The sequence below is a fragment of the Streptomyces sp. NPDC001270 genome (assembly GCF_042896695.1).
Taxonomy (GTDB): Bacteria; Actinomycetota; Actinomycetes; order Streptomycetales; family Streptomycetaceae; genus Streptomyces.
Genome location: NZ_JBIAXM010000014.1, coordinates 20545 through 77838 on the forward strand (window position 1 = coordinate 20545; position 57294 = coordinate 77838).

51 protein-coding genes, 1 pseudogene and 1 riboswitch (1 of these 53 only partly in view) are annotated in these 57294 nt (G+C 72.6%); of the genes and pseudogenes, 33 read left to right on the forward strand and 19 right to left on the reverse strand.

The window, feature by feature from the left end; translation table 11 throughout:
* Positions 1-230 precede the first annotated feature (230 nt).
* The gene (locus ACFY2B_RS23630) at positions 231-2027 is read right to left on the reverse strand and encodes an AMP-dependent synthetase/ligase (protein ID WP_390765068.1); all 1797 of its coding nucleotides are present in this window, start codon (positions 2025-2027) and stop codon (positions 231-233) included.
* 315 nt (positions 2028-2342) lie between these two features.
* Here ACFY2B_RS23630 and ACFY2B_RS23635 point away from each other — a divergent pair, with 315 nt between their 5' ends.
* From ACFY2B_RS23635 to ACFY2B_RS23660, 6 genes are all read left to right on the forward strand, one after another.
* Positions 2343-3140 carry a metallophosphoesterase gene (locus ACFY2B_RS23635; RefSeq protein ID WP_390765069.1) on the forward strand — a complete coding sequence of 266 codons (798 nt, stop codon included), beginning with the start codon at positions 2343-2345 and terminating at the stop codon, positions 3138-3140.
* A 251-nt stretch (positions 3141-3391) separates the two neighbouring features.
* Positions 3392-3835, forward strand: a complete 444-nt coding sequence (locus tag ACFY2B_RS23640; RefSeq protein ID WP_376536672.1) for an SRPBCC family protein — start codon at positions 3392-3394, stop codon at positions 3833-3835.
* A gap of 91 nt (positions 3836-3926) precedes the next feature.
* On the forward strand, positions 3927-5096 hold the full coding sequence (locus ACFY2B_RS23645; RefSeq protein ID WP_390765070.1) for an ArsA family ATPase: 1170 nt from the start codon (positions 3927-3929) through the stop codon (positions 5094-5096).
* A gap of 250 nt (positions 5097-5346) precedes the next feature.
* Positions 5347-5880, forward strand: a complete 534-nt coding sequence (locus ACFY2B_RS23650; RefSeq protein WP_390765071.1) for a DUF5304 domain-containing protein — start codon at positions 5347-5349, stop codon at positions 5878-5880.
* Positions 5881-5935: 55 nt separating this feature from the next.
* A complete protein-coding gene (locus tag ACFY2B_RS23655; RefSeq protein ID WP_376536666.1) occupies positions 5936-6889 on the forward strand; it encodes an ROK family glucokinase in 954 nt (317 codons plus the stop codon).
* A 130-nt stretch (positions 6890-7019) separates the two neighbouring features.
* On the forward strand, positions 7020-7775 hold the full coding sequence (locus ACFY2B_RS23660) for an endonuclease/exonuclease/phosphatase family protein (RefSeq protein ID WP_390765072.1): 756 nt from the start codon (positions 7020-7022) through the stop codon (positions 7773-7775).
* A 234-nt stretch (positions 7776-8009) separates the two neighbouring features.
* Here ACFY2B_RS23660 and ACFY2B_RS23665 read toward each other — a convergent pair whose 3' ends face one another.
* Both ACFY2B_RS23665 and ACFY2B_RS23670 read right to left on the reverse strand, forming a co-directional pair.
* Positions 8010-8633 (reverse strand): hypothetical protein, encoded by a 624-nt coding sequence (locus ACFY2B_RS23665; RefSeq protein ID WP_390765073.1) that lies wholly within the window; start codon positions 8631-8633, stop codon positions 8010-8012.
* Entirely contained in the window at positions 8626-9405 is a 780-nt protein-coding gene (locus ACFY2B_RS23670; protein ID WP_390765074.1) for an alpha/beta hydrolase, read from the reverse strand. Before ACFY2B_RS23670 ends, ACFY2B_RS23665 begins: the two co-directional genes overlap by 8 nt.
* A gap of 146 nt (positions 9406-9551) precedes the next feature.
* On the opposite strand from ACFY2B_RS23670, the gene ACFY2B_RS23675 reads away from it, so the two are divergent.
* The 4 genes from ACFY2B_RS23675 (at position 9552) to ACFY2B_RS23690 (ending at position 13507) form a co-directional block, all read left to right on the forward strand.
* A complete protein-coding gene (locus tag ACFY2B_RS23675; protein ID WP_390765075.1) occupies positions 9552-10271 on the forward strand; it encodes a lysophospholipid acyltransferase family protein in 720 nt (239 codons plus the stop codon).
* A gap of 144 nt (positions 10272-10415) precedes the next feature.
* Positions 10416-11612 carry a MacS family sensor histidine kinase gene (gene macS / locus ACFY2B_RS23680; RefSeq protein WP_390765076.1) on the forward strand — a complete coding sequence of 399 codons (1197 nt, stop codon included), beginning with the start codon at positions 10416-10418 and terminating at the stop codon, positions 11610-11612.
* 27 nt (positions 11613-11639) lie between these two features.
* A complete protein-coding gene (locus tag ACFY2B_RS23685) occupies positions 11640-12317 on the forward strand; it encodes a response regulator (protein ID WP_390765077.1) in 678 nt (225 codons plus the stop codon).
* 161 nt (positions 12318-12478) lie between these two features.
* The gene (locus ACFY2B_RS23690; RefSeq protein WP_390765078.1) at positions 12479-13507 is read left to right on the forward strand and encodes a 6-phosphofructokinase; all 1029 of its coding nucleotides are present in this window, start codon (positions 12479-12481) and stop codon (positions 13505-13507) included.
* Positions 13508-13615: 108 nt separating this feature from the next.
* On the opposite strand, the gene ACFY2B_RS23695 is transcribed toward ACFY2B_RS23690, so the two are convergent.
* Positions 13616-15553, reverse strand: coding sequence for an anthranilate synthase family protein (locus ACFY2B_RS23695; protein WP_390765079.1), 1938 nt, complete (start codon positions 15551-15553; stop codon positions 13616-13618).
* A gap of 143 nt (positions 15554-15696) precedes the next feature.
* Positions 15697-15753: a trp operon leader peptide gene (locus ACFY2B_RS23700; protein ID WP_376536730.1), complete on the reverse strand. Its 57-nt coding sequence runs from the start codon at positions 15751-15753 to the stop codon at positions 15697-15699.
* A 105-nt stretch (positions 15754-15858) separates the two neighbouring features.
* Between ACFY2B_RS23700 and ACFY2B_RS23705 the strand changes: the two genes are divergently transcribed.
* On the forward strand, positions 15859-17211 hold the full coding sequence (locus ACFY2B_RS23705; protein ID WP_390765080.1) for a class II 3-deoxy-7-phosphoheptulonate synthase: 1353 nt from the start codon (positions 15859-15861) through the stop codon (positions 17209-17211).
* Positions 17212-17375: 164 nt separating this feature from the next.
* Positions 17376-17630 (forward strand): bacterioferritin-associated ferredoxin, encoded by a 255-nt coding sequence (locus ACFY2B_RS23710; RefSeq protein WP_390765081.1) that lies wholly within the window; start codon positions 17376-17378, stop codon positions 17628-17630.
* A 52-nt stretch (positions 17631-17682) separates the two neighbouring features.
* Here the strand turns inward: ACFY2B_RS23710 and bfr are convergent, their stop codons facing one another.
* Complete coding sequence (bfr, locus tag ACFY2B_RS23715) at positions 17683-18162, reverse strand: bacterioferritin (RefSeq protein ID WP_376537181.1); 480 nt, start codon at positions 18160-18162, stop codon at positions 17683-17685.
* Positions 18163-18334: 172 nt separating this feature from the next.
* On the opposite strand from bfr, the gene ACFY2B_RS23720 reads away from it, so the two are divergent.
* Positions 18335-18976 carry a sulfite oxidase-like oxidoreductase gene (locus ACFY2B_RS23720; RefSeq protein ID WP_390765082.1) on the forward strand — a complete coding sequence of 214 codons (642 nt, stop codon included), beginning with the start codon at positions 18335-18337 and terminating at the stop codon, positions 18974-18976.
* A gap of 6 nt (positions 18977-18982) precedes the next feature.
* Here ACFY2B_RS23720 and ACFY2B_RS23725 read toward each other — a convergent pair whose 3' ends face one another.
* From ACFY2B_RS23725 to thiO, 6 genes are all read right to left on the reverse strand, one after another.
* Positions 18983-19462, reverse strand: a complete 480-nt coding sequence (locus tag ACFY2B_RS23725; protein ID WP_390765083.1) for a DUF4396 domain-containing protein — start codon at positions 19460-19462, stop codon at positions 18983-18985.
* Positions 19463-19729: 267 nt separating this feature from the next.
* A complete protein-coding gene (locus tag ACFY2B_RS23730) occupies positions 19730-20632 on the reverse strand; it encodes a deoxyribonuclease IV (RefSeq protein WP_390765084.1) in 903 nt (300 codons plus the stop codon).
* Between the two features lie 92 nt (positions 20633-20724).
* Complete coding sequence (gene pknB, locus ACFY2B_RS23735) at positions 20725-22653, reverse strand: Stk1 family PASTA domain-containing Ser/Thr kinase (RefSeq protein ID WP_390765085.1); 1929 nt, start codon at positions 22651-22653, stop codon at positions 20725-20727.
* A gap of 333 nt (positions 22654-22986) precedes the next feature.
* On the reverse strand, positions 22987-23781 hold the full coding sequence (locus tag ACFY2B_RS23740; protein ID WP_390765086.1) for a thiazole synthase: 795 nt from the start codon (positions 23779-23781) through the stop codon (positions 22987-22989).
* Between the two features lie 3 nt (positions 23782-23784).
* Positions 23785-23985 (reverse strand): sulfur carrier protein ThiS, encoded by a 201-nt coding sequence (thiS, locus tag ACFY2B_RS23745; RefSeq protein WP_390765087.1) that lies wholly within the window; start codon positions 23983-23985, stop codon positions 23785-23787.
* A complete protein-coding gene (gene thiO, locus ACFY2B_RS23750) occupies positions 23982-25145 on the reverse strand; it encodes a glycine oxidase ThiO (RefSeq protein WP_390765088.1) in 1164 nt (387 codons plus the stop codon). Before thiO ends, thiS begins: the two co-directional genes overlap by 4 nt.
* A riboswitch (TPP riboswitch) is annotated at positions 25143-25254 on the reverse strand. It overlaps the preceding gene by 3 nt.
* 218 nt (positions 25255-25472) lie before the next feature.
* Here thiO and ACFY2B_RS23755 point away from each other — a divergent pair.
* The 5 genes from ACFY2B_RS23755 to ACFY2B_RS23775 all read left to right on the forward strand — a co-directional run bounded on the left by ACFY2B_RS23755 (position 25473) and on the right by ACFY2B_RS23775 (position 30239).
* Positions 25473-26714: an NAD(P)/FAD-dependent oxidoreductase gene (locus ACFY2B_RS23755; protein WP_390765089.1), complete on the forward strand. Its 1242-nt coding sequence runs from the start codon at positions 25473-25475 to the stop codon at positions 26712-26714.
* Between the two features lie 67 nt (positions 26715-26781).
* Complete coding sequence (locus ACFY2B_RS23760; protein ID WP_028803215.1) at positions 26782-27147, forward strand: Rv2175c family DNA-binding protein; 366 nt, start codon at positions 26782-26784, stop codon at positions 27145-27147.
* A gap of 253 nt (positions 27148-27400) precedes the next feature.
* The gene (gene thiE, locus ACFY2B_RS23765) at positions 27401-28144 is read left to right on the forward strand and encodes a thiamine phosphate synthase (RefSeq protein ID WP_390765090.1); all 744 of its coding nucleotides are present in this window, start codon (positions 27401-27403) and stop codon (positions 28142-28144) included.
* 107 nt (positions 28145-28251) lie between these two features.
* Entirely contained in the window at positions 28252-29175 is a 924-nt protein-coding gene (gene metF / locus ACFY2B_RS23770) for a methylenetetrahydrofolate reductase [NAD(P)H] (RefSeq protein ID WP_390765091.1), read from the forward strand.
* A gap of 56 nt (positions 29176-29231) precedes the next feature.
* A complete protein-coding gene (locus ACFY2B_RS23775) occupies positions 29232-30239 on the forward strand; it encodes a hypothetical protein (protein ID WP_390765092.1) in 1008 nt (335 codons plus the stop codon).
* Between the two features lie 25 nt (positions 30240-30264).
* Here the strand turns inward: ACFY2B_RS23775 and ACFY2B_RS23780 are convergent, their stop codons facing one another.
* The 3 genes and pseudogenes from ACFY2B_RS23780 to ACFY2B_RS23790 form a co-directional block, all read right to left on the reverse strand.
* On the reverse strand, positions 30265-31803 hold the full coding sequence (locus tag ACFY2B_RS23780) for a phytoene desaturase family protein (protein ID WP_390765093.1): 1539 nt from the start codon (positions 31801-31803) through the stop codon (positions 30265-30267).
* Positions 31804-32006: 203 nt separating this feature from the next.
* Positions 32007-32185, reverse strand: a pseudogene (locus tag ACFY2B_RS23785) (DUF4126 domain-containing protein); the annotation flags it as partial.
* A gap of 350 nt (positions 32186-32535) precedes the next feature.
* Positions 32536-33165: a TetR/AcrR family transcriptional regulator gene (locus ACFY2B_RS23790; RefSeq protein ID WP_390765094.1), complete on the reverse strand. Its 630-nt coding sequence runs from the start codon at positions 33163-33165 to the stop codon at positions 32536-32538.
* A 203-nt stretch (positions 33166-33368) separates the two neighbouring features.
* Between ACFY2B_RS23790 and ACFY2B_RS23795 the strand changes: the two genes are divergently transcribed.
* The 3 genes from ACFY2B_RS23795 to ACFY2B_RS23805 all read left to right on the forward strand — a co-directional run bounded on the left by ACFY2B_RS23795 (position 33369) and on the right by ACFY2B_RS23805 (position 35617).
* The gene (locus ACFY2B_RS23795; protein ID WP_390765095.1) at positions 33369-33932 is read left to right on the forward strand and encodes an SAV_6107 family HEPN domain-containing protein; all 564 of its coding nucleotides are present in this window, start codon (positions 33369-33371) and stop codon (positions 33930-33932) included.
* 185 nt (positions 33933-34117) lie between these two features.
* A complete protein-coding gene (locus ACFY2B_RS23800) occupies positions 34118-34945 on the forward strand; it encodes a methyltransferase (RefSeq protein ID WP_390765096.1) in 828 nt (275 codons plus the stop codon).
* Between the two features lie 276 nt (positions 34946-35221).
* Complete coding sequence (locus ACFY2B_RS23805; RefSeq protein ID WP_390765097.1) at positions 35222-35617, forward strand: DUF3040 domain-containing protein; 396 nt, start codon at positions 35222-35224, stop codon at positions 35615-35617.
* Between the two features lie 274 nt (positions 35618-35891).
* On the opposite strand, the gene ACFY2B_RS23810 is transcribed toward ACFY2B_RS23805, so the two are convergent.
* From ACFY2B_RS23810 to ACFY2B_RS23825, 4 genes are all read right to left on the reverse strand, one after another.
* Complete coding sequence (locus ACFY2B_RS23810) at positions 35892-38276, reverse strand: DUF3488 and DUF4129 domain-containing transglutaminase family protein (RefSeq protein ID WP_390765098.1); 2385 nt, start codon at positions 38274-38276, stop codon at positions 35892-35894.
* A 367-nt stretch (positions 38277-38643) separates the two neighbouring features.
* The gene (locus ACFY2B_RS23815) at positions 38644-40026 is read right to left on the reverse strand and encodes a DUF58 domain-containing protein (RefSeq protein ID WP_390765099.1); all 1383 of its coding nucleotides are present in this window, start codon (positions 40024-40026) and stop codon (positions 38644-38646) included.
* Positions 40026-41057, reverse strand: coding sequence for an AAA family ATPase (locus ACFY2B_RS23820; protein WP_390765100.1), 1032 nt, complete (start codon positions 41055-41057; stop codon positions 40026-40028). The genes ACFY2B_RS23815 and ACFY2B_RS23820 overlap by 1 nt, the downstream gene beginning before the upstream one ends.
* Before the next feature lie 241 nt (positions 41058-41298).
* Complete coding sequence (locus ACFY2B_RS23825) at positions 41299-41847, reverse strand: beta-class carbonic anhydrase (protein WP_390765101.1); 549 nt, start codon at positions 41845-41847, stop codon at positions 41299-41301.
* A gap of 436 nt (positions 41848-42283) precedes the next feature.
* Here ACFY2B_RS23825 and rsmH point away from each other — a divergent pair, with 436 nt between their 5' ends.
* From rsmH to pgeF, 12 genes are all read left to right on the forward strand, one after another.
* Positions 42284-43288: a 16S rRNA (cytosine(1402)-N(4))-methyltransferase RsmH gene (gene rsmH / locus ACFY2B_RS23830; RefSeq protein ID WP_390765102.1), complete on the forward strand. Its 1005-nt coding sequence runs from the start codon at positions 42284-42286 to the stop codon at positions 43286-43288.
* A 744-nt stretch (positions 43289-44032) separates the two neighbouring features.
* Entirely contained in the window at positions 44033-44596 is a 564-nt protein-coding gene (locus tag ACFY2B_RS23835; protein WP_390765103.1) for a septum formation initiator family protein, read from the forward strand.
* Between the two features lie 5 nt (positions 44597-44601).
* The gene (locus ACFY2B_RS23840; RefSeq protein WP_390765104.1) at positions 44602-46599 is read left to right on the forward strand and encodes a peptidoglycan D,D-transpeptidase FtsI family protein; all 1998 of its coding nucleotides are present in this window, start codon (positions 44602-44604) and stop codon (positions 46597-46599) included.
* A gap of 174 nt (positions 46600-46773) precedes the next feature.
* Entirely contained in the window at positions 46774-48291 is a 1518-nt protein-coding gene (locus ACFY2B_RS23845) for a UDP-N-acetylmuramoyl-L-alanyl-D-glutamate--2,6-diaminopimelate ligase (RefSeq protein ID WP_390765228.1), read from the forward strand.
* A 4-nt stretch (positions 48292-48295) separates the two neighbouring features.
* Positions 48296-49708: a UDP-N-acetylmuramoyl-tripeptide--D-alanyl-D-alanine ligase gene (murF, locus tag ACFY2B_RS23850; protein WP_390765105.1), complete on the forward strand. Its 1413-nt coding sequence runs from the start codon at positions 48296-48298 to the stop codon at positions 49706-49708.
* A complete protein-coding gene (mraY, locus tag ACFY2B_RS23855) occupies positions 49708-50778 on the forward strand; it encodes a phospho-N-acetylmuramoyl-pentapeptide-transferase (protein ID WP_390765229.1) in 1071 nt (356 codons plus the stop codon). Before murF ends, mraY begins: the two co-directional genes overlap by 1 nt.
* Complete coding sequence (murD, locus tag ACFY2B_RS23860; RefSeq protein ID WP_390765106.1) at positions 50760-52184, forward strand: UDP-N-acetylmuramoyl-L-alanine--D-glutamate ligase; 1425 nt, start codon at positions 50760-50762, stop codon at positions 52182-52184. Before mraY ends, murD begins: the two co-directional genes overlap by 19 nt.
* Before the next feature lie 133 nt (positions 52185-52317).
* Positions 52318-53679: a putative lipid II flippase FtsW gene (ftsW, locus tag ACFY2B_RS23865; RefSeq protein ID WP_390765107.1), complete on the forward strand. Its 1362-nt coding sequence runs from the start codon at positions 52318-52320 to the stop codon at positions 53677-53679.
* 6 nt (positions 53680-53685) lie between these two features.
* Positions 53686-54777, forward strand: a complete 1092-nt coding sequence (gene murG / locus ACFY2B_RS23870; protein ID WP_376537234.1) for an undecaprenyldiphospho-muramoylpentapeptide beta-N-acetylglucosaminyltransferase — start codon at positions 53686-53688, stop codon at positions 54775-54777.
* A 135-nt stretch (positions 54778-54912) separates the two neighbouring features.
* Entirely contained in the window at positions 54913-55707 is a 795-nt protein-coding gene (locus tag ACFY2B_RS23875) for a cell division protein FtsQ/DivIB (protein WP_390765108.1), read from the forward strand.
* A 277-nt stretch (positions 55708-55984) separates the two neighbouring features.
* Positions 55985-57181 carry a cell division protein FtsZ gene (ftsZ, locus tag ACFY2B_RS23880; RefSeq protein ID WP_390765109.1) on the forward strand — a complete coding sequence of 399 codons (1197 nt, stop codon included), beginning with the start codon at positions 55985-55987 and terminating at the stop codon, positions 57179-57181.
* A protein-coding gene (pgeF, locus tag ACFY2B_RS23885; protein WP_390765110.1) for a peptidoglycan editing factor PgeF crosses the window boundary here: on the forward strand, positions 57178-57294 show its beginning. 612 nt of this gene lie beyond the right edge of the window; only the first 117 of its 729 coding nucleotides appear in the window; the start codon lies at positions 57178-57180; its stop codon lies off the right edge, out of view. The genes ftsZ and pgeF overlap by 4 nt, the downstream gene beginning before the upstream one ends.

The following is a 57294-nucleotide window of genomic DNA, read 5'->3' on the forward strand; positions in this document are numbered from 1 at the left end:
CCTGATAGGGGCGCGGGGAACTGCGCGCTCAGCCCCGCTCAAACCCGCACTCGTCCACTGGCGGCAACTCCCTGATAGGGGCGCGGGGAACTGCGCGCTCAGCCCCGCTCAAACCCGCACTCGTCCACTGGCGGCAACTCCCTGATAGGGGCGCGGGGAACTGCGCAACCAGCCCCACCCAAACCTGCACCCGCCATTCCGGCGAGACCCCCCACCGGGCTGGCGCCCCCCTACTTCCGATAAATCGCCTCGATCTCATCGGAAAAGTCCTTCGCCACAACATTCCGCTTCAGCTTCAGCGACGGAGTCAGATGCCCCGACTCCTCAGTGAACTGCGCATCCAGCACCCGGAACTTCCGCACGGACTCCGCCTTGGACACCGCCGCGTTCCCGTCGTCCACCGCCTCCTGGATCGCCGCGAGCAGCTCCGGGTCCTCGCGCAGCGACGCCACGGTGGCCCCCGCCGCCTTGCCGTGGTCGCCGGCCCAGCGGCCCAGGAACTCCTCGTCGAGGGTGATCAGCGCGCCGACGAACGGCCGCCCGTCGCCCACCACCATGCACTCCGCGACCAGCGCGTGCGCCCGGATCCGGTCCTCGATCACGGCCGGGGCGACGTTCTTGCCGCCCGCGGTGACGATGATCTCCTTCTTGCGGCCGGTGATCCTGAGGTAGCCGTCCTCGTCGAGGGTGCCGATGTCACCGGTGTGGAACCAGCCGTCGGCCAGCGCCTCCGCGGTCGCCGCCTCGTTGTTCCAGTACTCCTTGAAGAGGTGATCGCCGTGCAGCAGCACCTCGCCGTCGTCCGCGATGCGGATCACGGAACCAGGCAGCGGCTGGCCGACCGTGCCGATCTTCTGCCGGTCCCAGGGGTTGAACGCGGTCGCCGCGCACGACTCGGTCAGGCCGTAGCCCTCCAGGACCGTGAAGCCGATGCCGCGGAAGAAGTGGCCGAGGCGCTCGCCCAGCGGGGCGCCGCCGGAGATCGCGTACTCGCCGCGCCCGCCGAGCACCGCGCGCAGCTTGCCGTAGACCAGCTTGTCGAAGGTCCGGTGCTTGATCCGCAGCCCGAGGGACGGGCCGGACGGGGTGTCCAGCGCCTTGCTGTAGGCGATGGCGGTGTCCGCGGCCTTGTCGAAGATCTTCCGCTTGCCGTCCGCCTGCGCCTTGGCCCGCGCCGAGTTGTAGACCTTCTCGAAGACCCGCGGCACGCCCAGGATCAGCGTCGGGCGGAACGCGGCCAGCTCGTCGGTGAGGTTCTTGGTGTCGGGGACGTTGCCCAGCTTGACCGGCGCCATCATCGGCGCGATCTGCACCAGCCGGCCGAAGACGTGCGCGAGCGGCAGGAACAGCAGGACCGAGCACTCACCGGTGCGGAACAGCGGCCGCAGCCGTTCGACGATGTTGCCGCACTCGGCGAAGAACGCCCGGTGGGTGAGCACACAGCCCTTGGGGCGGCCGGTGGTGCCGGACGTGTAGACGATGGTCGCCATGTCGTCGGCCTTGGCGAGCGAGCTGCGTTCCTCCACCGTCGCGTCGGCCAGGTCCCGGCCGAGCCGGCCCAGCTCCGCCACGCCCCCGGCGTCGATCTGCCAGACGTGCCCGAGGCCGGGCAGCCCGTCGCGCACCGCCTCGACGGCGGCGGCGTGGCCCTCCTGCTCCACGATGCAGGCGGTGGCGCCCGAGTCGGAGAGGATCCACTGCACCTGCTCGGGCGAGCTGGTCTCGTACACCGGCACGGTGACCGCGCCCGCGCTCCAGATGGCGAAGTCGAGGAGGGTCCACTCGTAGCGGGTGCGGGACATCAGGCCGACCCGGTCGCCGGGCTGGACACCGGACGCGATGAGTCCCTTGGCGGCGGCGCGCACCTCGGTGAGGAACGCCTCGGCCGTCACGTCCTGCCAGACGCCGTCCACCTTGCGGGCGATGACGGCGACGTCGGGATGCTGCGCGGCGTTTCTGCGGACGATGTCGGTCAGATTCCCGTCCGTGGGGACCTCGTACAAAGCCGGAAGGCTGAACTCGCGCAAGACTGCTGCTCCTCATAGGGCGCCGACGCCACGACGTGGTGCGATGCGACGGTGCGGTCCAAGGCTCGGGCAGATGCTCCGGTGCCCGCCCGGAGCCTTTCGGCCCGTTGGTCGAGATCCAGAGCAGGACTGGGCTGCCCGGACGTTACCCGCCGGTATGGCTTCTTCGACAGGGGGGCCCGGCGAGATGTCTGCTGCGTCACACAGATCGGTGTTCCTTTGCGCACAGTAGTCCACGCGTTTCCTGACTGGCCAGTAACCGCTGGCGCGGCCGTCACTGTTCACGTATGCCGCACAGGCATACCCTTGATCGCCATGGCACCCACACCTGCCGGTAACCGAAAAACCCGTGTGCACGTGGTCAGCGACGTGCACGGCAACACCCGTGACCTGGCCCGGGCCGGCGAGGGCGCCGACGCCCTGATCTGCCTCGGCGACCTCGTGCTCTTCCTCGACTACGCCGACCACTCACGTGGGATCTTCCCCGATCTGTTCGGTGCGGAGAACGCCGACCGCATCGTCGAACTGCGCACCGCCCGCCGCTTCGAGGAGGCGCGCGCCTTCGGGGCCCGGCTGTGGGCGGGCGTCGGCAGCGACCGGTCCGCCGCCATCGAGAAGGCGGTGCGCCGGCAGTACGCCGAGCTGTTCGCCGCCTTTCCCACGCCGACGTACGCGACGTACGGCAATGTCGACATGCCGCCCCTGTGGCCGGAGTACGCCCGGCCCGGCACCACGGTCCTGGACGGCGAGCGGGTGGAGATCGGCGGCCGGGTCTTCGGCTTCGTCGGCGGCGGGCTGCGCACCCCGATGCGGACGCCGTACGAGATCGACGACGAGGAGTACGCGGCCAAGATCGAGGCGGTGGGCGAGGTCGACGTGCTGTGCACGCACATCCCGCCCGAGGTGCCGGAACTCGTCTACGACACGGTGGCCCGCAGGTTCGAGCGGGGCAGCCGGGCCCTGCTGGACGCGATCCGCCGCACCCGGCCCCGCTACAGCCTCTTCGGCCACGTCCACCAGCCGCTCGTCGCGCGGATGCGGATCGGCCCCACCGAATGCGTGAACGTCGGGCACTTCGCGGGCACCGGCAGGCCCTGGGCGCTCGAATGGTGAGGCGCGCCCGGCCGGCGCGGGCGGCGCAGGACGCCGGGTCCGTGCGCACGGCGCGGGCGGTGCGGACGCCGGGGGCCGCGCGCACGATGCCGACGGGGCGAATCCCGGGAGCCGCGCGCGCGGTGCGGGCCTTTCGGACGGGGTGAGGCCGGTGCCCGGGCGCGCGGTAGCCTTCACGCTGCACACACGTGCGCACGACGACCTCTCTGTAACCGGTCTGCACCGGCCCCGCATCCGGAGGAGCCACGGCGATGGCGGAACACACCAGCTCAAGCATCACGATTGAGGCGGCACCCGCCGACGTCATGGGGGTGATCGCCGACTTCGCCCGCTATCCGGACTGGACCGGTGAGGTCAAGGAGGCGGAGGTCCTCGGGACCGACGACCGGGGCCGCGCCGAGCAGGTCCGCCTGGTCATGGACGCCGGGGCGATCAAGGACGACCAGACCCTCGCCTACACCTGGACCGGCGACCGGGAGGTCTCCTGGACCCTGGTGAAGTCCCAGATGCTCCGCTCCCTCGACGGCTCCTACCTCCTCGAACCGGCGGGCGCGGACGCCACCCAGGTGACGTACCGGCTGACCGTGGACGTCAAGATCCCCATGCTCGGCATGATCAAGCGCAAGGCGGAGAAGGTCATCATCGACCGGGCCCTGGCGGGACTGAAGAAGCGGGTCGAGTCGGGGGAGAAGTAGCCGGGAGAAGCCGGCGGGCACAGTCCGCGGCGGCGCGGGCAGCGGCAGTGGCGGCGCGCCGGGCCGGTCCGCACGAGTAGCGTTCACTCTTATGCGCACCATCCTGATCACGGGTCCGGGCGGCTCGGGCCGTACGACCGTAGCCGCCGCCACCGCCCTGCGTGCCGCGGGCGACGGCACCCGGACCCTCGTCCTGAGCGCCGACCACGCGGACGCGCTCGGCGCCGCGCTGGGCGTGCCGACGGGACCCGAGCCGATCCGGACCGCGCACGGCCTCACCGCCCGGCGCCCCGACGCGGCGGCCGGGTTCCGTGACGACCTCACCGCGTTCCAGAGCCGCGCCTCGGGAGTCCTCGACCTCCTGGGGGCCGCCCGCCTCGACCCGGAGGAGGTCACCCCCCTCCCCGGCACCGAGGAACTGTCCTTCCTGCGCGCCCTGCGCGACGCCGCCCTCTCGGACCGCTACGACCTGCTCGTCGTCGACCTCCCGCCCACCCCGCAGGCCCTCGCCCTGCTCGCGCTGCCCGAGGAGCTGCGCCGCTATCTGCGCCGCCTGCTGCCGCCCGAGCGCCAGGCCGCCCGCGCCCTGCGCCCCGTGCTCGGCCGCCTCGCGGGCGTCCCGATGCCCGCCGAGTGGCTGTACGACACGGCGGCTCGCTGGGACGTCGAGCTGGCCGCCGTGGAGGCCGTCGTGCAGGACCCCGCCACGACCGTACGGCTGGTCGCCGAACCGGGACCGGCCGGCGCCGCCGCCGTGCCCGCCGCCGTCCTCGGCCTCGCCCTGCGCGGGCTGCGCACCGAGGCGGTGATTGCCAACCGGGTGCTGCCCGAGACCGGGCCCGAGACCTGGCCGGCCGGGCTGCTCGCCCAGCAGCGCAAGACCCTCGCCGACTGGCGGGAGGCGTACGACGTCCACCCGGTCGCCCACCTCGGCCGCGATCCGCACGGCACCGACGACCTCGCCGCGCTCGACGTGCCGGCCGACGGCACGGCACCCGCTCCCGTCGAGTGGACCGTGGCCGACCGGATTGCCGAGGACGGCGTGCTCGTCTGGCACATTCCGCTGCCCGGCGCGATACGCGACGAACTCGACCTGGTCCGGCGCGGCGACGAACTCGTCGTCACCGTGGGCCCGTTCCGCCGGATCGTTCCCCTGCCGTCCGCCCTGCGCCGCTGCACCGTCGCCGGGGCCGCGCTGCGCGACGGCGAGCTGCGCATCCGGTTCGCCCCGGACCCGGACCTGTGGCCGCGCCGGCCCTGACGGCCGGGCCGCGGGGCGGCGGGGGCGGCGGGGTGGCCGGGAGGCGGCGGGTCCGGGCTGCCGGAGCGGGGTGACGGCACTGACGTGCGCCGGGACGGAGCGACAGGCGGGCCAGGGGCCGCCCGGCGGGCGGGGCCGGGCGGTGTCCGGTGCGGTCACCAGGGCGGTGCGCCCACCGGCCAGGGGGCAGTGAACCCCGCACGCCCATTCGGGTAACGTCGTAGGGACGAACCGTAGTCAGGAGTCCGTCATGAGCGATGAGCGCCCCACACCGGACGCCTCGGAGCCGCAGCCGGCCGACGAGGTACGGGCCACCGACGCCGACGCCTGGGCCACGGCCTGCGCCGAGGACCTCGCGGCGGAGAAGGCCCGCCGCCGCGCCCAGTACGGCCCGCCGCCGGGCTCGGCCGCCGAGGAACTGCGCAAACTCGTCGACGCGGTCGCCGACCGGCTGTCCGGATTCCAGCCCCCGCTCCTCGGAGCGGTCGCCGGGCCCGCCGCCCAGCAGGTGGTGCGGCAGGTGGTGCAGCAGGCCAAGGCGGCGGTCGAACCCGTCATAGAACGCAACCCGGCCGTCTTCGACCACCTGGCCGCGGCCGGCAGCGAACTGCTCGCCGCCTACCGCTCGGCCGCGCAGTCCCAGGAACGCCGCTGGACGTCCGCGCCGGAGGACCTGAAGGACGACTCGAAGGACGCCCCGGAGGGCGACCGCGGGGACGGCCGGAAGGACCGCGGCGACCGCGGCGAGGGCACCGGTCCCGGCGAACACATCGACTTGGACTGACAGCCCCCTCGGGTACGGTTGGCCGTAGCGGGGCTCGACCGAAACTGAGGGATACATGGGACTCACCATCGGCGTCGACATCGGTGGTACGAAGATCGCGGCCGGCGTGGTCGACGAGGAGGGCAACATCCTCTCGACCCACAAGGTGCCGACTCCGGACACGTCCGAGGGCATCGTGGACGCCATCGCCTCGGCGGTGGAAGGCGCCCGCGCCGGACACGAGATCGTCGGCGTGGGCATCGGCGCGGCCGGATACGTGAACCGGCAGCGTTCGACCGTCTATTTCGCGCCCAACATCCAGTGGCGCCAGGAGCCGCTGAAGGAGAAGGTCGAGGCTCGCGTGGGCCTGCCGGTGGTCGTGGAGAACGACGCCAACGCGGCCGCGTGGGGCGAGTACAAGTTCGGTGCGGGCAAGGGCCATCGCAACGTCATCTGCATCACCCTCGGCACGGGTCTCGGCGGCGGCATCATCATCGGCAACAAGCTGCGTCGCGGACACTTCGGTGTGGCCGCCGAGTTCGGCCACATCCGGATGGTCCCGGACGGCCTGCTGTGCGGCTGCGGCTCGCAGGGCTGCTGGGAGCAGTACGCCTCGGGCAGCGCCCTGGTGAGGTACGCCAAGCAGCGCGCCAACGCCACCCCGGAGAACGCGGAGATCCTGCTCGGCCTCGGCGACGGCACCCCGGACGGCATCGAGGGCAAGCACATCTCCATGGCCGCCCGCCAGGGCGACCCGGTCGCCGTCGACTCCTACCGCGAACTGGCCCGCTGGGCCGGAGCCGGTCTCGCCGATCTGGCCTCCCTCTTCGACCCGTCCGCGTTCATCGTCGGCGGCGGCCTCTCCGACGAGGGCGAACTGGTCCTCGACCCGATCCGCAAGTCCTACAAGCGCTGGCTGGTCGGCGGCAACTGGCGGCCGGTCGCCGAGGTCATCGCCGCCCAACTCGGCAACGACGCGGGCCTGGTCGGCGCGGCGGACCTGGCCCGGGAGCCCGACCCGATCATGTGACGCCCCGGCCCGCCCGCCCCGGAGCGCGGACCGCCGCGCGAGCCGGCCACGACGGCCGGCAGCCGCGCTGCCGGCCTCCGCGCCCCGGGGCCCCGGGCGGCCGAATCCCGCCCCCGGCTAGATTGATCGCATGCCAACACCCCCGCCGCTTCCCAACTCCCGAACCGAAGCCGACGGTTCCGCGATCGTCCGCGTGCTGAGCTACAACATCCGCTCGATGCGCGACGACACCGCCGCCCTCGCCCGGGTGATCAGCGCCTGCGCCCCCGACCTGGTCCTCCTCCAGGAGGCTCCCCGGTTCTTCCGCTGGCGCAAGAAGCTGGCCCGGCTCGCGGCCGCGTCGGGGCAGGTGATCCTCTCCGGCGGCGGGACGGCGGCGGGACCGGCGATCCTGTGCACGCTGCGGGCGACCGTCGAACGGACCGAGGACGTACTGCTCCCGCTCACCCCCGGACTGCACCGGCGGGGCTTCGCCACCGCCGTCGTACGGTTCGGCGGCGCCCGGCTCGGCGTGTTGAGCTGCCACCTGAGCCTCCAGGGCGACGAACGGTACGAGCAGGGCGGGATGCTGCTGGACCGGCTGGCCGGGATGGGCGTCGAGCACGCGGTGGTCGGCGGCGACCTCAACGAGCGGCCCGACGGCCGCACCTTCCGGCGGCTGGCCGAAGGGCTCCGGGACGGCCGGACCGCCGCGCCGTGGGGCGGCGAGCACACCTCGACGCCCGGCGATCCGCGGCAGCGCATCGACGCGATCTTCGTGACCAAGGGGGTCGAGGTGCTGGGGTGCGGTGTGCCGCACGGGCTGCCGGGAGTGACCGAGCGGGACCTCCGGGCGGCGACGGATCACCTGCCGGTGCTGGCCTCGTTGCGGATTCCGGCGGCCTGAGCGCTCCGCTGGAAGTGCCGCGACGCGCCGTCGTCCGCCTGCGGCGTCGTCGTGGCCGGTCGCGCGCCAAGTTCTCGGGGTGCGCGGCGTACTCGGCTTCGCTCGAACCGGGCGAGCCCCACCGCGGCGGAGCCGCATCCCGGGACAGCGGAGCGGCATGCCGGTTCAGCCGTGCGGACCTGTGGTCCGCCGCGGAACCGCGGCGGACCACAGGCGGCCGGGGTCAGCGGTGGGTCACACCACCGCGCCCCGTTCCGGATCGTCGTTCTCGTCGTCGTCCGTGCGCATCCGCGTCACCAGCGTGACGAAGCCGCCGAGGAAGCCGCCGATGCCGACCGTCGCGAGCCACCACGTCATGTCCCAGCCGAGCAGCACCGCCACCAGGAGCAGGATCGGGCCGCCGACCACCCCGAGCCAGGCGAACCTGGCGGTCGTGTCGGTGGCCGGCAGCGGCGGTGGCTCGGGCGGCACGAAGTGGCCCTCGTCGTCCTCGTCGAAGTCGCCGTCGGACGGCTCGGGCGGACTGTAGTCGCGCGGGCCGCCCACACCGGGTGCGAAGGAGACGGAGCCCCCCAGGGGCCCCGCGGGCCCCTTCGCACCGCCGCCGCCCTCACCGGTGGCCTTGTCGCCGTCGCCGGCCGCCTCGGCTGTCGTGTCGTCGGTGTCGGTGTCGGTGTCGTTGGTTTCCGGTTCGAGCAGCGCCAGGTCCTCGACCGATTTGAACGGCTTGGCACCTGGCGGATCCGGTGGTTCCTCGCCGTACCCGGCGACGATCGCCGCCCAGGCGGCGGCCTCGTCGAAGGGCACGCCCTTCTCGTCCGGCTCGCGGTCCTCGCGGTCGGAGTCGTGCTCAGCCAACTGCGGCCGTCCCTTCCTTGCCGACACTGGGTGCGAGCCGGCCGATGAAGGCGAGGCTCTCCTCGAAGATCCGGTCCGCGTCGTGGTCCAACGTCGCGACGTGGTAGCTCTGTTCCAGCACGACCTCCGTGACGTCCGTCGACGAGACCCTGCTCAGCACCCGGGCCGGGTCGGCCGCGGGCACCACATGGTCCCGTGCGCTGCGCAGGAGCAGCAGCGGCTGGGTGACCTGCGGCAACTCGCCGTCGACCAGGCGGAGGAAATTCCGCAGGGAGTGCGCCGCGTGCAGCGGCACCCGCTCGTAGCCCAGCTCTGTCGCGCCGGGCTTCGCGATGTCGTCGGTGATCCCCTTGACCGAGGGCACCAGGTGCCGGGCCACCGGAAGGGCGTACGCGGCCAGGCCGGGCATCCTGTTCACCGGGTTGACGGCCACGACGCCGGCCACCGCCTCCCCGTGCCGGGCCGCCAGCCGCAGGGCCAGCGCCCCGCCCATCGACAGCCCCGCCACACACACCAGCCGACAGCGCTCGCGCAGCAGCCGCAGCTCGCGGTCCACCTCCGCGTACCAGTCCTGCCAGGCGGTGAGCTGCATGTCCTGCCAGCGCGTGCCGTGTCCGGGCAGCAGCGGCAGCGACACGGTCAGACCGTGTGCCGCGTGGTGCTCCGCCCAGGGGCGGAGCGACTGAGGAGAGCCGGTGAAGCCGTGGCAGAGGAGGACACCCACCTCCCCGCCGTCATGGCGGAACGGCTCGGCTCCGGGCAGAACCGGCACCTGAGGTCTCCTGTTCATGAGAGGGACATGAATGACTGCGGGTTCAGCTTCACCGTACGCGACCGCACTGACACCGACCAGGGCCGTCGGGTCCATCGGCGGCCCCGCGGGTTAAGGTCTCATCGACGGAAACAGGAGGCACGCGGTTGTTGTACGGGACGATGAAAGTCGCCATCGGGGGGCCGCTGAAGGTCGCCTTCCGACCCTGGGTGGAAGGTATGGAGCACATTCCGGCCACCGGCCCCGCCATCCTGGCGAGCAATCACCTGTCCTTCTCGGACTCGTTCTTCCTGCCCGCGGTCCTCGACCGCAAGGTCACCTTCATCGCCAAGGCCGAGTACTTCACCACGCCCGGGGTCAAGGGCCGGCTGACGGCGGCGTTCTTCAAGGGCGTGGGGCAACTGCCCGTGGACCGCTCCGGTGCGCGCGGCGCCGGAGAGGCGGCGATCCAGAGCGGTATCGAGGTGCTGGCGCGCGGCGAGCTGTTCGGCATCTACCCGGAGGGCACGCGCTCGCCCGACGGCCGGCTCTACCGGGGCAAGCCCGGCGGACTCGCCCGGGTGGCGCTCGCCTCCGGCGCGCCGGTGATCCCGGTCGCGATGATCGACACCGAGAAGATCCAGCCGCCCGGGAAGGTCGTCCCGAAGCTGATGCGGCCGGGCATCCGTATCGGCCGTCCCCTGGACTTCAGCCGCTACCAGGGCCTGGAGCACGACCGTTTCGTCCTGCGCGCGATCACCGACGAGGTCATGTACGAGATCATGAGGCTGTCGGGTCAGGAGTACGTCGACATCTACGCGACCGCGGCCAAGCGGCAGATCGCGGAGGCCGCCAAGTCGGCCAAGAAGGACGAGCGGGACCAGTAGGACCGGCGGCAGCGGCAGGACGAGCAGGACCGGCGGGGCCGACAGGACCGGTGGGCCGACGGACGGCAGGACCGGCGAGTCGGGCGCGGGAAACGCCGAACGGCCGGCCGGGGCCCGGGCGCGCCGGGCCAGGGGGTGGGGGAGATGCCCGGACGCGAACGAGTCATGAGGATGTCGGTCGAGCAGCCGCTGTGGCGTGCGCTCGCCGCCTACCGCGTGCTGACCATGCTGTATGCCATCGGCCTGTACGCCACCGCGTACGACCGGTTCGCCCGGCCCTGGGTCGCCCTGTCCTACTACGGTGTCCTGCTCGTGTGGACCCTCGCCACCCTGCCCAAGGTGGCGGGCGCGGCGAGCTGCACCAGGCGGTTCCTCGCCGCCGACCTGACCATCGCGCTCGCCGGCATCCTCCTCACGCCGGTCGCCGACGCCCACCAACGGGTCACCGACGGCGGGCCGACGCTGCCGTCGATATGGACCGCGGGCTCCGTGCTGGCCTTCGCCGTCAAGGGCGGCTGGCGCTGGGCGGCGTTCGCGTCGACCACCGTCGCCGCCGCCAACCTGGTCGAGCGCGGCAGCCCGGCCCGCGACACCGTGCACAACGTGATCCTCGTGTGGGTCGCCTCCATCGCCATCGGATACGTCGTCGAGGTCGCCCGCGCCTCCGAACGCACCCTGGCCCGCGCCCTGGAGATCGAGGCGGCGACCAGGGAACGGGAGCGGCTGGCCCGGGACATCCACGACGGTGTGCTCCAGGTGCTGGCGATGGTGCAGCGGCGCGGCGCGGTCATCGGCGGGGAGGCGGCCGAGCTGGGCCGCCTGGCGGGCGAGCAGGAGGTGGCGCTGCGCACGCTGGTCTCCGGCGGGCTGGTACCCGTCTCGCGGGCGTCGGAGGACGCGGCCGAAGGGGCGGTCGTCCGGGTCGTGGAGGAGCCGGACGACGCCGGCGGCCCCGTCGACCTGCGCGCGCTGCTCGCCCCGTACGCGGGTGCCCGGGTCAGCCTGGCCGAGCCCGGCGCCCCGGTGCCGATGCCGCCGGGCGCCGCACGCGAGCTGGCCGCGGCGGTCGGCGCGGCCCTGGACAACGTCCGCAGGCACGCGGGCGAGGACGCCCGGTCCTGGATCCTCGTCGAGGACGAGCCCGGCGAGATCGTCGTGACCGTACGGGACGATGGACCCGGCATCCCGGCGGGGCGGCTCGCGCAGGCCGAGGGCGAGGGGCGGCTCGGGGTGGCCCTGTCGATCCGGGGGCGGCTGCGCGACCTGGGCGGCAGCGCCGAGCTGATCTCGGTGCCGGGGCAGGGCACCGAGGTCGAACTGAAGGTTCCGAAGGACGCCTGACGGGCGTGGGGGGAAGGCGGGGAGACGATGAGCGAGCAGCAGGACCCGATCAAGGTCATGGTGGTCGACGACCATCCGATGTGGCGCGACGCGGTCGCCCGGGACCTGGCCGAGGCGGGCTGCCAGGTGGTGGCCACCGCCGGGGACGGCGAGCAGGCGGTGCGCCGGGCCCGGGCGACCGGGCCCGACGTCCTGGTGCTCGACCTCAACCTGCCCGCCAAACCGGGGGTCCAGGTCTGCAAGGAACTGGTCGGCGCCGATCCGCGGCTGCGCGTCCTGGTGCTGTCGGCGAGCGGCGAGCACGCGGACGTGCTGGAGGCCGTGAAGTCCGGTGCGACGGGCTATCTGCTGAAGTCGGCGTCCACGGAGGAGCTGTTGGACGCGGTGCGCCGCACCGCGGCCGGCGACCCGGTGTTCACGCCGGGCCTCGCCGGGCTGGTCCTCGGCGAGTACCGGCGGCTGGCCGCGGAGCCGGGTCCGGCCCAGGACGCCGGCGACCCGAAGGCGCCGCGGCTCACCGACCGGGAGACGGAGGTGCTGCGCCTCGTCGCCAAGGGCCTGAGCTACAAGCAGATCGCCGAACGCCTCGTCATCTCCCACCGCACGGTCCAGAACCACGTGCAGAACACCCTCGGCAAGCTCCAACTGCACAACCGGGTGGAACTGGTGCGGTACGCGATAGAGCGCGGGCTCGACGACGAGTGAATCCCACGCCTGGATTTCCACTCTTTCGAGTGGATCCGTGAGGTCCGGAATGATCAACTGGCGCGCAATTCAGTGGAATTGACCATCCCACCCATCCCGGAGTGACCTGGATCACTATTAGCGTTTCCTTCACCAGGCAACCGCGGCGAAGGGACATTTCCATGCGGGTCGGAGTACTCACCGGAGGCGGCGACTGCCCCGGGCTCAATGCCGTCATCCGCGGCGTCGTCCGCAAGGGCGTGCAGGAGTACGGCTATGACTTCGTCGGCTTCCGGGACGGCTGGCGGGGACCGCTCGAAGGCGACACGGTCCGCCTCGACATCCCCGCGGTGCGCGGCATCCTGCCCCGCGGCGGCACCATCCTCGGCTCGTCGCGGACCAATCCGCTCAAGATCGAGGACGGCATCCGCCGGATCAAGGAGAACCTCGCCAAGCAGGAGGTCGACGCCCTGATCGCGATCGGCGGCGAGGACACCCTGGGCGTGGCCGCGCGGCTGTCCGACGATTACGGCCTGCCGTGCGTCGGCGTCCCGAAGACCATCGACAACGACCTGTCCGCCACCGACTACACCTTCGGCTTCGACACCGCCGTCGGCATCGCCACCGAGGCCATCGACCGGCTGCACACCACCGCCGAGTCGCACATGCGCGTCCTGGTCGTCGAGGTGATGGGCCGTCACGCCGGCTGGATCGCCCTGCACTCCGGCCTCGCCGGCGGCGCCAACGCCATCCTCATCCCGGAGCAGCGCTTCGACGTCGACCAGGTGTGCGCCTGGGTGACCTCCCGGTTCAAGGCGTCGTACGCCCCGATCGTGGTCGTCGCCGAGGGCGCCATGCCCAAGGACGGCGACATGGTGCTCAAGGACGGGTCGCTGGACTCCTTCGGGCACGTACGGCTGTCCGGCGTCGGCGAATGGCTGGCCAAGGAGATCGAGAGGCGGACCGGCAAGGAGGCCCGCACCACGGTCCTCGGGCACGTGCAGCGCGGCGGCACGCCGAGCGCGTTCGACCGGTGGCTCGCCACCCGGTTCGGCCTGCACGCCATCGACGCCGTCCACGACGGCGACTTCGGCAAGATGGTCGCCCTGCGCGGCACCGACATCGTCCGCGTCCCGATCGCCGAGGCCACGGCCAAGCTGAAGACGGTCGACCCGAAGCTGTACCAGGAGGTCGGCGTCTTCTTCGGCTGACCCCGCGTCACCTCCCGTACACCGGCCCACAGCAAGCGCCACGAACGCCGCCGCGCCCCGCGCGGCGGCGTTCGTCGTGCCCGGGGCACCCCAGGTACCGCGGGGGGACTACCGGCTGGACCGCCGCACGGGGACCGCGGCCGTGCTGCGCAGCGCGGCCACCAGGTCCCGCACGATCGCCGCCCCGTTCAGTGTCAGGACCGACTCCGGGTGGAACTGCACGCCCGCGAACCCAGGCCCCCGTACGGCGTGCACCTCACCGTTCGCGGCCCGGCTCACCTCGATGCCGTGCGCGCCCAGCTCCCGGTAGGCGTCCTCGTCGCAGCGTGCCACGAAGCTGTTGTAGAAGCCGACGGTCTCCCGGCGCCCGAACAGGTCGACGGCGGTCTGCGCCCCCTGGTGGGGCACCTCCTTGCGGACGATCTCCAGGCCCAGTTCGGCCGCGATCAGCTCGTGCCCCAGGCAGACCCCGAGCACCCCGTGCCGGTGGGCCCGGATCACGTCGGCGGTCAGTTCCCGCAGGAACCGCATCTTGGGGTCGGCCAGGTCCGAGGGATCACCGGGGCCCGGACCCAGCACCACCGGTCCCGCGTGGCCGAGCACCGCCTCCCGCAGGCCCGGCTCGTCGTAGCGCCGCACGGCCACCGTCAGCCCGCCGGAGCGCAGCACGTGCGCCAGCATCGCCGTGAAGGTGTCCTCGCCGTCCACGACCAGGGCGTGGCCGCTCAGATCCGCCGTCTGCTCCTGCATCCGCAGCCAGAACGGCGCGAGCGAGGCCCGCCGCCCGTCCAGCGCCGCGCGCACCCGGGGGTCGTCCGCGAGCCGGGGCCGCGTCCCCTCGGCCCGCGGCGGGCCCGGGCGGACGCCCAGCGCCGCCAGCACGCCCGCCGCCTTGGCATGCGTCTCCGCCACCTCGCCCGCCGGGTCCGAGCCCCGCACCAGCGTCGCGCCGACCGGGACCCGCAGCCGGCCGGCCGCGTCGATGTCGGCGGTGCGGATCAGGATGGGGGAGTCCAGGGTCTGCGCGCCCCCGGAGTCCCGGCCGATGAGGGCGAGGGCGGCGCCGTAGTACCCGCGCCCGCCGACCTCGTGCCGCTCGATCACCCGGCAGGCGTTCTGCACCGGCGACCCGGTGACGGTGGCGGCGAACATGGTCTCCCGCAGCACGTCCCGCACGTCCAGCGAGGACTTCCCGCGCAGCTCGTACTCGGTGTGCGCGAGGTGCGCCATCTCCTTCAGCCGCGGGCCGACGACCACCCCGCCCATGTCGCCGACGGTGCACATCATCTTCAGTTCCTCGTCGACGACCATCGACAGCTCCTCGATCTCCTTGCCGTCGGCGAGGAAGTCCAGCAGGTGCTCGGGGGTCGGGCCGCCCTCCGGGTAGCGGTACGTCCCGCTGATCGGGTTCATCACGACGGTGCCGCCGGACATCCGTACGTGCACCTCGGGACTGGCCCCGACCAGCGTCCGCCCGCGCCCTTCCGGGGAGGGCGCTCCGGGCCCTTCCCGGTCCCCGGCGCGCACGACGTCCCCGGTGTGCACGACGAAGGTCCAGTAGGCGCCCCGCTCGCCCACCAGGAGCCGCCGGAACAGCGCGAGGGCGTCGGCCCGCGAGAAATCGCGGATCCGTCCCTCGTAGGTCCGCCGGATCACGAAGTTGGCGCCCTCGCCCGCCCCGATCTCCTCACGCAGCACCCGCCCGACGATCCCGGCGTACTCCTCGTCCTCGACGTCAAAGCCGCCGCCGTCGACGCGCACGGCGTGCGCGGGCAACTGCTCCAGCGCCTCGGCGAGCGGGATCTCGCGGGTCTCCTCCGGGGTCAGCGCCATCAGGGGCGTGCCGTCGTCGCGGACGTCGAAGCCGCGCTCCCGGATCTGCCGGAAGGGCACCAGCGCCAGCCCCTCGTCGGGCAGGTCGGCGAGCCGGTCGCAGGTGCGCACCGGGCCGACGAACAGCTCCACGGTGTCCTCGTCGCGGCCGGGCGTGCGGCGGCGCAGCAGGGCGAAGGGGCGGGGGTCGTGCAGCAGGTCCAGCAGGTCCATGGTCCGTCGTCCTTCTCGGTGGTCCCGTCGGTCCGGCAGATCAGGTCACGTGGATCTGCCGGGTCGGCCGGTGGAGAGGGACGGCCCCGCAAACGCCGAAGGCCGCCCCTCGGGCGGCCTTCGCGAAGTCGTGCGTACGCGCGTCAGTGGGCCGCCTCGGAAGCGGTCCACCACCAGGTACAGGTCGAATGCGCGAACATGCCGAAACCCTACCGCACGTTCCGGCCGTCCCACAGTCCAGTCGGGGCGTCTCATCCTTCGGTCCGCGGGCCGGGGCGGCGACCCGACCCCGTAATGTTTACGAGGTGACCGTGAACGCTAAGACCAGCGCGAGCGCTGGCAACACCTGGCACAACCTGCCCGCGGCGCAGCAGCCCGAGTACCCCGACCCCGAGGCTCTGCGCGCGGCGATCGCGGACCTTGAGTCGTATCCGCCGCTCGTGTTCGCGGGCGAGTGCGACCAGCTGCGCGCCCGGATGGCGTCCGTCGCCAAGGGTGAGGCGTTCCTGCTCCAGGGCGGCGACTGCGCCGAAGCCTTCGACGCGGTGTCCGCGGACCACATCCGCAACAAGCTGAAGACGCTGCTCCAGATGGGCGCGGTGCTGACGTACGCGGCGTCGGTGCCGGTGGTGAAGGTGGGCCGGATCGCGGGCCAGTACTCCAAGCCGCGCTCGAAGCCCGTGGAGACCCGTGACGGGGTGACGCTGCCGGTGTACCGGGGCGACTCGGTCAACGGTTTCGACTTCACCGAGGCCAGCCGGATCCCGGACCCGGAGCGGCTGAAGCGGATGTACCACGCCTCCGCCTCGACGCTGAACCTGGTGCGCGCGTTCACCACCGGCGGCTACGCGGATCTGCGGCAGGTGCACGCCTGGAACCAGGACTTCGTGAAGTCGTCCCCGTCGGGCCAGCGCTACGAACAGCTGGCCCGGGAGATCGACAACGCGCTGAACTTCATGCAGGCCTGCGGAGCGGATCCGGAGGAGTTCAAGACGGTCGAGTTCTTCTCCTCCCACGAGGCGCTGCTGCTCGACTACGAGTCCGCGCTGACCAGGGTCGACTCCCGCACCGGGAAGCTGTACGACGTGTCGGCGCACATGGTGTGGGTCGGCGAGCGCACCCGGCAGCTGGACCACGCGCACATCGAGTTCGCCTCCAGGATCAGCAATCCGCTGGGGATCAAGCTGGGTCCGAGCACCACGGCCGAGGAGGCGCTGCGCTACGTCGACCGCCTCGACCCGGAGCGTGACCCGGGCCGGCTGACCTTCATCGTCCGGATGGGCGCCGACAAGATCCGGGACCGGCTTCCCGAGCTGGTCGAGAAGGTGACGGCGTCGGGCGCGGTGGTGGCCTGGGTGACCGACCCGATGCACGGCAACACGTTCGAGGCCGCGTCGGGGCACAAGACCCGCCGGTTCGACGACGTACTGGACGAGGTCAAGGGCTTCTTCGAGGTCCACAAGTCGCTCGGCACCCACCCGGGCGGTATCCACGTCGAGCTGACCGGGGACGACGTCACCGAGTGCGTGGGCGGCGGCGACGAGATCTTCGTCGACGATCTGCACCAGCGCTACGAGACGGCCTGCGACCCCCGCCTGAACCGCAGCCAGTCGCTCGACCTGGCCTTCCTCGTCGCCGAGATGTACCGGGACCAGTGACACGGGCCGACCGGTGACACAGGTCACCGGCGGGACACGAACAGCGGGGCGCGGATCACACACGATCCGCGCCCCGCTGTTCTTGCTACGCCGCCCACGACAGGTAAGGTTAGGTTTGCCTCACCGAGAATCGGGGTGGCGTCAGTGACCGGCCCCGGTGGGAGGTGGACCCCGTGTACGTCTGCAGTTGTTTCGGCATCACCGAGCAGCAGGTGAAGCGGCACACGGAGGACGGCGCCCGGACCCCCCGCCAGATCGCCGGGGCCTGCAAGGCGGGCACCGACTGCGGGTCCTGCGTGCGCCGGATCCAGGCGCTCCTCGGACGCGCCGCCGCGGGCCCGCGGCGCGAACCGGCCGAGCCGGGCCGCCCGGTGCCGGCCGGCGTCGAAGCGGTCGGGGCCCTGGACGAGGCCGCGTAGCTCCGGAACGACGCGCGGGGCCCTGGCCCCCGGGCGCCCCGCCCGGTCCTGCTCAGCCCTTCGGCTGCCTGATGATCTGCGCGATGTAGAGCGCCTCGCCCAGCTTGTCCACCAGCTCCAGCTGGGTGTCCAGATAGTCGATGTGGTGCTCCTCGTCCTCCAGGATCGCCTCGAAGATGTTCGCCGAGGTGATGTCGCCCTTGTCGCGCATCGTCCTGATCCCGCGCCTGAGCCGGTCGATCGCCTCCACCTCGATCTGCCGGTCCGCCTCGAACATCTCCTTGACGGTCTGTCCCACCCGCACGTGGAACAGCCGCTGGTAGTTCGGCAGCCCCTCCAGCAGCAGGATCCGGTCGGTCAGCACCTCGGCGTGCCGCATCTCGTCGAACGACTCGCTCCGCGTGTACTTCGCGAGCTTGTACCAGCCGAAGTTCTCCTGCATCTTCGCGTGCAGGAAGTACTGGTTGATCGCGGTGAGCTCGCCGGTGAGCTGCTCGTTGAGGATCTCGATGACCTCGGGGTCGCCCTGCATCGCCAAGGCTCCTTCCACAGGGGGATGGGGGAGGGTGCGGCCGCATGGTGGTACCGGCACCGAAGATCGGTCGGTAAGTGCACTCTTAGCAAGTAAGTGCATGTCTATGATCGATTGTCCTGTTTTAGGCTCCTGGTCGGGTGCATCGCTCCGGGTCTGTCAGGATGGAGCCATGGGGCATCCGGTGGAGCGCTGGTCTGGAGAGTCAGGAGAGGGCGTACGGTCCGAGCTTCCGCCGGGGCAGCGGCCGCAGCGCGGCTGGCCCGTCACGCACTACGGGCCGGTGCCCAAGTTCCGTCCCGAGCGGTGGGAGTTCAGGGTCTTCGGCGCCACCGCCGACGGGGCGAAGCACTGCTGGAACCACGAGGAGTTCACGGCCCTGCCGTACGCCACGATCGTGGCCGACCTGCACTGCGTGACCAAATTCAGCATGCTCGGGGCCGAGTGGGGCGGCATTCCGGCGAGCGTGATCCTGGAGATCGCCCCGCCCGCACCGGATGTCACCCATGTGATGGTCTGGGCGGAGTACGGCTTCAGCTCGAACCTCCGCCTCTTCGACTTCGCCGCCGAGCGCACCGTCTTCGCGACGCACAAGGACGGCGAACTGCTCACCGCCGAGCACGGCTTCCCGGTCCGGCTCGTGGTGCCCCACCTGTACGCCTGGAAGGGCCCCAAGTGGGTCCGTGGCGTCGAGTACATGACCACCGACCGCCGCGGCTTCTGGGAGGAGCGCGGCTACCACAACGTCGGCGACCCCTGGCGGGAGCAGCGCTACTCCTACCAGGAGGAGCCCGGGGACGGTCCGGAGTCCTGACCGGCGTCAGTGGTGGTACTGGTGCACCACCGCGTGGCCCTTGCCCTGCCCGATCGTCCACTTGTTGACCGGCGTGGTGATGACGAAGGCGGCCGCGAGCGAGATCGCCAGCGTGGACCAGAACAGCGGGTCGCCGAGGTGTGCGTCCATCGCGTCCGGCCACAGTGCGATCACGCCGTTGTCGATCAGTTCCATCACGGCGATCGACAGGGTGTCCGCGGCCAGCGCCACGCGCAGGGCGGTGCGGAAGCCGACGCCGGCCTTCAGCACCCCGCGCAGCGTGAGCGAGTAGCCGAAGAAGAACGCCAGCACGATCGCCAGGATCATGGTCGGCAGGTTGCCCCAGCCGAGCGCGGTGCCGACGACCATGCCGAGCACTTCGCCGATGGCGCAGCCCGTGAGGCAGTGCAGGGTGGCCTGAACGGCCATCGGCCAGTCGGCCGCCGGTGCGTGGGTGTGCTGGTGGGCGTGTGCCTCGTGGTCCATGGGTACCCCCGGTGTCGAGTGACGATTCCTCGTGCGACGGGTAGGAACCGTATACCCCTTGGGGGTATTCCCGGAATGCGGGTGACCTTATCGGCGGGATCGGCGGGATCGGCGGGGCCGTGAGGTCGGTGAGGTCGTGGGTCCGGAGGGATCGGTGGGGCTGAGGGGTATGGGAAGATCGCTGGGGCTGGTGGGGTCGGCAGGGCCGGCGGGGCTGGTGGGATTCGAAGGGCGGCGGGGATCGGCGGGGCCGATGAGCGGGTGCCGTCAGCCGGCGGCGGTCCGCAGTTCCTTCAGCCGCGCCACGTCCGCCGCGTGCCCCTCCTTGCCGCCCGGCGTCTCGATGATCAGCGGTACGCCCGCGGTCGCCGGGTGCGTCATCAGCGCCCGGAACGGATCCGCACCGATGTGCCCGGCGCCGATGTTCTCGTGCCGGTCCTTGTGGGCTCCCGCCACGTCCTTGGAGTCATTGGCGTGGATCAGCTTCAGCCGTCCCTCGCCCACCGTGTCCACCAGCAGGTCCAGCGTCCGGTGCATGCCGCTCGGCCCCGTCAGGTCGTGCCCGGCGGCGAAGATGTGACAGGTGTCCAGGCACACGCCCAGTTTCGGGTGCGCGTCCAGCGCCGCGAAGTACGGCCCGAAGTCCCAGGTCCGGAAGCACAGCGAGGCCCCCTGTCCGGCGGTCGACTCCAGCAGCAGGAACGGGTCGTCGTCCCGGGTCAGCTCGTCCAGCAGCGGCAGCATGTGCTCGCGCACCTGTTTCAGAGCCACCTCCCGCGCCCGTCCGCCGGTCGCGCTGCCCGTGTGCACGACCACGCCCAGCGCGCCGATCTCCCGCGCCCGCCGCAGCGAGTGCCGCAGCGACGCCACCGACCTCTCCACGGTCGCCGCGGTGTGCGAGCCGAAGTTGATCAGGTACGGGGCATGCACGTACACCGGGACGGACTCCTCCGCGCACGCCGCGCGGAACGCCTCGTCCTGCCGGGGATTGCCGGTGGGGGTGGCCCAGCCGCGCGGGTTGGCCACGAAGACCTGCACGGTCTCCGCCTTCAGCTCCCAGGCGTACGACAACCCCACGGAATGCAGCCCGCCGGCCACGGGGACGTGACCGCCCACAGGATTGCGGGAACGACCGTGCGCAGGGGCGGAACGGGACTGCTGACGCTTCACCCGTTCAGCCTGTCACGCCGGCCCGCTCCCAGGGAAAACGGGCCCGCTGTCCGCCTCCGCGCCTCGTCACCCGATGGCTGTCGTGATCGTCGTCACCGGATCGTTATCGTGATCGTCGAGCCCTTGGGTGCCGTCCTGCCGGCGTCCACCGACTGCTTCTGCACGGTGCTCCCGAACAGTCCCAGCAGCCCGCGGTCCTCCGAGACCTTGAACCCGGAGGCTTCCAGCTGCTTCTTCGCGTCGTTGACACCGGTTCCGACCACGTCCGGGACCTCGACCATCTCCGGGCCCTTGGACAGCGTCAGCCGCACCGTGTCGCCCTCGGCGGCCTCGCTGTCGCCCTCCGGGGTCTGCTCGGCCACCTCGCCCGCGTCGTGCTCGGAGTTGACCTGCTCGGCGGAGACCTCCACCTTGAGCCCGGCTTCCTCCAGTCGCTCCCGCGCGCTGTCCAGGTCGTCACCGGTGACGTCGGGCACGTCGATCGGGCTGCCCTTGCTGACGGTGAGCGTGATCGCCGACCCCGCGCGCCGCTCGGTGCCGGGTGCCGGGTCGGTGCCGATCACCGAGTCCTTGGGCACGCTGTCGCTGAACGCGCGTGTGACCATGCCGGGCTCCAGGCCGCCCTCCTTCAGCAGCGCCTTGGCATCGGCGAGGCCACGGCCCGCGAGTTCGGGCACCTTCACGGTCTCCGGGCCGTCGGAGACGGTCAGCGTCACCGAGTCGTTGTTGCGGATGCGGGCGCCGGCCTCGGGGTCGGTGCTGATGACCGTGCCGCGCCGCACCGTGTCGCTGTAGGCGTGCTCGACCTGCTTGACGTCGAGCCCGTCCGCCCTGAGCCGCTCCCGTGCCTGTGCCTCGGTCTTCGCCAGCAGCGGCGGCACCCGGGTGAACTGCCCCGAGTTGATGTACCAGACGCCGATCCCGCCGCCCAGGACCACCAGTACGGCGACGACCAGCGTGACGAGCCTCCGTCCCGGCCGCACGGACCACCGCCGGGGCGGCAGCGCCGAGGTCTCGAACCGGGCCGTCCGGTTGCCGACCGCACCGGGGACGTCGTCGTCGTTCACCGGCAGCAGCCGCGGGATCGCCAGCGAACGCGGGAGCACGCTCGTACGGTCCTCGGTGATGTCGTGCTCCGCGGCGAGCGCCTGCGGCGGCACCGCGTCCAACTGCTCGGCGGTGAGTCCCGCACGGGCCCGCCGCACCTGGGCGAGCAGCGCCACGGCGTCCCGCGGCCGGACCCCCGGATCGCGGGCGGTGGCCGAGGCGACCAGCTCGTCCAGCTCGTACGCCAGGCCGGGCACGGTGGCGGACGGCGGCGGCACGTCCTCATGGAGGTGCTTGTAGAGCACCGCGGCGGGGGAGTCCCCGTTGTGCGGCTTCGCACCGGTGAGCATCTCGTGCAGGACGACACCGCACGCGTACACGTCGACGCGCGGATCGGTGGTCCCGTTCTCGATCTGCTCGGGCGCGAGGTACGAGACGGTTCCCAGCACGGCCCCCGTCGTACTGGTCACGGTGTCCACCGACCGCACCAGCCCGAAGTCCGCGACCTTGACCCGTCCGTCGTCCCCGATGAGCACGTTCTCGGGTTTCATGTCCCGGTGTACGAACCCGGCGCGGTGCGCGGCGCCGAGCGCGGCCAGCACCGGCTCCAGGATGTCCAGCGCGGCCCGCGGCTGGAGCGCGCCCCGCTCGCGCAGCACGTCGCGCAGCGTGCACCCGGCGACGTACTCCATGGCGAGATAGACGTACGCCCGGTCCATGCCCTGGTCGAAGACCTGTACGACATTCGGGTGGGCGAGCCGGGCCACCGACTTCGCCTCCCGGATGAACCGCTCGACGAACGACCCGTCGGCGGCGAGGGCCGGATGCATCACCTTGAGCGCGAGGATGCGGTCCAGACGGGTGTCCAGGGCCCGGTAGACCGTGGCCATCCCGCCGACCGCGATCCGTGCGTCGACGCGATAACGGCCGTCGAGCACCTGCCCGACCAGGGGGTCCTGAAGGGTCGTATCCACGCAGGTGAGTCTACGAGCCGGTACCGACAGTCCTCCTCGTTACCGAGAGATCGGACCGGGACTGCGGCCGACCTGTGACGCGTCCCACGACACCCCGTCACCCCCGGAACCCCACACCCGCCACCCACGGCCCGTGACCGGGCCCGACGGCCTCACCGCCCCATCCCTGCCGACGGCCCCCACCGACCCCGCACCGGCCCCGGAATCCCCGGCCCCACGAACCCGTCCGTGCACCCACCACCGACGCCGGGCCCCACGGGAAACGTCCACCGCTCGGCGGACAGCAAACGGGTGGTGCGTGGTTGCGAGAGCATCCTGGCACGACAACCCCGCTCAGAACGCGGGCCGCTCCGGATCGAGCGCGGCCAGGCCCTCCGCGGGAGACGACGCCTCGGCGAAGTGCCGCCGGGGGATCCGCCCCGCCAGCCGTGCCAGCCGCCCCGCGTCCACCGCGTGCCGCATCGCCGCGGCCATCCGCTCCGGTTGCTGCGACCGGGTGACGGCCGAGGCCAGCATGACCCCCGCGCACCCCAGCTCCATCGCCAGGGCCACGTCCGACGCCGTACCGGCTCCCGCGTCCAGGATCACCGGTACGCGCGCGTGCTCCACGATCAGCTGGAAGTTGTGCGGATTGCGGATCCCGAGCCCGGAACCGATCGGCGAGCCGAGCGGCATCACCGCCGCGCACCCCACGTCCTCCAGCTTCCGCGCCAGCACGGGATCGTCGTTCGTGTACGGCAGCACCGTGAAACCGTCGTCGACGAGGGTCTCCGCCGCGTCCAGTAGCTCGATCGGGTCCGGCAGCAGTGTCCGCTCGTCGGCGATCACCTCGAGTTTGATCAGATCGGACCCGAGCGCCTCCCGGGCCAGTCGCGCGGTCAGCACCGCCTCGCCCGCGGTGAAGCAGCCCGCCGTGTTGGGCAGCACCCGGATGCCGAGCCGTTCCAGGACCGAGAGCACGGACCCGTGCACATCGGGGTCGACCCGGCGCATCGCCACGGTGGTCAGCTCCGTTCCGGAGGCGACCAGCGCCCGCTCCAGCACGTCGAGGCTGGGCGCACCGCCCGTACCCATGATCAACCGGGACGTGAAGGACGTACCGCCGAGGACGAAGGGATCGTCGGCCATGGTTCAGCCTCCTTGGACGGCGGTGAGGACTTCGACGCGGTCCCCCTCGCTCAGGGCGGTGGCGGGCCACTGCGCGCGCGGGACGACGGTTTCGTTGAGCGCGGCGGCCACTCCGCCGGGCGCTGTGGTGAGGGTCTGCACGAGGGCGTCGAGGGCCGTGCCGGGCGCGATCTCCCGGTGCTCCCCGTTGACGGAGATGATCATGCGGGCTGCTCCGTGAGGGCGGCGGCGCCGAAGCGCGCGGGGGTGAACGGACGGACCTCCTCCGGGAGCGTCCCGGTGGCCAGGACGTGCGCCATGACATCCCCGGTGACCGGGGTGAGCAGCACGCCGTTGCGGTAGTGCCCGGTGGCCACGTGCAGCCCGTCGAGCGCGGTCGGGCCGAGCAGCGGCGCGTTGTCCGGGGAGCCGGGCCGCAGCCCGGCCCGGGTCTCGGTCAGCGGCAGTTCGGTGATCCCGGGCACCAGCTCGTGCGCGTCGCGCAGCAGCTCGTACACGCCGCCCGCGGTCACCGTGGTGTCCCAGCCCAGTTCCTCGTCGGTCGCCCCGACGACCAGCTCACCGTTCTCCCGCGGCACCAGGTAGACCTGGCTGCCGCGCACCACGGCCCGCACGGTCCGGCTCAGGAACGGCGCGTACCGCTTCGGCACGGTCAGCCGCAGCACCTGACCCTTCACCGGCCGCACCGGCGGCAGCACGGCCTCCGGCAGGCCCGCCAGCCGGCCGCTCAGGCTGCCGGCCGCGAGCACCACCTGCCCGGCGTCCAGTTCGGTGCCGTCCCCGGTGATCACCCCGACGGCCCGGTCCCGGCGCACCACGCAGCGTTCGGCCCAGGCGCGGTGGAACACCACTCCCGCCCGCTCGCAGGCCGCCAGCAGCGCCGCCGCCAGCCGCCGCGGGTCGATCTGGTGGTCGCCGTCCACCCGCAGCCCGCCCCGCACCCCCGGCGCGAGCATCGGCTCCAGACGACGGCAGTCCCGGCCGGACAGCCACTCGGACTCAAGACCGGAGCGCTGTTGCAGTTCGTGCAGGTCGCGCAGGTGCGCGCGGTCGTCGGCGTCCAGCGCGACGGCGAGCGTGCCGCACCGGCGGTAGCCGAGGTCGCGGCCGGTCAGCTCGGTCAGCTCGGCCGCGAAGTCCGGATAGCGGCGCGCCGAGGCCAGGTTCAGGCCGAGCAGCGTCTGCTCGCCGTGGTGCAGTTCGGTGACCGCGGCCAGCATGCCGGCCGCGACCTGTGCGGCCCCGCCACCCGGCTCGGGATCCACGACGGCCGTGGCGAATCCGCGCTGCGCGGCCCGCCAGGCCGTGACCAGGCCGATGATTCCGCCCCCGATGACGAGGACATCCGACGTACGTGACGACATGGGCGTCCAGCCCCTCCCTTCGCCGGCATGACCCGGATCAGGTTCGTACGGTCGGAGGCCGCCAGCCTCCCTCTCAGCCCGGTGCGTCCGGGCTCCCGCGAGTGCTTGTACGGTGGCCACCCTAGCCCGCCGCCGCCCGCCTCGAAAAGGAAGCCTCGGCCCGCACCCCGCTCGCGGCCTCGGCCCGCACGCGGCTCGGCGGGCTCCGGCCGGGCGGCGCGACGCGCACGGAGGAACGGCCGGCGCGGGCCCCTGGCGGACACCGGACGAGCCCGTGTGCAGCAGGTCACCCAGCACGCCCCCTGACTGACAAATCGTCAGTTGACTATGGTGATCAGCGTGAGCCAGCAGACGCAGCAACGGAGCACGTCACAGGTGCGGCGCGTGGTCGTCGCCGGCGCGGGCATGGCCGGGGTGCAGACCGCGGTCGCCCTGCGGGAGCAAGGGTTCAGGGGCACGGTGACCGTGGTCGGCGCGGAGCCCCACGCGCCGTACGACCGGCCACCGCTGTCCAAGGCCGTGCTGCTCGGCAAGGTCGAGGGCTCGGCCTTCGACGTCGATTTCGGCGCGCTCGGCATCGACCTCGAACTGGGCCGGGAGGCGCTCGGCGTGCGCCCCGGCGACCACGAGCTGGACACCGCGGCCGGTCCGGTGCCGTACGACGTCCTGGTCCTCGCCACCGGCGCCGAACCGATCCGGCTGCCCGGCGCGGAGGGCGTCCCCGGCGTGCACCTGCTGCGCACCCTCGACGACGCCCAGGCGCTGCGGCCGGTGCTCGCCCGGCAGCACGACATCGTGGTCGTCGGCGCGGGCTGGATCGGCGCCGAGTTCGCCACGGCGGCCCGCGAGGCGGGCTGTGCGGTCACGGTCGTCGAGGCCGCCGCCCGCCCGCTCGCGGGCGCGCTCCCCGCCGAGGTCACGGCGCCGATGGCCGCCTGGTACGCGGACAGCGGCACCGAACTGCGCACCCACGCGCGCGTGGCGCGCGTCGAGCCCGGCGCGGTGGTGCTCGACGACGGCTCGCGGCTGCCCGCGGGCGCCGTCGTGGTCGGCATCGGCGCCCGCCCCGCCACCGCCTGGCTGGCCGGTTCCGGCATCGAGCTGGGCGCCCATCGCGAGGTCGTGGCCGACGACCATCTGCGCACCTCCGCGCCGGACGTCTACGCGGTCGGTGACTGCGCGTCCTTCCCCTCCGCCCGGTACGGCGAGCGCCTGCTCGTCCACCACTGGGACAACGCCCTCCAGGGGCCGCGCACGGTCGCCGCGAACATCATCGGCGACACCCCGGCGGCCTACGACCCGGTGCCGTACTTCTGGTCCGAGCAGTTCGGGCGTTTCGTGCAGTACGTCGGCCACTACCCGGCGGCCGACACGCTGCTGTGGCGCGGCGACCCCGCCGGGCCCGCCTGGACCGTCTGCTGGCTGGGCGCGGGCCGGCTGGTCGCCCTGCTGGCCGTGGGCCGGCCGCGTGATCTGGCGCAGGGACGGCGGCTGATCGAGGCGGGCACGCCGATGGATCCGCTGCTGCTCGCGGACCCGGCGAGGCCGCTGAAGGAGGCCACCGCGTGACGCGCGATATCCCCAGGTCGGACGGGCCTGGCTTCCGACTGTCGGTCCGGGATGGCACGCTGTTTCCGTGACCGAGATTGACGCAAAGATCGATGCTCTCGTCCCTGCATGGCTCACCCTCCCCGACATCGCCGAGCAGCTCGGCGTCGAGGTGACACGTGTCCGGCAGCTGGTCAAGGAGGGCCAGCTCATCGCCGTACGCCGTGGCGAGAACCGTGCGCTGCACGTCCCTGCCGCCTTCATCGACGGGGACAAGGTCGTCAAGGGTCTGTCCGGGACCCTGACGCTCCTGCGGGACGACGGCTTCACGGACGAGGAAATGCTGGAGTGGCTCTTTACTCCTGACCCGACCCTGCCCGGCACCCCCGCGCAGGCCCTCAGCGAGAACCGCGGCACGGAGGTGAAGCGCCGCGCCCAGGCGCTCGCCGTCTGATCCGAACGCCCTCCGACGTACGGGCCGCGGCCCCCGGACGGGCCACGGCCGGGGTGGATCACGGCCCGGGCCCGTCCGGCGCCCGGCCGCCGGACCCGGTGCCGCGCATCGCGCCCCGTGCCCGGCCGCCGGGCCACCGTGTCGCCGTGCCCCGCGAGCCGCCCGGACGGGGCGGTCGGTCCGGCCCGTACGTCACGACACCGCACCACACCGCATCACCTCACCGACCTCACACCCATCCCGGGGGACAGACATGCCGGACACCGACATCACGGCCGACAGCGCGGCCGTCAGCACCGAGACCACAGCCGGCACCGAGACCATTGCCGGCACCGGCACCGGCACCGCCGCCCGCACGGCCCGTGACCGGCTCGCCGACGCCCGGCTCTATCTCTGCACGGACGCCCGCAAGGACCAGGGCGACCTCGCCGAGTTCCTGGACGCGGTCCTGGCCGGCGGGGTCGACGTCGTGCAGCTGCGCGACAAGGGCATGGAGGCGGCCGAGGAGCTGGCGCACCTGGAGGTGTTCGCCGACGCCTGCGCCCGGCACGGCAAACTGCTCGCGGTCAACGACCGCGCGGACGTCGCCCACGCCGCCCGCGCCGCCGTGCTCCACCTGGGACAGGGCGACCTCCCGGTACCCGCGGCCCGCGCCGTCCTCGGCGACGACGTGCTCATAGGCCGCTCCACACACGCCCCGGAGGAGGCCGTGGCGGCGGCCGTCCAGGACGGCGTGGACTACTTCTGCACCGGTCCGTGCTGGCCCACGCCCACCAAGCCCGGCCGGCCCGCGCCCGGCCTGGACCTGGTCCGGTACACGGCCGCGCTGGGCACCGCCCGGCCCTGGTTCGCCATCGGCGGCATCGACCTGGGCAACCTCGACGAGGTACTGGACGCCGGGGCCCGCCGGGTGGTCGTCGTCCGCGCGATCACCGAGGCCGACGACCCCGGAGCGGCGGCGGCCGAGTTCACCGGGCGACTGCGACGGGACGGCTAGCAATCACCTGGCCAGGCCCTGTCCAAGGGATGGACAAGAGTTCGGCAATTCGGGCAAATCTCCGGCGCCCGGTTGGGGGACCGCCCGGGCCTGGCTAACCTGCGGGTATGGCCCTTGGAACCGCATCCACCAGGACCGACCGCGCGCGCACCGTGCGTGACATCCTGAGCACCGGCAAGACGACGTACTCGTTCGAGTTCTACGCGCCGAAGACGCCCAAGGGTGAACGGAGTCTGTGGAACGCGCTGCGCAGGGTCGAGGCGGTGGCCCCCGACTTCGTGTCCGTCACCTACGGCGCCGGCGGCACCACCCGCGCGACCACGGTCAAGGAGACCCAGCAGATCGTCGCCGACACCACGCTGACGCCGGTCGCCCACCTCACCGCCGTCGACCACTCCGTCGCCGAACTCCGCAACATCATCGGCCAGTACGCGGACGCCGGGATCCGCAACATGCTCGCGGTCCGCGGCGACCCGCCCGGCGACCCCATGGGCGCGTGGGTGCCGCACCCCCAGGGCCTGACCTACGCGGCCGAACTCGTCGCGCTCATCAAGGAGTCGGGCGACTTCTGCGTGGGTGTCGCCGCCTTCCCGGAGATGCATCCGCGCTCCGCCGACTGGGACACCGACGTCGCCCGCTTCGTGGACAAGTGCCGCGCGGGCGCCGACTATGCCATCACGCAGATGTTCTTCGAGCCGGAGTCGTACCTGCGGCTGCGCGACCGGGTCGCGGCGGCCGGCTGCGAGACCCCGGTCATCCCCGAGATCCTGCCGGTCACGAGTCTGCGGATGCTGGAGCGGCTGCCCAAGCTGAGCAACGCCGGGTTCCCGCAGGCGCTGAAAGAACGGATCCTCACAGCCAAGGACGATCCGGCGGCGGTACGCTCCATTGGCATCGAGTTCGCCACGGAGTTCTGCGCCCGGCTGCTGGCCGAGGGAGTGCCCGGACTGCACTTCATCACGCTCAACAACTCCACGGCGCCACTGGAGATCTACGAGAACCTGGGCCTGCACCATCCTCCGCAGACCTAGACCGGCATCACCGAGATACGACACACTGCGTAGCGGTCACTGGGAGAGGGGCGTACATGGGCTGGGCGGTCCTCTACCTCGCGTTCGGCATCGTCGCGCTGTGGTTGCTCGGCGAGGTGCTGTTGCAGTACAAGGCACGGCTGCGCTGGCGGCTGCTGGCGTTCGTCGGCTTCCTCGGCGTCGTGCTCGGTGTGCTGATGCCCTCCGTCGTCGTCATCGCGCTGGGCGCGGTGGCCTTCGCGGTCGGCCAGACCTACGTCACGCTGTCGTTCCGCCGCGGCTTCGCCGAGGGCTGGGTGGTCCGCCGGGGAGCGGTCGGCGGCAAGCGCCGGGGCGGCGGTCCCGACCACCAGGACGACCGGGACCCCGATCCGGGGGCCCAGGACCCGTCGGCGGCCCGGACCGGCCAGGGCGCGGACGCCGGGGACGCCGGTTACCGGCAGGACGGCGAGTACGGCCAGGACGGCGGTTACGGCCACGACGGCGCCCCGCACGGCGGCCACGACGGCGACTACGACCGCGACGACGTGTTCGCCGCGGCCCACCCCGGCCGGCAGGCCGCCGAAGCCACCGCCGTCTACGAACCGCAGCCCATGCCCGAGGACACCGGCTCCTACGGCATATACGGCGACTCCGCCCACGCTGCCGCGGCCCAGCACCAGGACCCGGGCTACGCGGCCACCGCCCAGGGCGCCGACCAGGGCTACTCGTACGACTACTCCGGCTACGGCCAGCAGCAGTACGGCTACGACACGGGCGACCAGCAGCAGTACGCCCCCTACTCCGACCCGTACGTCGGCGCCCAGAACTACGGCGGCGCCGCGTACGACAACGGCTACGGCGGTCAGCAGTACGGCCAACAGCCCTACGGCCAGGACCAGTACGGCAACGGCGGCTACGGCGAGACCCCGGCCGGCGGCGTCTGGGTCCCGCAGCAGCGCACCGACGAGACCTACGGCGGCGAACTCCCGCAGGAGCAGCCCTACCCGTACCAGGGCGACGGCCAGCAGCAGGGCCACGGCCAGCAGCAGGGCAACGGGTACGACGAGCACTACCGCTTCTGACCGGCCGCCGCCCGGGCGGCGGGACTCACCGTGAGCCGCGGAAGTCCGGCCCCTCCACGATCAGCCCGGCGACCAGCGCGCCCGACATGCCGGCGTGCGGCAGACCACCGCCGGGATGCGACCAGCCGCCCACCCCGAACAGGCCCGGTATCGCCGTGGCGTTGGACGGATGCAGCGTCCCCCCGGCCGCGGCCAGCGACGGCGGCGGAACGGCCCCGCCCTCCGCCCCGGTCTCCCGCGCGGTGTCCACCGGCGTACGCACCTCCCGCCACAACACCCGCTCGCGCAGCCCCGGCACCGCCCGTTCGGCGGCGGCGACCATACGGTCCGCGAAGGCGGCGGCGGCGCCGGGCGCGGTCCAGTCGTACCCCGCCGCGGACGGCACGGTCGCCGTCACCACCATGGACTCGTGCGCCGCGTCCGGACGCAGGGCGGGGTCGTCCGGGCGGTCGACGCGGACCGTGGGACGCTCGGGCGTGCCCTCCGCCGTGAACAGGCCCAACTCGGCCGCAGCCGCCGGGGAATGCACCACCGTGCGGTGCGCCGCCCCCGGCTCGCGCCGGCCGCGCAGCGCGAGGCACACCACGACCCGGCCCGGGAACAGCCCCTCGGCGGCCGGTGTGACGGCACCCGGTCCGTACAACTCCTGGCCGGGCAGCAGACCGCGCAGCCGCCAGGGGCCCGTGCCGACGACCGCGTCCGCCTCGGCCACCGTCCGTCCCCCGGAGCCGGCGGCCCCGTCGGCGCCCCGGGCCAGCTCGACGCCCGCCGCGCGGCCGTCCTTCTCCAGGATCCCGGTGATCTCGGCGCCGAAGACGAACTCGACCTTGCGCCGCACGCATCGCTCGTACACCGCCCGCGCCAACTCCCGCATGCCGCCGTGGACATACCAGACGCCGAAGGCGTGCTCCATGTACGGCAGCACGGCCGCGCTCGCCGGAGCGGTGCCGGGGTCCAGGCCGTACCCGAGCGCGTGGCCCGCGAGCAGGGCGTCGAGCCGGGGATCACGCAGCTCCCAGGCCCCGATCTCGGCGAGCGTCGCGGCCCGCCGGGTGCGCAGCAGCCGCTTGTGCGGGACCGCCGGATAGGGCTCGCGGTCCGTCAGCACCGACCAGTTCGGCCACAGCGGCTCCTCCAGGAGGGGGCGGCGCGTGCGGTCCCAGGCTTCGCGGGCGCGCACCAGGAAGTCGCCCCAGCGCTGTCCCGCGCCGGATCCCAGGGCCTCGTCCAGGGCCGCGACGACACCCGCGCGCGAGGCGTTCGGCAGCGACACCTCGGTGCCGTCCGCGAACACGTGCCGTGACGACGGGTCGACCTGGGTGAGCCGGACGCAGTCCTCCAGCGGTTCCTTGCCGGTCTTCAGGAACAGGTCGCGGTAGACCGCGGGCAGCGGCAGCAGGCCCGGGCCCGTGTCGAAACCGAAACCGTCCCGCTCGAAGCGGCGCACCGCCCCGCCGTACGTCTCCGTGCGCTCGTACACCACCACCCGGTGGCCCGCGACGGCCAGCCGGGCGGCAGCCGCCATCGCGCCCATCCCGGCGCCGATCACCGCAATCCGTGCCATGCCCGCGACTTTATCGACCGCCACTGACAGTCCGGACCGCAGGCGCCCGCCCGGTGGCCGGCCGGGCGGCGGGCCACCGGGCGGCGGGCCGGTCAGGCGGACGCGCGAGCCGGGTGGCCGACCGCCGTTCCTCCCGCCGCCGCGCCCTGCGGCGCAGGACCCGCCGGATCGGGGAGAGCAGCAGGCACAGCACGGCCATGCCCGGCGACGGCCTCGCACAGGAGCAGCGCGCCCGCCGCGATGAGTACCTCGGGGCGTTGCAGTGTCTGCGGAACGCCGTCGCCCACCCCGGTCGCACCGGACAGGCCGGCCAGCAGCACCACGGCGTGGGCATGGATGCCGCCGGCCCAGCCGCTGGTGACACCGGGGGGAGTACGGACACGGAGGCGATCGCAACCAGCCGGCCACGCCGCGTCCTGCGTACCGGTGCGGACGGCTGAGTACGGGTACCTAGGCGGCCAGATGAGTAGGTGCGCGGATGGGCCCCGACCTGCGGGAACGAGACAGTGGAGGCACGGCAGGGGGACGAGGCCCGGGACCGCCGGCACGGGGCGGCGGAACGGTGACCTCCTCGGCCGCTCCTTCCGCCGGCTCGTCGGCGGAAGCGAGGCACGGGGGAACCCGGGGAAGACCGAAACGGGGGTTCCACGGGGGACGTACGGGGGAGCAGGAAGGAGCGCCGGTCCGAGCCGGCCCGCGGGGGACGGGCCAGGGCGGACCGGCGCTTTCCTGTCAGCCCCTGCCGCTCACCCGTCCCTGGAGCAGCCGGGACAGGGCGGCGTGGACGTCGTCCACGGAACGCTCCGGCTGGAACGACTTCCGGTCCAGCGCCGCCACCAGCACCATGCCGACAAGCGCCGCCGCCGTCAGCGGGACGTCGATCTCCGCGCTGAACTCGCCGGCCGCCACACCCGCGCGCAGCACCCCCTCCACCACCGCGACGACCTCCTGCCGCACCACGAGCAGGGTGGACTGCCAGGCGCGGTTGGTGCGCCACAGCTCGGCCACGTACAGCTGGGTGAAGGCCGGGTGGCGGTCGATGAAGACGAGACCGGCGCGGATCATCGCGTCCAGGGCGTCCACCGTGCCGCCGCCCCCGCGCGCGGACCGTTCGGCGGCGTCCCGCAGGGAGGCGGTGAGCAGGCCCACGCCTTGCCGCAGCAACTCCTCGAAGAGGACCGACTTGCTCGCGAAGTTGTAGTAGACCGTGCCCTTCGCGACCCCGGCCCGCTCGGCGATCTCGTCCACCGTGGTCGCGGAGAAGCCCTGCTCGGCGATGAGCGTGACGGCCGCTTCGTAGAGCCTGCGCCGGGTGGCCTCGCGGCGCGTGGCGCCGCCCGGCGCGGTGCTGCTGCTTTCCATGGTCACGATTCTCACAGCAACGGTCCCGCCCCCGCCCCTTCCCTCGCGAGCGCGTGGACCTCCCTCCGCCCGTACCCAGATCCGAACTGTCGATCGAATCAAAAGCCCAGGTCAGAACGGATTGTCAGTGGCATACCGCACGATGGGCACATACGGCACCCCGGACCAGGGTGTGCCGTCACACAGACGACAGGAGGTTCGTCATGGCCAGCTCGTCCGCAGCAGCCGCCCGCCGGCGCCGCGCATCCGGCCCTGCCCCCTCACTGACCGGCCCGGCGAGCGACGTGCACCCCGTGCTCCGCCGGGCCACGGCCCCGCCCGCCGCCCTCGACCTGCTCGCCAAGGCCCGTGCCGGACTCGACGAGGCCGCCGTCCTCCCCACACCCAACGAGCGCTATGCCACCGCTCACCTCGCCGCCCTGCGCACCGCCGCCGCCGTCCTCGCCGCGCGGGCCCGCCCGGAGTCCCCGACCAGGCGCCGCGCCCGCATCCGCAGCGCCTGGGAGGTGCTCCCCGAGATAGCGCCCGAACTCACCGAGTGGAGCGCCCTGTTCGCCTCCGGCGCCGCCCGCCGGGCCCGGGCCGAGGCGGGCATCCGGGACGCCGCGAGCCGCCGGGACGCCGACGATCTGATCAGGGACGTGGCGATGTTCGTCCGCATCGTCGAACGGATGCTGGTGCTCCAGCCCGTCCTGCCACAGCCCCGGCAGCAGACCGGAGCACCGGCCGGCCACGCCACCGGGAGGGAGCTGCCGGACGCGGGGTGACAGCGACGGGCCCGGCCCGCAGGGGACCCGGCCGGCCGGGCGCCCCCGTGGTGACCAGGTACGGCGGCCGAGGCAATAGGGTGGAGAACGCCTGAAGCCTTCCCTCCTCCCGCGTCCCGGGCGGGGGAGGGAACCCGTTCGCGCCGCCGGGCAACAGGCGGTGCCACGCCGAGGAGTCGACTGCCGTGCCGGACCCGATGCGACCGCCTGTCTCCCACCACTGCCCGCAACCGGCGTCGCTGCGCTCCGACCCCTCGCGGCCCCGGGCCTCGCTCCGTACCGCCGTGGTCTGGGAGGTCCTCCGGGACGCCCTGGACGGGCGGGCCAAGGCCACGGGCCGGGGCTCGCTCGACGTCCTCGACACCGGAGGCGGCAGCGGCAACTTCGCCGTGCCCGTCGCCCGCCTCGGGCACCGCGTCACCGTCGTCGACCCCAGCCCGAACGCGCTGTTCGCGCTGGAGCGCCGGGCCGCCGAGGCCGGTGTCGCCGACCGGGTGCGGGGCGTCCAGGGCGACGTCCACGGCCTCTTCGACGTGGTCGAGCGCGGCGGCTTCGACGCGGTGCTGTGCCACGGCGTCCTGGAGTACGTCGACGAGCCGGCCGAGGGCGTCCGCAACGTGGTGGCGGCGCTGCGCGGCGGAGGCGTCCTGAGCCTGCTCGCGGCCGGACTCGGCGGTGCCGTGCTCGCCCGTGCCCTGGCGGGCCACTTCACCGAGGCCAGGCAGGCCCTCGACGACCCCCACGGCCGCTGGGGCGCCGGCGACCCGGTGCCGCGGCGCTTCACGGCGGAACAGCTCACCGCGCTGGTCGAGGGCGCGGGGCTCGCGGTCGGCGCCGTGCACGGTGTGCGGGTCTTCGCCGACCTGGTGCCCGGGGTCCTCGTCGACACCGAGCCCGGAGCCCTCGACGCCCTGCTGAAGCTGGAGGCGGCGGCGGCCGAGTTGCCGGCGTTCCACTCCGTGGCCACGCAGCTTCACGTGCTCGGCGAGGCGCCCGGCGGCGGCGCCGGCTGAGCCGCCTTCAGGCACACCGCTGATCAGGGCCGCGACAGCAGATGGAGTACGCCACAGGCCCTCCGATCGAGGGGTTTGCGCCGTATGATCGAGGTAGATCTTCCCGGCATGACGGGTCGGCCGCTGGGGAATGGAAGTTTCAGCGAGCCGGGACGGCCATGGCGGGAACCGGTTGGCCAATTGGCCTAGAGGGGCGGGTTTCACGGGGGCGATTCCCTGCCTATCCTGAAGGGACCCCCCGGGTCGCCCCGGCGACTGCACGATGAGGAGGACTCCGTGCCGCTCTCGGAGCACGAGCAGCGCATGCTCGAGCAAATGGAGCGAGCGCTGTACGCCGAAGATCCCAAGTTCGCGACAGCGCTTGAGGGAAACGGGCTGCGCACGTACACCCGGCGACGGGTTTATCAGGCGGTCGCGGGATTCCTCGTAGGAATCGCGCTCCTCATGGCCGGTATGGTCGCACAGCAGATCTGGGTCAGCGTGGTGGGTTTCCTCGTCATGCTGGGGTGCGCGGTACTCGCCGTGACGGGCTGGCGCAAGGCTCCCAAGCCGGGAGAGCGGCCCGCGGGCGGTGCCCCGCAGGCACGCCGTCAGGCACGGGCGAAGCGCTCCATGATGGATCGTATCGAGGAGCGCTGGCAGCGCCGTCGGGACGAGCAGGGCGGCCGCTAGGCGCGAGGACGACGTTCGGACGTGTATGAGGGGTGATCACCCGCGAGGGGTGATCACCCCTCATACACGTCCGAACGGGCCTCCGGCCCGTGCGGTCCGCGGTCCGTGAGCCCCAGCCCCCTGAGCCGCTGAGGATCTGAGCCGGCTGCCCCCTGAGCCCCAGCCGACGGCCTCGGCGCCCTGGCCAGGGGCACCATCGGCCAGGGCACAGGGCACAGGGCACAGGGCACAGGGCACAGGGCACAGCCTCAGCGCCGTTCCGGCGTGTGCTGCCTCAGTTTCCCTGGCCGGACGGTCTGCGCAGGGTGGGCCGGGCCGTCGTGACCCGTGCCTTGAGCGCCGTCGACCGCGCCGACGCCGCCCACAGGGCGCGCACGGCCGAGCGCGGGGCGAACAGCGCCCGCAGTCGCGTACCGCGGGTGGCCGCGCCGCCCAGTGCCCCGGCCACCCGGCGCACCTCCTCCGCGAGACCGGCCGTCGGCTGCGGCCGGGGTGCGTAGAGGACCTGCTCCACGGCGTCCGCCACCCGGTGCACCGCGCTCCCGGCCGCCGTGTCGAGGCTCCCGAGCCGGACGATCCGGGCGGCCGCCCCGCGCGGGGTCAGCGACTCGTCCGGCGGGATCCCGAAGTCCCACGCGGTGTCGGTCAGCTCCTGCCACGCCGCCAGCGTGTGGGCCGCCGCACCCTCCTCGGTGCGGGCATGCCCGCCCAGCCGTACGGCACGCAGTCGTTTCCGCCACAGCAGCGGCGACAGCGGGATCATCAGGACGAGGAGTCCGCCGAGGGCCCACAGGGCCGACTGCCACCACTGCGGGCCGTCGTCCCCGCCGGCCACCGTGGCCGCCGTCGACGGACCGTCGCACGCCTCCAGCTTCCGCATCTGCGCCGTGCAGCTCTCGCTCGGCGAGGTCTCGGTGGACGGCGCCGCGGACGACTGCTGCGAAGGACGCGCCACGTCCGGCAGGGACGTGCCGGGCGTGTCCGACAGCGTGTAGTCGGGCGTCGTACCCCGGGTCGGGGTCGGCTCGAAGCGGGTCCAGCCCACACCCTCGAAGTACAGCTCGGGCCAGGCGTGCGCGTCCTTCAGACCGACCGACACCGTGCCGTCCGACTGCGGGGTACCGGGCGCGAAGCCGACCGCGACCCGGGCCGGGATGCCCAGGGTGCGGGCCATCGCGGCCATCGCGAAGGAGAAGTGGATGCAGAAGCCCTGCTTCTTCTCCAGGAACGTGGCGATCGCGTTCGGGCCCTGGCCCACCTGCACCTGGGTGTCGTACTGGAATCCCCCGGTCACGGCGAAGTAGTCCTGGAGCTTGACCGCCTGCTCGTACTCGCTTCTCGCGCCCTCGGTGACCTGCTTGGCCGTCTCCGCCACCACGGACGGCAGCGACTTCGGCACCTTGGTGTACTCGCGCTTCAGCGCCGCCGGCGGTTCCGGCGCCGAGGCCAGCTGGTCCGCCGTCGGCTGCACGTCCAGGCTGGTCACCTCGTACACCGCGCCACGGGTGTTCTGGCCGTGGTCACCGACCAGGGTCATGCCCACCGGCTCGTAACGCCACTTGCCGGAGACCTGCACGCCGCTCGGCGGGTACGGCATCGGCAGCCAGTCCTGCGCGTACCAGTCGGCGGCCGCGATCCGGGTCCGCACCTCCGAGCGCTTGACGTCGGGGCTCAGGCCGGCCGGCGTGGGGAACCGGTTCGGCACGCCGACGATGTGCCGCTGGGACGGCTTCCAGGTGGTGCCGTCGAAGTCGTCCAGGGAGACGATCCGCAGATACAGGTCGGAGGTGTTGTTCGAGTCGGTCTTCAGGGACAGGACCTGGCGGTCCTCGTCCACGTTCAGGCTGTCGCGCAGCGACACCAAGGGGTTGATCGCGGAGATGGTGCCGCCATTGCCGTTGCCCGCGCCCATGCCGGTTCCGGTGCCGTCCAGGAGGCCGCCCTCTATGGCAGGCAGGGCCAGGGGCACCACCAGGGCGACGCCCAGCGCGACCACGCCGATGCGCCGGCCCGTGCGGACGGGGGCCACCGCGCTGGCCGACGGGCCGCCGGGGGAGCGGGTGGCGCCGCTGAAGACGCGGCCCCACTGGGAGAGCCGTTCCCGGCCCTCCGCGAGCAGCAGCATCAGGTAGCCCGCGGCGGCGACCAGGAACCACAGCCAGTCCGTGCCGCCATCGGACAGGCCCGCGGCCACGGAGTACAGGGCCAGCAGGGGCAGCCCGGCGGGCGCCGCGCTGCGGAAGGTCACCGCGAGCATGTCCACGATCAGCCCGATCACCAGGACACCGCCGACGAGCATCAGCCGGATGCCGTCGGACAGGGGGGCCGGGATCGCGAACCGGCTGACGTCGTTCGAGCCCTGCTGGAGCAGGTCGGCGAAGTAGCGGAAGGTGTCCGGCTCGGGGATCACCCCGAGGAGCGCATGCCCCTGGGCACAGACCAGGGTCAGCAACATGAGGCTCACCAATGCCTGAGCCGCCACGGTCAGCGGCCGGGCCAGCGGCACCCGCCGGGTCACCGCGCCCACGCCCGCCTGCACCGCGACCAGGAAACCCGCCTGAAAGAGCCAGGTCATCGGGGTGACCAGCGGCAGCAGGGCACACGCGGCCATCATCGTGGCCGCGGCGGCACAGAGCGCGAGCCGTGCCCGTGCGCTCATGCCGGCACCTCCTGTCCACCGACCACGCCACCGGGCCGCGGGGCCGGTACCGCGGCCCCGCCCGGTCGTGTCCGTCTCCCCCGCGCCCCGCCCGGTCGCGCCCCGCGGAACCACGCCCCGACCAGCCGTATCCGACCCGACGACATCCCGACCGGCCGTGCCCCGCTCCTCGGCGCCCCGCTCATCGGCACGTCACCCATCAGCGCTCCGACCAGCCGCGCCGCATGCGTCGGCGCCTCGCTCATCGGTGCCCCGACCAGCGGTGTCCTTCTCGGCCGTGCCCGTGCTGGCCGCGTCCGTCCCGGCCGTGCCCGTTCTGGCCGTGCCGGCCCCGGTCGCGCCCGCTCCGGTCGCGTCCCGTCACCGTTCATGACCGTGCCTCCCCGCCGCTCAGCGCGGCCGCGCCCATGCGTTCCTGGTCCATCCGACGCCACAGTTCGCCGAGCGCGGCACCGCGCGGCACGCTCGCGGCCGTCCAGCCCGCCTCCCGCAGCAGCCGCAGCCGCTCCGCGGGCCCGTTCTCCGGGCCGGGACCGTTCACCGGGCCGGGACCGTTCGCCGGTTCCCGCATCCAGGCGTCCGGGTCCAGCAGGAAGGCGATGGCGCCGCCGCCGCGCCGGCGCATCTTGGCGACCACGCCGGCCTGCTCCTCGTCCAGGTCGCCGATGAAGGCCACCAGCAGCCCCTCGTTGCCGCCGCGCAGCACGTCGTACGCCCGGGACAGGCCCGTGCCGTCCGAGTGGTCGATCACGGCGAGGGTGTCCATCATCAGCCCGGCCGCGTCCGCCGTCTCCTGGCTGGAACCGGCGAACCCGTCGGCGCCCTCCCCGGGCACCGAGTTGCCGGTGTCCGTCAACAGGCGTACCGAAAAGCCCCGTTCGAGCATGTGCACCAGCACGGAGGCGGCGCCCGAGACCGCCCACTCGAAGGCCGAGTCCGGGCCCGCCCCCGCGAAGCCGATGCCCCGGGTGTCCAGCAGCACCGTGCACCGGGAGCGCTGCGGCTGCTCCTCCCGGCGCACCATCAGTTCGCCGTAGCGCGCGGTGGACCGCCAGTGCACCCGGCGCAGATCGTCGCCGTAGCGGTAGCCGCGCGGGATCACGTCGTCCTCGCCGGCCAGGGCCAGCGAACGCTGCCGCCCGTCGCCGTACCCCTTGGCCTCCCCGCCGAACCGCACCGGTGGCAGCGCCTCCACGCGCGGGATCACCGTCAGGGTGTCGTACGTGGAGAAGGAGCGGGTCAGCTCGCACATCCCGAAGGGGTCGCTCAGGCGCAGTTGCAGCGGACCGAGCGGGTAGCGGCCCCGCAGGTCCGAGCGGACCCGGTAGGAGACCTCCCGGCGGCCGCCCGGCTCCACCCGGTCCAGTACGAACCGGGGCCGCGGCCCGAGCACGTACGGCACCCGGTCCTGGAGCATCAGCAGGCCCGTGGGCAGCCGTGAGACGTTGTCCATCCGCAGGTGAACCCGGGCCTCGCCGGCCGCGGGCACGCGGGAGGGGGAGAGCCGGCGGCTGCCCGCCACCCGGTAGCGGGTGCGGTGGAGCACCGTCGCGCAGACCAGGGGCAGTGCGGCGAGCAGCAGCCCGACCCGGAGCAGATCACTCTGCCCCAGGACGTACGCGCAGACGGCGGCGGCGATGCCGGCGGCCAGGAACGAACGGCCGCGCGTGGTCAGCCCGGCCAGAGCGGCGCGGACGCCGCTCTTGTCGTCGCCCTCGGGCTCCGGCTGTCCGGTCCCCCCGCCGCTCATCACAGCCTCCGTGGCGGCTGCTGGCCGAAGGCGGTCGCACCCAGTCCGCCGAAGCCGCTCTGCTGCGACGCCGCGGGCACCGGGGTGCGTTGCAGGATCTCCTGGACCACCTGCTCCGACGTACGCCGGTTGAGCTGGGCCTGCGCGGTGGGCAGCAGCCGGTGCGCGAGGACCGCCACCGCCAGGGCCTGGATGTCGTCCGGCAGCGCGTACTCCCGGCCGGCCAGGGCCGCCGCGGCCTTCGCCGCGCGCAGCAGGTGCAGCGTCGCCCGCGGGGACGCGCCGAGTCGCAGATCGGGATGGGCGCGGGTGGCGGCCACCAGGTCCACCGCGTAGCGCCGGACGGTGTCCGCGACGTGCACGTCGCGGACCGCCTCGATCAGCTTCACGATCTCGTGCGCGTGGGCCACCGGCTGGAGGTCGTCCAGGGGCGAGGCGCCGCCGTGCACGTCCAGCATCCGCAACTCGGCCTCGACGCTGGGGTAGCCGACGGAGACGCGGGCCATGAAGCGGTCGCGCTGGGCCTCCGGCAGCGGGTAGGTGCCCTCCATCTCGACCGGGTTCTGCGTGGCCACCACCATGAAGGGGCTGGGCAGTTCATAGGTCTGCCCGTCGATGGTGACCTGCCGCTCCTCCATGGACTCCAGCAGCGCGGACTGGGTCTTGGGCGAGGCGCGGTTGATCTCGTCGCCGATCACGATCTGGGCGAAGATCGCGCCCGGCTTGAACTCGAAGTCCCTGCGCTGCTGGTCCCAGATGGACACACCGGTGATGTCCGATGGCAGCAGGTCGGGGGTGAACTGGACGCGGCGCACCGAGCAGTCGATGGACCGCGCCAGCGCCTTGGCGAGCATCGTCTTTCCCACGCCGGGGACATCCTCGATCAGGAGGTGCCCCTCGGCGAGCAGTACCGTCAGGGAAAGCCGTACGACCTCGGGCTTGCCCTCGATCACTCCTTCCACCGAACTGCGGACACGCTCCACAGTGGCGGTCAGATCTGTGAGGCTCGCTCGATCGTCATAGGTCGTCACCCGGCCCTCCTCGGCCCGTTCTCACTCCGGGCCGCCGCTCTGCGCCGCGGACCGGCCCACCCCGAAACACGGACACCACACGGGAAAAGTTCCGCGTGACGCCACACCCGCATTCTTGCCGCCGTTACCGATTCGTGTCACTCGCCTGTGGACAACTTCGGCGCCAGGTCGGTCCCACGGCTCCCCGGCAGGCCGCCGAAGCACCGGGCACCGGCGCTTCCCGGGGCGGCCGCCGGACCGTTCAGGCCGCGTCGATCTCCCGCAGCAGACCCGTCCTGACATCGAACACGAAGCCACGCACATCCTCGGTGTGCAGCAGGAACGGCGAGGTGCGCACCCGCTGCATGGACTGCCGCACATCCTGGTCGACGTCCCGGAAGGACTCCACCGCCCAGGACGGGCGCTGGCCGACTTCCATCTCCAGATCGTGCCGGAACTCCTCGGTCAGGGACTCCATGCCGCACCCCGTGTGATGGATGAGGACGATGCTGCGGGTGCCGAGGGCCCGCTGGCTGATCGTCAGGGAACGGATCACGTCGTCGGTGACGACCCCGCCCGCGTTGCGGATGGTGTGGCAGTCGCCGAGTTGCAGGCCGAGCGCGGCGTGCAGGTCGAGCCGGGCGTCCATACAGGCCACGACCGCGACGCGGAGCACGGGACGGGCGTCCATCCCGGGGTCGGCGAACGCGGCGGCGTACCGCTCGTTGGCCTCCACGAGACGGTCCGTGACGGTGCCGTCGCCCGTTATGGCGCCCTCGGACCCGGCGGGAACTGCTGCAGAAGTCGTCATACTCACGACGTTACTGGTCACCTGCCGCGCGGTCCTGCTGGGAGGCGGGACAAAAGAAGTCATCGTCGCGGGGTGTGAGCTAACCCACACGGACGATAAAGCGGGACTGTACGAGTGATTCCTTCCGGATTGCGGCGCCTGCCGGAGGGCCGTCCGCGACGCGCAAGCCGGTTGATTGACCGCGCGACACGGTGGACTAAAGTGACGCGAAGCGGGAGGCGAATCACCCTCCGCTGGACTGAATTCACCCGGAGACCCCGGCACCCGCAACCCCACGTGCGCGGCGTGTACGCACGGCTCGGCCTCCACCCCCTCCCGCCGACTGACGCCACCGGCGCCGGCACTTCCCTCGACCGGGCGGCACCCCGGCGTCAGCCGGGAGAGGGCGGGGACCCGGCGGTGCGTACGGCCCGCGCCGGATCTGAGAGGCCCAGAGATGAAAGGGCGCGACGCGCTTCCGAACCAGGGCGGTGGCGGGCGACAGGCGGGAGAGAGCCGACACGTCCCGGTGATGCTCCAACGCTGTCTGGACCTGCTGGCGCCCGCGCTTGAGCGACCCGGATCCGTGGTCGTGGACTGCACCCTGGGCCTCGGCGGGCACAGCGAGGCGCTGCTCGGCCGGTTCCCCGACGCCAGGCTCGTCGCCCTGGACCGCGACAAGGAGGCGCTGAGCCTGTCCGCGCAGCGGCTCGCGCCCTTCGGCGACCGGGCCACCCTCGTGCACGCCGTCTACGACGAACTGCCGGACGTCCTGGACCGGCTCGGCATCGCGCGCGTGCAGGGCGTCCTCTTCGACCTGGGTGTCTCCTCCATGCAACTCGACGAGGCCGACCGCGGCTTCGCCTACGCCCAGGACGCCCCCCTCGACATGCGCATGGACCAGTCGACGGGGATCGGCGCCGCGGAGGTCCTCAACACCTATCCGGCGGGCGAACTCGTCCGCATCCTGCGCGCCTACGGCGAGGAGAAGCAGGCCAAACGGATCGTCGCCGCGATCGTCCGCGAGCGGGACAAGGAGCCCTTCTCCACCAGCGCGCGCCTGGTGGAACTGGTCCGGGACGCGCTGCCGCAGGCCGCCAAGCGCACCGGCGGCAACCCGGCCAAGCGCACCTTCCAGGCGCTGCGCATCGAGGTCAACGGCGAACTGGACGTCCTGGAGCGGGCGATCCCCGCCGCGGTCAGGGCGCTCGCGGTGGGCGGGCGGATCGCCGTCCTGTCGTACCAGTCGCTGGAGGACCGTCTGGTCAAGCAGGTCCTGGCCGCCGGTGCCACCAGTACCGCGCCGCCCGGACTGCCGGTCGTGCCCGAGCGCTACCAGCCCCGGCTCAAGCTGCTCACGCGCGGTGCCGAACTTCCGAGCGAGGAGGAGGTCGCCGACAACCGCCGGGCGGCCCCGGCGCGGCTGCGCGGCGCCGAGCGCATCAGGGAGGACACCGAGTGAGCGAGCCGGGTCCCCGGACCCACCGGAGGACGAGTGGCCCCTCGGCGTGCCCGGGGACGGATGGTCTCCGGGCACACCGAGGGGTGTGCGGTCTCCGGGCCTGTCCGGGGACGTACGGGTTCCGGGCCCGTCGGGGGGCGACTGGTCTTCGGGTGGTCCGCCGGCGGACGTGCCGGGTCCGGATCCGCCGGGAGGTGTGCGGCCTCCGGCCTGCCTGGGGACATAGGGTCTCCGGATCCGCCGCGGGGCGCATGGTCTCTGGGCCGCCTGCCGCAGAACGTGCGGTCTCCGGACCCGCTGGACGGTGTGTGGTCTCCGGACCTGCCGGAGGACACGCGGGGCCCCGGCCCGTCGGGGGACGTGCGGTCCCCGGACCCGCCGGAGGGCGACTGGTCCCTGGGCCGCCTGCCGCAGAACGTGCGGTCTCCGGACCCGCTGGACGGTGTGTGGTCTCCGGACCTGCCGGAGGACACGCGGGGCCCCGGCCCGCCGGGGGACGTGCGGTCCCCGGACCCGCCGGAGGGCGACTGGTCCCCGGGTGGCCCGCCGCAGAACATGCGGTCTCCGGGCCCGCCAGAGGGCGCGTGGTCTTCGGGTGGTCCGCCCCAGGGCCTGCGGGGCCCCGGCCCGCCGGTGGACGTGCGGTCCGAGGATCCGCCGCAGGACAGACGGGGCCCGGGCCCGGCGCAGGACGTACGAGGCCCCGGCCCGTCGGCGGACGAGGCGAGACTCACCGGAGGACGCGTGGCTAGGAATCCCCAGCTGCGGGGCAGAGCCGCCCGGCTCGCCCGGCTATTCCCGGCCGGCCGGGCCCGGGCGGCCCGCGCCCCGTTCGTCCTCCTCGTCGTCCTGCTCCTCGGCGGCGGCCTCATCGGCCTGCTCGTGCTGAACTCGGCCCTCAGCGAAGGCTCGTTCAGACTCGACGACCTGCAGAAGCGCACGAAGAACCTCACCGACGAGGAGCAGGCGCTGCGGCGCGACATCGACGCCTACTCCGCCCCGGACGCCCTGCAGCGCCGCGCCCGCGAACTCGGCATGGTGCCCGGCGGCGACCCGGCCTTCCTCGACCCCGACGGCTCCGCCAAGGGCGTCCCCAGCCCCGCCGCCCGGCAGTCCGTGGCCCGCTCGCCCGCGCCCCGGCCACCGGAGGCGCTGGCCACCGTGAGCCCGGCCGCCCCGGCCACCGGCTCGTCCGGTCCGGCCGGCGGCCCCGCCACACCGCCGGCCACCCCGGCAACCGCCGCCTCCGCCCAGGTGCCGTCCCCCTCCGCCCCCCGGTCCACCCCGACCCCGACCTCCGGCAGGTGACGGAAGTGTCCGACAAGCAGCCGCCGCGCCGCCGCGTGCCCGGCCCCGCGCGGCCCGTCCCGCCCCGGATCCGCGCGGACCGCGGCGCCCCCCACCGGTCGGGTTCCGCCGGCCGGCGGCAGCCAGGACCCGGCGCCCGCCCGGTCCGGCGCCCGAGCCCGCCCCGGTCCGCCGCGCCGGCCCTCCGGCTCGGCAGCCCCCGCCCCCGCCTGCGCCTGGTCGGTCTCGCCCTGACGCTCGTGCTGCTCGCCTTCGTCGTCCGGCTGCTCCAGGTCCAGGCCGTCGACGCCAGCGCGTACGCCGCCAAGGCCGAGCAGAACCGCTACGTGGTGCACACCCTGACCGCCGAGCGCGGCGAGATCACCGACCGCAACGGCACGGCCCTCGCCGTCAGCGAGGACGCCGAGGACATCACGGCCGACCCGACGATGTTCACCCGCAAACAACTGGGCATCGACGACGGCCCCGAGCAGGCCGCCGCGCTGCTCGCGCCGATCCTCGGCCAGGACCAGGCCGACCTGGTCCGCAAGCTGCGTCCGGCGAACAAGGAACTGCGCTACGTCAAGCTCGCCGGCCGGCAGACACCGCAGGTCTGGAAGCAGATCAAGGACCTCAAGAGCGCCCTGACCGACAAGGCCCAGACGGACAAGTCCACCGTCAACGTGCTCGTCGGCGTCTTCTCCGACCCCAGCAGCCAGCGCGTGTACCCGAACGGCGACCTCGCCGCCGGGATACTGGGCTGGGTCAACGCCGAGGGCAAGGGCGGCGGCGGCATCGAGCAGCAACTGGACAAGGAGCTGGCCGGCAAGGACGGCAGCCTCCGCTACGCCCAGGCCGGCGGCCGGCAGGTGCCCACCGCGGGCTCCACCGAGACCCCCGCGGTCCCCGGCTCCGACATCGAGCTGACCATCGACCGCGACATCCAGTGGGCCGCGCAGAACGCCATCACCGAGCAGGTCAAGAAGTCCAAGGCCGACCGCGGCTACGTGATCGTCCAGGACACCCGCACCGGTGAGATCCTCGCCATGGCCGACTCGCCCGGCTTCGACCCCAACGACCTGTCGAAGGCCGACCCGTCGGCGATGGGCAACGCGGCTCTCCAGGACGCCTACGAGCCCGGCTCCACCGCCAAGGTCATGTCGATGGCCGCCGTACTGGAGGAGGACGCCGCCACCCCGCTCACGCACGTCGAGGTCCCCAACCGGCTGCACCGCGGCGACCGGCTCTTCCAGGACGACGTCGACCACGCGACCTGGTACCTCACGCTCAACGGCGTGCTGGCCAAGTCCAGCAACATCGGCACCATCCTCGCCACCGGCCAGCTCGGCAAGACCCAGCCGGCGGCGAACCAGGTCCTCTACTCCTACCTGCGCAAGTTCGGCATCGGCGGCTCCACCGGGCTCGGCTTCCCCGGCGAGACCAAGGGCATCCTGGCCGCGCCGGACACCTGGTCGACGTCGCAGCAGTACACGATCCCGTTCGGCCAGGGCTTCTCCATCAACGCCCTGCAAGCCGCGTCGGTCTACTCGACGATCGCCAACGGCGGGGTCCGCGTCGAGCCGACCCTGGTGCGCGGCGACAAGGGCGCCGACGGCCGCTTCACCCCGGCCCCGGAGCCCGAGAAGACCCGGGTGGTCAGCGAGAAGACGGCCAAGACCGTGGCCCGGATGCTGGAGTCCGTCGTGGACGACGAGCAGGGCACCGGCGCCAAGGCCCGCATCCCCGGCTACCGGGCCGCGGGCAAGACCGGCACCGCCAACCGCGTGGATCCGGCCACCGGCAAGTACCGCGGCTACACGTCGTCCTTCGCCGGATTCGCACCCGCGGACAACCCTCGGATCACCGTCTACTGCGCGATCCAGAACGCCACCTCCGGCAGCTACTTCGGCGGCGACATCTGCGGCCCCATCTACAAGCAGGTCATGGAGTTCGCCCTGAAGACCCTCCAGGTGCCGCCGACCGGCACCAAGGCCCCCAACCTGCCCGTCACCTACAAACCCTGATCAGCACTGCCGGGAACGACCACCAGGAACCAGCTCGTGACAACGATCACTCCCGAACCCGGGAACCACACACCGCCCGCGTCCTCGCTTCGCTCCGAGGCGGCCGAGCCCGGTACGCTCACCGCCGTGCCACACGCTGATCAGTCCCAAACCACCCAGAAGGGCGCTTCCACGATGTGTCCGGGGCCGCCCCGACCGGTTCGGGCCTCCGCCACACCCCTCGCGGAGCTCGCCGATCAGCTGGGTGCCGCCGTACCGGACAGCACCGCCGGGGTCACGGGCATCACCCACGACTCGCGCGCCGTCCGCCCAGGTGACCTGTACGCCGCCCTGCCGGGCGCCCGCCTGCACGGCGCCGACTTCGTCGCCCAGGCCGCCGGGCTCGGCGCGGTCGCCGTGCTGACCGACCCGGCGGGCGCCGAGCGCGCCGCCGCGACCGGCCTGCCGGCCCTGGTGGTCGACGACCCGCGCGCGCGGATGGGCTCCCTCGCGGCCACGATCTACGGCGATCCCGGCCGCGACCTGCTCCAGATCGGCATCACCGGCACCTCGGGCAAGACCACCACCGCCTACCTCGTCGAGGGGGGCCTGCGGACGGCCGGACCCACCGGGCTCATCGGCACGGTCGAGATGCGTATCGGCGACGAGCGCATCAAGTCCGAGCGCACCACCCCCGAGGCCACCGACCTACAGGCGCTCTTCGCCGTCATGCGGGAACGCGGCGTCGAGGCGGTCGCCATGGAGGTCTCCAGCCACGCCCTCGTCCTCGGCCGGGTCGACGGCTGCGTCTTCGACGTGGCCGTCTTCACCAACCTCAGCCCGGAGCACATGGAGTTCCACTCCGACATGGAGGACTACTTCCAGGCCAAGGCGCAGCTGTTCACGCCCGCGCGCAGCAGGCTCGGTGTGATCAACACCGACGACCCGTACGGCCGGCGGCTCGCCGAGGAGGCGTCCGTCCCGGTCGTCACCTACTCCGCCGAGGGCCACCCCGACGCGGACTGGCGTGCCGAGGACGTCCGGATCGGCCCGCTGGACTCGACGTTCACCGCGGTCGGCCCCCGCGGGGAGCGGATCGCCGCCAGGTCGCCGCTGGCCGGGCCCTTCAACGTGGCCAACACCCTCGCCGCCGTCGTCGCCCTGGCCGCCGCGGGCCTGGACCCGCAGTCCGCGGCCGACGGCATCGCCGCCGTGCCGGGCGTGCCGGGCCGGCTGGAGCGGGTGGACGCCGGGCAGCCGTATCTCGCGGTCGTGGACTACGCCCACAAGACCGACGCCGTCGAATCGGTCCTCAAGGCGCTGCGTAAGGTCACCAAGGGGCGGCTGCACATCGTCCTCGGCTGCGGCGGCGACCGTGACACGACCAAACGCGCGCCGATGGGCGCCGCCGCCGCCCGGTTCGCCGACACGGCCGTACTGACCTCCGACAACCCCCGCTCCGAGGACCCCCTCTCGATCCTCGCCGCCATGCTCGAAGGCGCGGCCTCGGTGCCCGCGCACGAGCGCGGCGAGGTGCTCCTCTTCGAGGACCGGGCCGCCGCCGTCGCCGCCGCGGTCGGCCGCGCGCAGCCCGGGGACACCGTGCTGGTCGCGGGCAAGGGCCACGAGCAGGGCCAGGACATCGCCGGGGTGGTCCGTCCCTTCGACGACCGCCAGGTGCTTCGCGAAGCTATCCAGCAGACCCAGGGATGAACTTGTGATCGCCCTCTCTCTCGCCGAGATCGCAGAAATCGTCGGCGGGCAGACACACGACATACCGGATCCGTCCGTCCAGGTCACCGGGCCGGTCGTCCGTGACTCCCGCGAGGCGGCACCCGGCAGCCTGTTCGCCGCCTTCGCCGGTGAAAACGTGGACGGCCACGACTTCGCGCGCGCGGTCGTCGAGGCGGGCGCGGTCGCCGTACTGGCGTCGCGCCCCGTCGGCGTGCCCGCGATCGTCGTCACGGACGTCCAGAGCGCCCTCGGCGCCCTCGCCCGGCACGTCGTCGCCCGGCTCGGTGCCACCCTCGTGGCCCTCACCGGCTCCGCGGGCAAGACCAGCACCAAGGACCTGATCGCCCAGGTGGTCCGGCACAAGGCGCCGACCGTGTTCACGCCCGGCTCGCTGAACAACGAGATCGGGCTGCCGCTGACCGCCCTGTCCGCCACCGAGGAGACGAAGTTCCTCGTGCTGGAGATGGGCGCCCGCGGGATCGGCCACATCCGGTACCTCACCGGCCTCACCCCGCCCCGGATCGGCCTCGTCCTCAACGTCGGCACCGCGCACATCGGCGAGTTCGGCGGCCGGGAGCAGATCGCACAGGCGAAGGGTGAACTCGTGGAGGCGCTGCCCGCGGCGGCGGACGGCGGCGTGGCGGTCCTCAACGCCGACGATCCGCTCGTACGGGCCATGGCCTCCCGTACGAAGGCGAAGGTGATCCTTTTCGGAGAGTCCGGCGAAGCGGACGTACGCGCCGAGAACGTGAGACTCACGGACAGCGGACAGCCCTCCTTCAGGCTTCACACACCCTCCGGTGCAAGCGATGTGACCATGCGCCTGTACGGTGAGCATCACGTGTCGAACGCGCTCGCCGCCGCCGCCGTCGCCCATGAGCTGGGCATGTCCCCGAATGAGATCGCGACAGCGCTCTCCGAGGCGGGCACCCTCTCCCGCTGGCGGATGGAGGTCACCGAGCGCCCGGACGGCGTGACCATCGTCAACGACGCCTACAACGCCAACCCCGAGTCCATGCGGGCCGCCCTGCGCGCGCTGGCAGCCATGGGCAAGGGGCGCCGCACGTGGGCGGTGCTCGGCAGGATGGCCGAGCTGGGGGACGAGGCGCTCGCCGAGCACGACGCGGTCGGACGGCTCGCCGTCCGGCTCAACGTCAGCAAGCTCGTCGCGGTCGGGGGCAGGGAAGCGTCCTGGCTGCAACTGGGCGCATATAACGAGGGTTCGTGGGGTGAGGAGTCGGTGCACGTGTCCGACGCACAGGCGGCGGTCGACCTGTTGCGCAGCGAGTTGCGCCCGGGGGACATGGTCCTCGTGAAGGCGTCCCGTTCGGTGGGTCTCGAGAGCGTTGCGCAGGCGCTCCTCCAGACCGGTGCCGAGGGTGTTGATGCCCGATGATGAAGCAGATCCTGTTCTCGGGCGTCATCGGTCTCTTCCTGACGCTGATCGGCACCCCGCTGCTGATCAAGCTCCTTGCCCGCAAGGGCTACGGGCAGTACATCCGCGACGACGGCCCGCGCGAGCACGCCAGCAAGCGCGGTACGCCGACGATGGGCGGTATCGCCTTCATCTTCTCGACGGTCGCCGCCTACTTCCTGTCCAAGGTGATCACCGGCTACCCCCCGACCTACTCGGGTGTGCTGGTGCTCGGCCTGATGTGCGGCATGGGCCTGGTGGGCTTCCTCGACGACTACATCAAGATCGTCAAGCGGCGTTCGCTGGGTCTGCGGGCCAAGGCGAAGATGGCCGGCCAGCTGATCGTCGGCATCGCCTTCGCGGTGCTCTCGCTCCAGTTCGCCGACGCCCGCGGCAACACCCCGGCGTCCACGAAGCTGTCGTTCATCACGGACTTCGGCTGGTCCATCGGCCCGGTGCTGTTCGTGGTCTGGGCGCTGTTCATGATCCTCGCGATGTCGAACGGCGTGAACCTGACCGACGGTCTGGACGGTCTGGCCACCGGCGCCTCCGTGCTCGTCTTCGGCGCGTACACGTTCATCGGGGTCTGGCAGTTCCAGGAGTCCTGCGCCAACGCGGTGACCCTGACCAACCCCAACGCCTGCTACGAGGTGCGCGACCCGCTGGACCTCGCGGTGATCGCCTCCGCGCTGATGGGCTCCTGCCTCGGCTTCCTGTGGTGGAACACCTCGCCGGCCAAGATCTTCATGGGTGACACCGGCTCGCTGGCGCTCGGCGGCGTCGTCACCGGCCTGGCCATCCTCTCCCGTACGGAGCTGCTGGTGGCCGTCATGGGCGGTCTGTTCGTCCTGATCACCATGTCGGTCGTCATCCAGGTCGGCTCCTTCCGGCTCACCGGCAAGCGCGTCTTCAGAATGGCGCCGCTTCAGCACCACTTCGAACTCAAGGGCTGGTCCGAAGTCCTCGTGGTGGTCCGTTTCTGGATCATTCAAGGCATCTGTGTGATTGTCGGACTGGGCCTCTTCTACGCGGGATGGGCAGCGGACAAGTGACCGACTGGCAGGGTAGGAACGTCACCGTCGCGGGACTCGGCGTCTCCGGCGTCCCGGCGGCCAGGGCACTGCACGGCCTCGGCGCGCAGGTCACCGTGGTCAACGACGGCGCCGACGAGCGGGCCCGCGCCCAGGCCGCCGAGCTGACGGCGCTGGGCATGACCGTGCGCCTCGGTGACGGAGACACCCTGCCGGAGGGCACCGACCTGGTCGTCACCACGCCCGGCTGGCGGCCGGACAAGCCGCTGTTCGCCGCCGCCGCGCAGGCCGGCGTGCCCGTCTGGGGCGACGTCGAACTGGCCTGGCGGCTGCGCGGCGAGGACGCCCCGCCCTGGCTGGCCGTCACCGGCACCAACGGCAAGACCACCACCGTCCGGATGCTCGCCGCCATCCTGGAGGCGGCGGGCCTGCGCACCGCCGCCGTCGGCAACATCGGCGTCTCCCTGCTCGACGCGGTCCTCGGCGACACCGAGTACGACGTCCTGGCGGTGGAGCTGTCCAGCTACCAGCTCCACTGGGCGCCCTCGCTGCGCGCCCACTCCGCCGCCGTCCTGAACCTGGCACCCGACCACCTCGACTGGCACGGCTCCATGGAGGCGTACGCCGCCGACAAGGGCCGCGTCTATGCGGGGAACCAGGTCGCCTGCGTCTACAACGCGGCCGACAAGGCGACCGAGGACCTGGTGCGCGCCGCGGATGTCGAGGAGGGCTGCCGGGCCATCGGCTTCACCCTCGGCGCCCCGGCCCCCTCCCAACTCGGCGTCGTGGACGGCATCCTGGTCGACCGCGCCTTCGTGCCGGACCGGCAGAAGAACGCCCAGGAGCTGGCGGAGGTCTCCGACATCGACCCGCCCGCCCCGCACAACATCGCCAACGCGCTCGCCGCCGCGGCCCTCGCCCGCGCCTACGGCGTACCGGCCAGGGCGGTACGCGACGGCCTGCGGGCCTTCACCCCGGACGCCCACCGCATCGCGCACGTCGCCGACGTGGACGGCGTCGCCTATGTCGACGACTCCAAGGCCACCAACACGCACGCGGCACAGGCTTCGTTGGCCGCCTATCCGTCCGTCGTGTGGATCGCGGGCGGCCTGGCGAAGGGCGCGAGCTTCGACGAACTCGTCGCCGAGGCGGCACCCCGGCTGCGCGGCGCCGTCCTGATCGGCGCGGACCGCGCCCTGATCCGGGAAGCCCTCGTGCGACACGCCCCCGAGGTACCCGTGGTCGACCTCGACCGGACCGACACTGGGGCGATGCTCCAGGCCGTCCAGGAGGCGAAGCGGCTGGCGCGGCCCGGCGATACAGTGCTCCTCGCCCCGGCCTGTGCCTCCATGGACATGTTCACCAACTACAACAAGCGCGGTGACGCGTTCGCGGAGGCGGTCCGCGAACTCGGCGCGGGCGCCTGACGGCGGGTCTCGGCCACGGCGGGTGCTTCGGGACCCATGGAGGGACGCGTGACTCGGATGTGGCTGCCAGTGCCCGAACGGATCGGGGCGATCCCCGGCGGGCGGCTCTCCCGCGGCCGGGCAGGAGCCGGTGATGTCCGGTAGCCGTACGGGCCGTCCTCCCTTGCAGCGGTCCGTGCGGCGGCCCACGCCCTCCGTGTCGTACCGGGACCATCCGGTGCGCCGCCTGCGCAGGCGTCTGAAGAAGGCCTGGGACCGGCCGCTCACCGCGTACTACCTGATCCTCGGCGGCAGCCTGCTGATCACCGTGCTCGGCCTGGTGATGGTCTACTCGGCCTCCCAGATCAAGGCGTTGCAGCTGGCGCTGCCGGGGTCGTACTTCTTCCGCAAGCAGTTCCTGGCCGCCGTCATCGGCGGCGCGCTGATGTTCGCCGCCGCCCGCATGCCGGTGAAGCTGCACCGGGCGCTGGCCTACCCGATCCTCGCGGGCGCCGTCTTCTTCATGGCCCTGGTGCAGGTGCCGGGGATAGGGATGTCGGTCAACGGCAACCAGAACTGGATCTCCCTCGGCGGCTCGTTCCAGATCCAGCCGAGCGAGTTCGGCAAGCTCGCGCTGGTGCTGTGGGGCGCCGACCTGATCGCGCGCAAGCAGGACAAGAAGCTGCTGGCGCAGTGGAAGCACATGCTGGTGCCGCTCGTCCCGGTCGCCTTCCTGCTGCTCGGGCTGATCATGCTCGGCGGGGACATGGGGACGGCGATCATCCTGACGGCGATCCTGTTCGGACTGCTGTGGCTCGCGGGGGCGCCGACCAGGCTGTTCGTCGGCGTACTGTCGATCGCCGCTACGCTCGGGGTGATCCTCATCAAGACGAGCGACAACCGGATGAACCGGCTCGCCTGCATCGGCGCCACCGAACCCGTGTCGGGCACCGTCGACTGCTACCAGGCCGTGCACGGCATCTACGCCCTCGCCTCCGGCGGACTCTTCGGCTCCGGCCTCGGCGCCAGTGTGGAAAAATGGGGCCAACTCCCCGAAGCCCACACCGACTTCATCTTCGCCGTCACCGGTGAGGAACTGGGCCTCGCGGGGACACTGTCGGTGCTGGCCCTCTTCGCGGCTCTAGGCTATGCGGGTATCCGCGTGGCCGGACGCACGGAGGACCCCTTCGTGAGGTATGCCGCGGGAGGCGTGACCAGCTGGATCACCGCCCAGGCAGTGATCAACATCGGTGCGGTGCTCGGCCTGCTGCCGATCGCCGGCGTCCCCCTCCCGCTGTTCTCCTACGGAGGGTCCGCCCTGCTGCCGACCATGTTCGCCATCGGGCTGCTGATCGCCTTCGCGCGCGACGACCCCGCTGCGCGGGCAGCGCTTGCGGCGCGGCAACCTCGCTTTGGTAGAAAGCGGGCGAGGGGCTCCGGTCTCGGCCGGCAGCCTCGGAGATGGAACACGATGCGACGGCGTGCCCCTGCGGCGCGTCCGTCCGGAGAGCGGTGAATTTCGGTGCATGTCGTACTCGCCGGCGGGGGTACCGCGGGCCACATCGAGCCCGCGCTCGCCCTCGCGGACGCCTTGCGCAGGCAGGACCCGACCGTGGGGATCACGGCCCTGGGCACGGAGCGCGGCCTGGAGACCACGCTCGTCCCCGAGCGCGGCTACGAGCTGGCGCTGATCCCGGCGGTACCACTGCCGCGCAAGCCCACCCCCGAGCTGATCACCGTCCCGGGCAGGCTGCGCGGCACCATCAAGGCGGCCGAGCAGATCATGGAGCGCACCAAGGCGGACGCCGTCGTCGGCTTCGGCGGCTACGTCGCCCTGCCCGGCTACCTGGCGGCCAAGCGGCTCGGCGTGCCGATCGTGATCCACGAGGCCAACGCCCGGCCCGGTCTGGCCAACAAGATCGGCTCCCGGTACGCGGCCCAGGTCGCCGTCTCCACCCCGGACAGCAAGCTGCGCGGGGCCCGCTACATCGGCATCCCGCTGCGCCGTTCCATCGCCACGCTGGACCGGGCCGCCGCGCGCCCGGAGGCCCGCGCCCGGTTCGGCCTCGACCCCAACCTGCCCACGCTGCTCGTCTCCGGCGGCTCGCAGGGCGCCCGCCGCCTCAACGAGGTGGTCCAGCAGGTCGCCCCCTGGCTCCAGCAGGCCGGCGTCCAGATCCTGCACGCGGTCGGCCCGAAGAACGAGCTGCCGTACGTCCAGCAGATGCCGGGAATGCCCCCCTATATCCCGGTAAGTTACCTGGATCGGATGGACCTCGCGTACGCGGCGGCCGACATGATGCTCTGCCGCGCGGGCGCGATGACCGTCGCCGAACTCTCCGCCGTCGGGCTCCCGGCCGCCTACGTCCCGCTGCCGATCGGCAACGGCGAACAGCGCCTGAACGCCCAGCCGGTGGTGAAGGCCGGTGGCGGGCTCCTCGTCGACGACGCGGAACTCACGCCCGAGTGGGTGCAGCAGAACGTGCTGCCCGTGCTCGCCGATCCGCACCGGCTGTACGAGATGTCCCGCGCCGCGAGCGAGTTCGGCCGCCGGGACGCCGACGACCTGCTCGTCGGCATGGTGTACGAGGCCATCGCCGCGCACCGGCACTAGCATCGGCGAGTGAGCCGGAGGGACGCGCCGGTGCCGGGAGCGCGAACGCGCGCGGGCGCGCAGGATCGAGCACGATCGCACCCTGCACCCGCTCAGGCGCCCCGGAGGCGAACCGAGCCAGGAAAGGGAACGTGCGTGGCCGGACCGAGCACCGCCGAGCGCGGTGAACGCCAGCAGGAGTCGTCCGGCCCGCCGCCCGCCCGCCTGTTGAGGAAACGCCGCCTTCGTAGGATCGTCATCCTGGCCGTGGCCGTCGTACTCCTCGGGGCCTGTTGCGTCTGGCTGTTGTACGGATCGTCGTGGCTGCGCACGGACCGGGTCTCCGTCTCCGGGACGCGGGTGCTGACGCCCGAGCAGGTGCGCTCGGCCGCCGCGGTTCCGGTCGGGGGGCCGATGGTGTCGGTCGACATCGACGCGATCGAGGCCCGACTCCGCCGGAAACTGCCGCGAATTGACACGGTCGACGTCTCCCGCTCATGGCCGCACACCATCACGCTGAAGGTGACCGAACGCACTCCGGTTCTGGTCATGAAGAAGGGCGCGGAGTTCGTCGAAGTGGATGCGGAGGGTGTCCGTTTCGCCACGGTTCCCCGGGCACCGAAAGGCGTTCCCGCACTGGAATTGGCGCTGTCCCGATCGGGTTCGGCCGCCGCGAGTCTGCGGCGTTTCGGCACCGCCGCCGTCGTGCGCGCCGCGGTGCGGGTCGCCGCCGACATTCCGGCCGCCGTCGCGCACACCACCCGGACCGTCAAGGTCGCTTCCTACGACGCCATCTCCCTGGAGTTGAGCGGGGGGCGCACGGTCGTGTGGGGAAGTGCCGAGAACGGCCGGGCGAAGTCCCGCGCGCTCACCGCCCTCCTGAAAGCCGCACCGGATGCGCGGCACTTCGACGTCACGGTCCCCACCGCACCCGCGTCAGCAGCAAGTTGACGTACATCAGCGCAGGCCAGCACCCTGGGTGGGCACTGCTACGGCTGATCACATAGGGTGAAAAGAAAAACGGGAGGTTCGGCGTGTTCGTTGAACGTGCGCCACTTGTCGACTTAGTGTCCTGTTCGGAAGAGTCCAAGGAACAGGCACACTGGTAACCCTAAACTTCAGGGTTAGGGTTCGGGTCGGCGTTCGGACCGTCCCATTCGGCATCAGTCGTCGGCTCGCGGCAGGATCGCGAGGCGGCGACACGTAATCGAGGCGAGAGGCCTTCGACGTGGCAGCACCGCAGAACTACCTCGCAGTCATCAAAGTCATCGGTGTCGGCGGCGGTGGTGTCAATGCCATCAACCGGATGATCGAAGTCGGTCTCAAGGGCGTCGAGTTCATCGCCATCAACACCGACGCTCAGGCGCTGTTGATGAGCGACGCCGACGTCAAGCTCGACGTCGGCCGCGAACTCACCCGCGGACTCGGCGCCGGCGCCAATCCGGCCGTCGGCCGCAAGGCCGCAGAGGATCACCGCGAGGAGATCGAGGAGGTCCTCAAGGGGGCCGACATGGTCTTCGTGACGGCCGGCGAAGGCGGCGGCACCGGCACCGGCGGCGCGCCCGTCGTGGCCAACATCGCGCGCTCCCTCGGCGCCCTCACCATCGGCGTGGTCACCCGCCCGTTCACCTTCGAGGGGCGGCGCCGCGCGAACCAGGCCGAGGACGGCATCGCCGAACTCCGCGAAGAGGTCGACACCCTCATCGTCATTCCGAACGACCGGCTGCTGTCCATCTCGGACCGCCAGGTCTCGGTGCTCGACGCCTTCAAGTCCGCCGACCAGGTGCTGCTCTCCGGTGTCCAGGGCATCACCGACCTGATCACCACGCCCGGCCTGATCAACCTCGACTTCGCCGACGTGAAGTCGGTCATGTCCGAGGCCGGCAGCGCCCTCATGGGCATCGGCTCGGCCCGCGGCGACGACCGCGCGGTGGCCGCGGCCGAGATGGCGATCTCCTCGCCGCTGCTGGAAGCCTCCATCGACGGCGCCCGGGGCGTGCTGCTCTCCATCTCCGGCGGCTCCGACCTCGGACTGTTCGAGATCAACGAGGCCGCCCAGCTGGTCAGCGAGGCGGCCCACCCCGAGGCCAACATCATCTTCGGCGCGGTCATCGACGACGCCCTCGGCGACGAGGTGCGGGTCACGGTGATCGCGGCCGGCTTCGACGGCGGCCAGCCGCCGGCCCGCCGGGACAACGCCCTCGGCTCGGCCTCCGCGGGCCGCCGCGAGGAACCCGCTCCGGCGCGGCAGCCCGAGAGCCGCCCGTCCTTCGGCTCGCTGGGCAGCGTGACCCCGAAGGAGGAGGCGGAGCCCGCGCCCGTCCCGGTCAGCGAGCCCCCGGTCGCGCCGCCGGTGCCGCCGGCGCCGCGGACCTACGCGGACAGCGCGGCCGAGGAGCTGGACGTGCCGGACTTCCTGAAGTGATAGGACAGCGCGACACCGAGAACGGCGCGCACTTCGCTTTCACCGACAGGTGGGGCGGGGTGAGCGCCGTTCCGTACGAGGAGCTGAATCTCGGCGGCGCGGTCGGCGACGAC

Bases quoted from the DNA above. Each gene is read 5' to 3' on its own strand.
- ACFY2B_RS23775 (WP_390765092.1), top strand. From the start codon at position 29,232: ATGGGCTGGGCGGTCCTCTACCTCGCGTTCGGCATCGTCGCGCTGTGG.
- ACFY2B_RS23650 (WP_390765071.1), top strand. From the start codon at position 5,347: ATGAGCGATGAGCGCCCCACACCGGACGCCTCGGAGCCGCAGCCGGCC.
- ACFY2B_RS23635 (WP_390765069.1), top strand. From the start codon at position 2,343: ATGGCACCCACACCTGCCGGTAACCGAAAAACCCGTGTGCACGTGGTC.
- thiO (WP_390765088.1), bottom strand. From the start codon at position 25,145: ATGTCGTCACGTACGTCGGATGTCCTCGTCATCGGGGGCGGAATCATC.
- ACFY2B_RS23795 (WP_390765095.1), top strand. From the start codon at position 33,369: ATGGCCAGCTCGTCCGCAGCAGCCGCCCGCCGGCGCCGCGCATCCGGC.
- thiS (WP_390765087.1), bottom strand. From the start codon at position 23,985: ATGATCATCTCCGTCAACGGGGAGCACCGGGAGATCGCGCCCGGCACG.
- ACFY2B_RS23690 (WP_390765078.1), top strand. From the start codon at position 12,479: ATGCGGGTCGGAGTACTCACCGGAGGCGGCGACTGCCCCGGGCTCAAT.
- ACFY2B_RS23790 (WP_390765094.1), bottom strand. From the start codon at position 33,165: ATGGAAAGCAGCAGCACCGCGCCGGGCGGCGCCACGCGCCGCGAGGCC.
- ACFY2B_RS23660 (WP_390765072.1), top strand. From the start codon at position 7,020: ATGCCAACACCCCCGCCGCTTCCCAACTCCCGAACCGAAGCCGACGGT.
- ACFY2B_RS23740 (WP_390765086.1), bottom strand. From the start codon at position 23,781: ATGGCCGACGATCCCTTCGTCCTCGGCGGTACGTCCTTCACGTCCCGG.
- murD (WP_390765106.1), top strand. From the start codon at position 50,760: ATGGGCAGCGGACAAGTGACCGACTGGCAGGGTAGGAACGTCACCGTC.
- ACFY2B_RS23695 (WP_390765079.1), bottom strand. From the start codon at position 15,553: ATGGACCTGCTGGACCTGCTGCACGACCCCCGCCCCTTCGCCCTGCTG.
- ACFY2B_RS23825 (WP_390765101.1), bottom strand. From the start codon at position 41,847: ATGACGACTTCTGCAGCAGTTCCCGCCGGGTCCGAGGGCGCCATAACG.
- mraY (WP_390765229.1), top strand. From the start codon at position 49,708: ATGAAGCAGATCCTGTTCTCGGGCGTCATCGGTCTCTTCCTGACGCTG.
- macS (WP_390765076.1), top strand. From the start codon at position 10,416: ATGCCCGGACGCGAACGAGTCATGAGGATGTCGGTCGAGCAGCCGCTG.
- ACFY2B_RS23815 (WP_390765099.1), bottom strand. From the start codon at position 40,026: ATGAGCGGCGGGGGGACCGGACAGCCGGAGCCCGAGGGCGACGACAAG.
- ACFY2B_RS23640 (WP_376536672.1), top strand. From the start codon at position 3,392: ATGGCGGAACACACCAGCTCAAGCATCACGATTGAGGCGGCACCCGCC.
- ACFY2B_RS23655 (WP_376536666.1), top strand. From the start codon at position 5,936: ATGGGACTCACCATCGGCGTCGACATCGGTGGTACGAAGATCGCGGCC.
- bfr (WP_376537181.1), bottom strand. From the start codon at position 18,162: ATGCAGGGCGACCCCGAGGTCATCGAGATCCTCAACGAGCAGCTCACC.
- ACFY2B_RS23780 (WP_390765093.1), bottom strand. From the start codon at position 31,803: ATGGCACGGATTGCGGTGATCGGCGCCGGGATGGGCGCGATGGCGGCT.
- metF (WP_390765091.1), top strand. From the start codon at position 28,252: ATGGCCCTTGGAACCGCATCCACCAGGACCGACCGCGCGCGCACCGTG.
- ACFY2B_RS23645 (WP_390765070.1), top strand. From the start codon at position 3,927: ATGCGCACCATCCTGATCACGGGTCCGGGCGGCTCGGGCCGTACGACC.
- ACFY2B_RS23810 (WP_390765098.1), bottom strand. From the start codon at position 38,276: ATGAGCGCACGGGCACGGCTCGCGCTCTGTGCCGCCGCGGCCACGATG.
- ACFY2B_RS23755 (WP_390765089.1), top strand. From the start codon at position 25,473: ATGGTGATCAGCGTGAGCCAGCAGACGCAGCAACGGAGCACGTCACAG.
- ftsW (WP_390765107.1), top strand. From the start codon at position 52,318: ATGTCCGGTAGCCGTACGGGCCGTCCTCCCTTGCAGCGGTCCGTGCGG.
- ACFY2B_RS23725 (WP_390765083.1), bottom strand. From the start codon at position 19,462: ATGGACCACGAGGCACACGCCCACCAGCACACCCACGCACCGGCGGCC.
- ACFY2B_RS23845 (WP_390765228.1), top strand. From the start codon at position 46,774: ATGTGTCCGGGGCCGCCCCGACCGGTTCGGGCCTCCGCCACACCCCTC.
- rsmH (WP_390765102.1), top strand. From the start codon at position 42,284: ATGAAAGGGCGCGACGCGCTTCCGAACCAGGGCGGTGGCGGGCGACAG.
- ACFY2B_RS23720 (WP_390765082.1), top strand. From the start codon at position 18,335: ATGGGGCATCCGGTGGAGCGCTGGTCTGGAGAGTCAGGAGAGGGCGTA.
- thiE (WP_390765090.1), top strand. From the start codon at position 27,401: ATGCCGGACACCGACATCACGGCCGACAGCGCGGCCGTCAGCACCGAG.
- ACFY2B_RS23685 (WP_390765077.1), top strand. From the start codon at position 11,640: ATGAGCGAGCAGCAGGACCCGATCAAGGTCATGGTGGTCGACGACCAT.